We start from the raw sequence: 57,671 nt of genomic DNA, 5'->3' as shown, positions 1-57,671 counted from the left end.
GGCCGGTGATCCCCGGTTTAATCCGGTGACGCGCCATGTACGCGAGTATTTTCCCCGAGTAGTAGTTGTTGTGCGCGACGGCATGCGGGCGAGGGCCGACCAGGGCCATATGCCCCTGCAAAACGTTGAACAGTTGCGGCAACTCATCCAGCGAAGTGCGGCGGATGAAGCGACCGACTGCGGTAATGCGCGAGTCATTACGGCTGGCCTGCTTCACATCACGGTCATCGTGAACACGCATCGAGCGGAACTTCCACACCTTGATCACCTTGCCGTTCCAGCCATGACGATCCTGCTTGAAAAACACCGGGCCGGGCGAGTTGATCTTCACCGCCAACGCAATGATCAGCAGGATCGGACTCAGCGCGATGATCGCCAGAAACGCCACGGTTTTCTCGACCAGGCTCTTGCTCAAAGCAGCGGTAGGGCGGCTGGTCAACGGGCTCTCGTTCAAGTAGATCGCCGGCAGACCGTCCACGACTTTCACCGAGTGATTGAGCAGGGTCAGACTGTTCAAGTCCGGCACCCACACCACATCAACGTTGGCTCCTAGCAAGTCACCATAAATCGCCTCGATTTTCGCGGCTTCACACAGCGGCAGGGTGATATACAAGCGGCGAATGTCATGCGCCTCGATCAGCTCCAGCAGTTGCTCCTGATCGCCAACCACGCGCGGTGCATCCGGACCCAGCGCAGACACATCACCATTGCTGACCAAACCTACCAAAGGCAGGTTTTCCAGTTGGCTGAGCTTCTTCGCCAGACCCAACGCCAGTTCGCCGGTGCCGACGATCAGCGTCTTGTGCTCGCTTTTACGCGAACGCTGGTAGTACTTGGAAAACGCATGCAGCGGAGCGTACAGAAAGGCCTGACCGAGGAAGCCATACACCGCCCAGCTCAGAATCACCTGTCGTGAAAACAGCTCATCGGCCTGGCAGACAAAGGCGATGCACGCCAGCGCCGCCATGGTCATCGACCAGCCCATAAACAGTCGACCGAGACCGGTCAGGTAATTGTCACGCTTGCGATACACACCGCTAAATGTATAAGCCGGCACCGACGCCAGTACCGCCAGCGTTGCACACATCCGGTAGTAAAACGCGACCGTCCCGGTGTGCTGCTCAGCGAGTATGAACAACAGCGTCACCACAAAGCCCTGTGCCAGCGCCCATTGGCCCCAAAAGGTCAGTCCCTTGAGGCCTGTGCTTCGATTGATACTTAGAGAAAGATCCATACGGTATCCCCAAAAGACGTCCATTCAGGTTTCAACAGTTGAAAACCGAGTTGTTATGCAGACTTATTGTTTTTGTTCTAACGAGTGTCCTGAGGTAACAACATCGATATGCCGAACTGTCGTCAGTCAATAGACTAAGTTATTGTCTGGAATGGTGTCTGACGAGTTCTAACAAGATGGCACAGTGCCAACTTTTTAATAATTAAATATAAGAGTGTTAGAAAAGGTCGCAGAGGAAGGGGTGAATAAATGATGTTGTATTTGTTACTGTTGGAGGGTGGAGGCAGGGAGTGTTCAAATCAAGGAGGAAGATGAAACCAAACAGAGTGCTCTTGTTGTTTTTGTAATCGCACTTTTTTCTGTTTGTTCTGTTCGTGGAGGTCTTGCGAGGTTACGCGACGATTTCCTGAATCAGGCAATAACCGCGGTTTCTGACGGCACGAAACAGTCGTTCGCCATGACTGGCGCTTTTGAACTTGTCTTGCAGGCGACTCAGGCACATCTCCAGGCCGCGATATTGTTCCGGCTCTCGGCCGATGCTGAGAATCAGCTCGTCACGACTGACAACACGCTCTTCATGGGTGAGCATTTTCCTGACCAGTGCTGTTTCCAGGCCAGTCAGGCTGATTTCGACACCTTCTTTGACCAGTGCACCCTGATCAGGGTCGAGATGCCAGGTTTCATTGCCGGGCATATCACCTTCAACGGCAGGTGGCATGTTGCGGGTTTCCCCGGTAATGGCCGGGACATTCTGGAAAGGATTAGCCGATTGCGCTGCGCGCCATTCGGACTCGAGCGTGGCCAATATTCGCTGAGTATCGTGTTCGATACTGCGCGGGGCATTTTTTCGACTGATGCCTGGATATGTGAACTCCATCACCATTGGAGCGGAAGAGGGCGAATCCACCCCTTCAAACGAATTGAAACGTTCGCTGGACAGCATGCTCTCCAGTTCGCGTTGCGACGTTGTACTGTGAGTCACGACAACAAAATATTTCCTTGGGAGGGTTGTACTAGTTTCCATGTCTCTCTCCTGAATACATACCAAAATTGGCTAAAAGATAAATCGGCAGGCGAGCAATGACTTCCTCGGAAGTAATCGATAGGCAGGGTCTGGGCCCAAGATTGGCCCTCGATAAATTCCACTCGATCTGCTGCTATGTTATGGAGTTTTATTGTTATGGGTCGTGTTGTCGCGCTCATTCAATTGCTTGATTTCAAACAGGCGTGAAGCAGAACGGGAGCTATATGGTTGCATTAGACGATCCTTCGTACGTATGCAAATGGGATGGCTGCCCGAGAGTCAGGCAGTCGATATCAGACCCCGCAGCAGGCGATAGCCATAGCCGCGAATGCTCTGAATCGCGTTTGTACCATACATGTCCTTGATTTTTCCACGCAAGCGACTGATTGATTTTTCCAGTGCTCGAGGGTCGTAGAAATTGGCGTTGAGGCCCATGATGCTGGCGATTTCATCATGGCTCAGAATGTGATTGCTGGTTTGCGCGAAGGCTTCGAGGATCTTCATTTCGGCAAACGAGATGTCGAGTTTCTTGCTGGTGCCCATCAGGCAGATACGGGTCGGATCAAGCGTCAGATCGATATCGCGTTGCCATTCTTCACTGTTGAAGAACTCGCCCAGCAACTCGGCGCCATCCTCGGAAAGGGTATTGAGCTTGATACAAACATCCGCGCCAGCCAGATAATATTTGATCTTGTTGAAGGCGCCGCGACCGGTGATGACCGCGCAAATGATCGGCTTCAAGTTGTCGCTGCGCAGGTTCTCGACCAGCGCCAGATTGTCTTCGAGGGCCTGTGGGCTGTCGATAATCAGGAAGATCGCTCGATACGAACCAGACTGTTCATTCAACTGATATGCACTAGTGTACGCATTGGCTTCGAGCGCCATATCGGTACGTATATGCTGGGCGACTAGCGCTTTGAAATGTTCAGCCACGCCACGGGTACGACCCAGAGTAAGAACACCAGGTTCGTCGTTTGTCGGGCGCGGGCTTCTAGTCGCTAAGTTCGCTGAGAGCATCATGCATTGACTCGAATTAAGTGCTGACATCGGGATGTTAAAGCACCGGTTCTCATCTGTGACTGACAATTGGTAACATTCACGCGATTTTTAGACGTGGCTCCCGAGTTTTCTAACAATAATTAAGCTTTTCAAGCTTTTAGTTGATTTTCTCGAAAGGGTGAACTACTGCTTAGATGGTGGCGATATGCAATGGTGCCACTATTTTGAGCTTATTGCGATGGCTTTGTCTATGTCCATCTGCCACTGTCTGGCCATCTCTGGATAATGTGATATTGATCACACTTTATTGTCAGAGCAACTTTTTTCTGCAAAAAGGCCTAAATATTTTCTGCGTAGTTCGTCAGCCGACGATTACTAACATGGCTTGAGTGTGTCTTTTAATAAGACGTAATCTTTGTGGCTGATGAACTTTTGCGTTTATGTATGTCAATGGTCTCACTGCAGATACTCAACCCCTGAGTGTTATTACCCGGTCGCTCGCCACGAGCGCTCTGACGGAGGATTAATGGATTTCTGGACCCTTTTCCAGGTGTTGATATTAGGTGCGGTAGAGGGCCTGACCGAGTTCTTGCCGATCTCGAGTACCGGCCACCAGATCATCGTCGCCGACTTGCTGGAATTCGGCGGCGAACGCGCCATGGCGTTCAACATCATTATTCAACTGGGTGCCATTCTTGCTGTCGTCTGGGAGTTTCGACCGAAGATCTTCGAAATCGTCAAAGGCCTGCCCACCGAACGCAATGCACAACGCTTCACCCTCAACTTGCTGATCGCCTTTCTGCCCGCCGTGGTCTTGGGCGTGTTGTTCGCCGACGCCATCCACGAATACCTGTTCAACCCGATCACCGTTGCCGTGGCACTGGTCGTCGGCGGCATCATCATGTTGTGGGCCGAACAGCGCAGCCATGTGATCAGCGTCGAACACGTCGACGACATGCGCTGGTCTCACGCACTGAAAGTCGGATTCGTACAATGCCTGGCGATGATTCCCGGCACCTCGCGCTCCGGCTCGACCATCATCGGCGGCCTGCTCTTCGGCCTGTCGCGCAAAGCCGCCACCGAGTTCTCGTTTTTCCTCGCCATGCCGACCATGGTCGGCGCCGCCGTGTACTCCGGCTACAAATACCGCGACCTGTTCCAGCCCAACGACCTGCCAGTCTTCGCCCTCGGCTTCGTCACCGCGTTCATCTTCGCCATGATCGCCGTGCGTGGCTTGCTCAAATTTATTGCCAACCACAGTTATGCCGCGTTCGCTTGGTACCGGATCGCGTTTGGCTTGTTGATTCTGGCGACGTGGCTGTTTGGCTGGGTCAACTGGACCGCCGCAGCGGCCGCCTGATCACTGAGCGCTGATCAACGCCGCAACGGCGAGATCGTTTAACGCCGAATCCGGCGACTCCTGGCGATAGCGCTGCAAGGCCGAGGTGAAATACGCGGCCTGCAGCATGCCGTCGCTGGCCAGATAGAGTCGCGCGTCTTCTTGCTCCTCGGCAGAGTAAACACGCTTGTGACTGTCGGTCGTTTCCTGGCTAGTCGAAATAGGTGCGAGGATTAAAGACACCAAGGTGAAGCCGGAAAACTGCGTCACCTCCCACGGCGTATCAGTACGGCCCATGCAAAAGCCATCGCAGTGCGCATAAACGTCGGAAGTGAAGCTGAACAAAGCGAGGAGGGTGAAACGCTTGAAAGCAGAAAAACTAAACGCGGGCATAAACAAAAGACATCCTGTCAGTACAACAAAACAGCGGGCAACGCTCATGCGTCGCCCGCACACTCAAACCATCAATCAACGACCTTCAAGCAACTCAGCTGCCTGATCCAGCAACGCCAACGGATCCTTGGCCTTGTGAATATCCACCGACAACAACTGACGGAATTTCCGCGCCCCCGGGAACCCCGTGCCCAGGCCCAACACATGCCGCGTGATGTGATGCATCGCACCACCGGCCAGCAAATGCTCGGCTATATAAGGACGCAACTGCGCCAACGCCTCAGCCCGACTGATCACCGGCGCCGAACTGCCGAACAACTGCTGATCCACCTCCGCCAGCAAATACGGATTGTGATAAGCCTCACGCCCCAACATCACACCGTCGAACGTCTGCAAATGCTCATGGCAAGCCTCCATCGTCTTGATCCCGCCATTCAGCACAATCTCCAACGCCGGAAAATCCGCCTTCAGCTGCGCCGCCACGTCATAGCGCAACGGCGGAATGTCGCGATTCTCCTTCGGCGACAACCCCTCCAGAATCGCAATCCGCGCATGCACGGTGAAACTGGTGCACCCGGCATCGCGGACTGTGCCGACGAAATCACACAACTCCGCGTAACTGTCCCGACCGTTGATGCCGATGCGATGCTTCACCGTTACCGGAATCGACACCGCATCACGCATCGCCTTCACACAATCCGCCACCAGTTGTGGATGACCCATCAGGCACGCGCCGATCATGTTGTTTTGCACGCGATCGCTCGGGCAGCCGACGTTTAGGTTCACCTCGTCGTAACCGTGTTCCTGAGCCATGCGGGCGCAGGCGGCCAGATCCAACGGAACGCTACCGCCCAACTGCAACGCGAGAGGGTGCTCGGCTTCGTTGTGACGGAGAAAGCGTTCGTGATCGCCGTTGAGGAGTGCGCCGGTGGTGACCATTTCGGTGTAGAGGAGCGCGTTCTTCGATAGGAGGCGTAGGAAGAAACGGCAATGGCGGTCAGTCCAATCCATCATCGGAGCGACGGAGAAGCGGCGGGAGAGTGGGGCGGGTGTGGCGGTGATAGGGGGCATTGGCGGTTCTGGTGTTAGTGGAGGCAGGGTGGGGAGTTTATCAGAATGAGCACGAGTACTCAGATGAGTCTTGCAACTGGATTTGCTGATGATTTTAGGAAAACCTGATGGACCGACCCATACTTTGAAGAAAATATTTATTCTTTAATTTTCAATGAGATATATTTCAATTAGATTTTTAAGTATAAAAGCTGCTAGCTTACACAGGGATGATGTCGTGGTGACATCGCGTGTGCAACTGAGTTGCAAGGAGCAAAGAATGGATGTGGTTGCGGTTATTAATTATAAAGGTGGTGTTGGAAAAACAACGGTTACATCGAATATAGCGGCAGAGTTGGCTTTCAAAGGAAAGAAGGTGCTCTTGCTTGATACGGATGCGCAGGCAAGTTTGACGTTTTCATTTGTTCAGCCGGATGTATGGGATGAAAAATACAAAGAGTCTCTTACTATTAAGTCTTGGTTTGACGCAATTTCTCAAGGAAAAGAGCCTCCTCCTCTAAATAAATTTATTATTTCACCTCCGCATGTAAATGCATACTTGAAACGTGCCAGATCTACTGGGCAGATAGATTTAATATGTTCGCACTTGGGCTTGATTAATGTTGATTTGGAGCTGGCAACCCTACTGGGAGGCGCTAATCTTCAACAGTCTAAGCTGAACTATATAAAGGTTCACGGGAAGTTGCGTGACGCGATCGAAAGATTGGAGCGGGAATCAGATTACGACGTTTTGTTAATTGATTGCCCTCCCAATTTTAATATTGTAACAAAAAATGCGATTGTGGCTAGTCAGAAAATATTGATTCCGGCGAAGCCAGACTATCTGTCAACGTTAGGTATAGACTATCTTCGCCAAAGTGTTGATCAGTTGGTGCGAGAGTTTAATGAATATGCAAACATGGATTCGAAGGTTGGAAATATTTCGCCGGAAATACTTGGTGTTGTTTTTACAATGATTCAAATTACAAGCGGTATGCCAATATCTGCTCAGCGTCAGTATATTGCTCAGACGAAACGTTCTGGTATTTTTACGTATGAAAAATTTTTCAGAGAAAACAAGACAATGTTTGCGAGTGCGCCTGAAAGCTTGATTCCTGCAGTGCTGCAATATCATTCTGCTGGAACCTATGCGAACATAGTTGAGGAGTTGGGGCAGTTTGTTGAAGAGTTTGAGGGTACTTTGGAGGAGGTGTAAGTAATGGTGAAGGAGAGATACGATTTAGCATTTGCATTACGTCGTTATGCAGAGGCTATAGCATCTTTAAGTGACGACGATTTGCTCAAGCTTGCAGACGAAACGTATTCCGTGGAAGTGAAGTTTTTGCGTCGTCGAGGTAAAGGGGCTCCTGAAGTCGAAGTTTCAAAAGAGAATATTAGGGATTTGGCTGAAAAGCTGATTTCTACCGAGAGTAGAGATCAGGCTCTGGCATTTCTAAATTCCAATTTTAGAACTAAAAAAAGCTTAGATAGTATCGCACGACTTTTGGATGTTCCCGTCTTAAAGACCGATAAGGTTGACGGATTGGCCGAGAAAATTGTAGAGGCTACAGTTGGGGCGAGAAAAAGATCAGAGGCAATTCAAGGTTATAGAAAACATAGCTCCGTAGCTCTTGCGGCTGAGCCATCAAAAGATAGTTCTGACTGATTGCAATTCTGATTGAGACGGTTGCAGCGTTTAACTGTGACCGTTTTAAAAAAGGCAAAAGGTGACGGATTTATTTAGATGGATGTGGCTTGGCAGTAAACAAATCCGTCCCCCCTTTTTCAATAAAAGGAGCCCAACTCCGTTAGTAGTGAAGTTGGGCGCCTTGTTATGTTAATACTTTCTTGTATGAAGTGGGCGCCGGCAGATGGTCATGGAAGGGGTGCTTTTTATGAGAGTTCCGAAACTGCAAGTATTACTGACTCAGAAATAAAGCGAAGAAGCGGAATTTCTTTAACTAAAAATCGTTCATCTCGGAAAGGTGTGTATTTCGCTCTATCCCCATCTTTGCTATGAACTAATGCATTTCTTGTTGAGTATATTCGGCCGGCTAGATTTTTTATTATTGTTTCGTTGTCGGTAGAGCTAAGGTTGACTTTGGATCCATTTGAAAAATTAACTTGTTCGTTCTTGTAGTATTCTACGAGTGAAGCATCATATTCATTGAGCTTATCAACGATTTCTTGCTTTTCCATGAATCTTGTCAGCGTGATGCATAGCGCTTGAAACTCGCTAAAAGTTATGGTTTCACTACGAATTTGCAAGTTTTTCTTGATGGTGGTAACCAGTCCTGCAATATCTTTTTTTCTTTTGTATGAGAAGCTAGGTTGTGTTATTGCTGTTTTTATGTTTTCGATTAGTTCGTCGTTGAATACGGATTCAAAGAAGTGCTCTAAAACATGATAGAAAGAAAGGAATTGTACAGTTGGGTTGTCTGTAGAGATTCCCAATACATAGTGATTGACTAGATCTTCATTGTATACGCGGCGGGGTGGATCCATTTCACTTATGGCTGAGCGCCGCATGCGAGTAATTCGGCCACGTCTAGATATTTCTAATAAAAATCTTTGTGGTACTACAGCTAGATCTAGGTTGTAGGCTAGATGGAACAATAGTGAGTTTGACAGAGACTGAAAACGTTTGATGTTTGTTTTGTGGGTTGACTGTATTTTTAAGGTTAATTGGCGTCCTAAGACTGTTCTTAGGGCATCTAGCGCACTTGTGTCGTCTGAGAGTCGGATCAACCTATCTCGACCAAGGGGGCCTGATATAAGATCGCGTAGTGATCCGCTCTTGTTCGCAGAGCAAATAAGCCAGATTAGATATTCTTCGCTAGATCCGGAAATTTCATATGTAACCTGAGTGTCGGTGTCTTCTAGTATTAAAGGCTCGCTGCGCATTGAAAAGGGCTGCGGGCTTTCGACGTGGACTATAATTTCATATTCGTTTTCTGAATGAAGTGCTGTTTCATCGCTCACAGATTTTTTTGCAATTGAAGTCATGGCTGTAACGATTGAGCTTAAAGGAAGTATATATTCACGATCTCTAATTTTGTATGTGGCATTACCGCTCTCAATTGCTACCTCGCAGCGAAGAGTAATGGCGATAAGCTCGGCAATTTCAAGTTCGTTGTAATCGAAAATATTCATTTAGTGCTCACAAATATAAATTCATATCGGCTCGAACGAGGTGGTATTTGATGAATCGGTTCGGCCGGAGAAATAGATTGTACGGATCTGGTGATATCTCAGGATGGGTAGCATTTTGCCTTCTTAAGGCACATCAGGCGACATCTATTGTTTAAAAAGTAAGAGATTTAGAACGTTGGCGGTGCGGAAATGGTACGGCTATTTCAAGATGTGGCTGGATGCCTTATAAATCAAGGCCTATAAGAGAAATACGTCCAATCCATCATCGGAGTAACGGGCAGCGCTTGAAAACGGAACGCAGTGCTCTTTGCACAGTTTTGAATCGATCACCTTGCTCGTAGAGCCTTTCCAAACAGAAAAAACGCGTCTGTTTAAATTAAGCCTGTTGCTGCAGTCCTGAGCCTACACTCCCTTGCGCCACCCCCTACACCTAAGACAGAATCCGCCGGCTTGTGCGTCTAGCCCGCACGTTCTATCGTCCCCACATCACTGAAAACCAGTGATCGGGTTTGGTAGCCCGCTTCGTGTCTAGATGCATCGCATCACCAATTTCAGTCGCTTTCCCAGGGCTCGAATTTCATGGTGGTCATGCGTGGGGCCCATTCGTGGGCGCCGGGTTCTAGTGCGACCGGTCTACCAACCCGCGTATGGCCGCCACCCATCGTTTGGTAGCGTGGGTGATGGCTTCTTTTAGTAATCGCGCTAGAGGTTCCATCTATGTTCAAAGTAACGCCCAACCCACCAGAAACCGATCCCGCATCCCCCTACGATTCCCTCAACCCGAAAAAACTCCACGAAGCTGCAGTGGTCTAATTTCCCCGGACACCCCGATAGGTGGAAAATACATCTATCGAGGAGTTATTCATGACTAAAAAACGCAGGGCATTCGACGACAGCTTCAAGCTGCAAGTCGTGAAGATGATCAAGGATCAGGGACTCACCGTTGTACAGGTTTGCCAGGATCTGAACATTGGTGAGACAGCCGTTCGACGCTGGGTTCAGCAATACGAGGCAGAGCAACTGGGGCAGGCCGGAATCGGCAAGCCATTAACGGCAGAGCAACAGCGCATCCGGCAATTGGAACAAGAAAATCGGCAGCTCAAGATGGATAACGACATCTTAAAAAAGGCTACCGCCTTCTTTGCCCGCGAGCTGAAGTAAGGTATCGACTGGTTCGGCAGCTGCAACAGAAGGCTTACTCAGTGGCACATGTCTGTCGGTTGCTGAGCATCAGTCGTTCAGGCTTCTATGAGTCTCAGAAGCGTGCTGATGCGCCTGTTCGGCAGAGTTGTCCTGTTCTTGTGCAACTCAAGGCGTCTTTCGCCGAGAGTGGAGGCTGCTACGGCAGCCGCCCTTTGCGCGACGCTTTGCGCGGTAAAGGCATGCTTGTCGGGCTGTATAAAATCCGTCGATTGATGCGGGCTAACGGACTGCGTTCAGCCTGGAAGCGCAAGTTTGTACACACAACCGATAGTAATCATGACCTGCCGATTGCAGAGAATGTACTGAACAGAAAATTTGATCCAGTAGCGCCAAACAAGGCCTGGGTAGCCGACATCACTTATATCCGCACCCGCAGTGGCTGGTTGTATCTGGCCGTGGTGTTGGACTTGTTTTCACGCAAGATAGTGGGCTGGTCGATGGCTCCGAACATGCCGGCAGAGCTGGTGTGCACCGCGATGCAACTGGCAATCGCGCAGCGTCAACCGCCGCCAGGCTTGATTGCCCACTCAGATCGGGGTAGCCAATATGCGAGTGCAACTTACAGAGAATTACTGGCAAGAAACGACATGCAGCAGAGCATGAGCCGTAAAGGTAATTGCTGGGACAATGCAGTGATGGAGCGCTTCTTTTTGAGTTTGAAAATGGAGCGAGTATGGCGACGTGACTACGCGAACCACGCTGAAGCGATCCGCGACATCACCGAATACATCGTTGGGTTTTACAACAACGAACGGCTGCACTCGAAACTGGGATATCTGCCACCGACCGTTTACGAGCGGGCGATGGCGTCAAAACCACCTATCGAGGTGTCCGGAATTAGTTGACCACTGCAAGCAGCCGAGCGCGCCCTCGATCACTACCTCCTTCCCGCCGGCCACATCATGTCCAGCGTCAACGAGCCCGAGCGCATGTACCTTGCCAATCCTAAGTACGACTCGGAATCCCTGCTGGCCAACGCCAGTGAAACGCTGAGTTCCGCCTCGGAAATGCTCAACAACTTCGCCGCAGCACTGGACCCCTCACACCGCAAAACCGCGCTGGGCATTGCGCAGGTGGTGATGTTGGGCGAGTTGGCGGTGAATCAGGCGTTGGATAACGTAGAGGTGAAGGCGTAATGCCTGTCCCGCCATGGGCGGGTGAAATGCTCGTTCACTGATAACCAAAAGCCGTCACTTTAAGGTGACGGCTTTCACTCGCACATTTAGCCAAACTGACCCGCCGACTCAACCGCAGGTTTCGGCTTCCTCAACCGCGTCAACTGGTAAGCAATCCCCAACCAAACAAACCACCCCGGCATGACCATCAACGCAATCCGCGTATCAGGCCGTAACGCCAGTAACCCCAGCACAACCCCCAAAAACGCCAACGAAAACCAAGCCATCGGCACACCGCCGGGCATCTTGTAAGCCGACTTCGCATGCAAATCCGGACGTTTTTTCCGGTAGGCGATGTAAGACGCGAGGATGGTCGACCAGGTGAAGATCACCAGAATCGCCGACACGGTGGAGACGATGGTGAATGCGGTCATGACTTCCGGCACGATGAACAGCACCAGTACGCCGACCAGCATCAACAGCGTGGTGAACGCCAGGCTTAGCAGCGGCACGCTGTTGCTCGACAGTCGGCGGAAGAGGCCGGGTGCGTTGTCCTGATTGGCCAGCCCGAACAGCATGCGGCTCGATGAGAACACGCCGCTGTTGGCCGAGGAGGCCGCGGAGGTCAGGACCACGAAGTTGACGATGCCGGCCGCTGCGGGAAATCCGGCGACGAGGAACAGTTCGACAAACGGGCTTTTGACGGGGGAGACCTGTTGCCACGAGGTCACGGCAATAATGCAGGTCAGCGCCAACACGTAGAACAGGATGATCCGCAGCGGAATCGAGTTGATCGCTTTGGGCAGGGTTTTCTCTGGCGAGCGGGTTTCGGCGGCGGCGGTGCCGATCAGCTCGGTGCCGGCGAAGGAGAAGATCGCCATTTGAAATCCAGCGAAGAAGCCGAACAAGCCGTTGGGGAACGCCGCCTGTTTGTCCACCAGGTGACTCAGGGACGCGGTGACGCCGCTGGGCGATACGAATGAGCTGGCGATCAGCACGCTGCTGACGCCGATCAGGGTCACGACGGCGATGATCTTGATGATCGCGAACCAGAATTCCACTTCACCGAACAGCCTGACGGTCAGCACGTTGAGGGCGAACAGGGTTGCCAGCATGCCGACGGCGGGTATCCACGCCGGTACGTCGGGGAACCAGTACTGGAAGAATCCGCCGACCACGACGGCGTCGCCGATCACCGCCACGCTCCAGCTCAGCCAGTACGACCAGCCGAGGAAGAACGCCGCGCGCGGGCCGAGGTAGGCGCCGGCGAAGTCGGCGAAGGTTTTGAAGTTGAGGTTGGACAGGAGCATTTCGCCCATGGCGCGCATGACGAAAAACACGAACAGGCCGATGATCATGTAGATGAGGATGATCGATGTCCCGGAGAGAGCGATGATCTTCCCGGAGCCCATGAACAGGCCGGTACCGATGGCGCCGCCCATGGCCATTAACTGGATGTGACGATTGCTGAGCGTGCGCTGCAGCGCGGGCTGTTCAGGCAGCCCGGAAGGGGTCGATTTCATTGCAAAACCTCTTGATTTTATGTTTTTGAGTTTTGGCAGAAAGTAGGTGTCGAGCGTTCTTGTTAGAGGTGCAGCGGCTAATCACAAGGTGAATCGCCCCTGTCGCTTGGGGGCGGTCATGACCGATCAACTGACGGTGCGCAGACGCGAGGCTTTGGCCGGTTGCGGATCCAGCAGTTGGAAGAGGTTTTTGATGTTGGCTGGTGTCGGCACCAAGTGGATGCGCTGGCCGATTTGCTGTGCCTGAGCCAGGTCGTTGAGGTAGCGCAGTGAGGAAAAGTCTTCCAGGGCAAAACCCACCGAATCGAACACCGTCACCTGCGCATCGTTTTCGCGTCCGGTGACTTCGCCCAGCACAATGCGGAAAAACTCGATCACCGGGGAATTGCCTTCCAGTTGCTGAATGTCGCCTTCAATGCGCGTTTGCGGTTCGAATTCGACGATGACCCGGGCGTTGCGCAGGATGTCGGCGTGCAGTTCGGTTTTACCCGGGCAGTCACCGCCGACCGCGTTGATGTGCATGCCGGGCTCGATCATTTCGGGGGTCAGAATGGTTGCGTAGGCTTTGTCGGCGGTGACCGTGGTGACGATGTCCGCACCCTTGACCGCGTCCTTCACCGAGCTGGCCAGAATCACGTCGATGTTCGGGAACGCCGCGAGGTTGTGCTTCAACTTGAGTGAAGCGTCGCGATCGATATCGAAGATGCGGATTTCGTTGATGCCCAACATTTCGTGAAAGGCCAGCGCCTGAAATTCACTTTGCGCACCGTTGCCGATCAGAGCCATCGAGGTCGCACCCGGACGAGCCAGCGATTTCGCCACCAGCGCCGAGGTTGCGGCCGTGCGTACGGCGGTGGTCAAGGTCAGTTCGCTGAGCAGGGTCGGATAGCCACTCTGCACATCCGCCAGCAGACCAAAGGCCATGACCGTCAGCAAATTCTGCTGGCCGTTGTTCGGGTGGCCATTCACGTATTTGAACGAGTACTGCTGGCCGTCGTCGGTCGGCATCAACTCGATCACGCCGTCTGCCGAGTGATTGGCCGTGCGCGGCGATTTATCAAACTGCGCCCAGCGTGCGTAGTCCGCTTCGATGTAGCCGGCCATTTCGCGAATGGCGCGGCGGATACCGACTTGGGTGAACAGGCGTGCAGCATCATCGACATCTATAAAAAGCGTCATGGTCTTGTTCTCCGATCCAGACATTGAAAGGCTGTAGAGCGCGGGATGGCTCAGCTGCGTTGGCTCTCGAAACCGTGCAGCACGTTGACGGCATTGATGCCGATTTCATCGACCATGTAGCCGCCCTCCATGACGAACAGGGTCGGGCAGCCGACGCTGGCGATCAGTTCACCGATGCCAATGAAGTCCTCGCTTTCCAGCAGGAAGTGGCTGATGGGGTCGTCCTTGAACGTGTCGACACCGAGGGAAATCACCAGCACTTCAGGCGCGAACTGCTGGAGTTTTTTGCAGGCGTGGAGCAGGGCGTTGCGGTAGCTCTCCCAGGTGGTGTTTTTCGGCAGGGGATAGTTGAGGTTGTAACCCTCGCCGACACCCGCGCCGACTTCGTGGCTGTAGCCCGAGAAGTACGGATAGGACACCGCCGGTTCGCCGTGCAACGAGACGAACATGACGTCGCTGCGCTGGTAAAAAATGTTCTGCGTGCCGTTGCCGTGATGGAAGTCGACGTCGAGCACCGCGACACGTTTGGCGCCCCGGGTGATGGCTTGTTGTGCGGCAATGGCGGCGTTGTTGAGGTAGCAATAACCGCCCATGTATTCGCGCGCGGCGTGATGGCCGGGCGGGCGGCACAGGGCGAAGGCACTGTCGTGGCCTTCATCGATCAGGGCCAGTCCGGTGAGGGCGATATCGGCGCTGGTTTTCACCGCTTGCCAGGTTGTCGCGGTGATCGGCGAACCGGCGTCCATCGCATAAAAGCCGAGCTTGCCGTCGATGAACGTCGGCACCTCTTCGCCGGCCAGATCGCGCACCGGCCAGACCAGTGGCAAGGCGTCGTGAGTGCGACCGGTTGCGCACCATTCGCTCCAGGCAGTTTCGAGAAAACTGACGTAGCGCTCGCTGTGTGCGTTGACGTAGCACGAGCGATCAAATGCGCGCGGTTCGACGATCTGCCCGAGGCCGACCTGTTTTACGCGGTTGTGCACGGTGTCGGCCCGACTCGGTTGTTCGAACGACGGCTTGAGCACGCCGTCTTTCAATTCGGTGCCGTGGTGCAAACGGTGGGAATCACTGAAAACTGTAAACATTCTGCGCATCCGTTATTGTTAGCCAGTGCAAATATTCTGTTCCGGCTGGGCTGCGCTTTCTTTGCTTTGTGTTCGTGGTTTGGTGGATTAATCGGGCGTTTTTACTCAGGAATGGCGTCATGCAGAAAAAAATATCCAAACGCATCAGCCTCGACGAGACCGACTTGGCGATTCTTGAGTTGTTGCAGGAAGACGCCAGTATTTCCAATGCTGAACTCAGTGAGCGGCTGTCGTTGAGCCTTACGCCGTGCTGGCGGCGGCGCAAGCGCATGGAGGAGGCGGGAGTCATCAAGGGCTATCAGGCCAATCTGGATCGGCGAATGCTCGGGCTGGATATCATGGCGTTTGTGCACATTCGTTTTTCCACCCACGCCGACCACGCGCCGGACGCTTTCGAGGCGGTGATTGCGCAATTACCGCAGGTGGTGGCCTGCCACAAGATCACGGGCGATGCCGATTATGTGTTGCAGGTGTTGGCGGAGGATCTTGATCACTACAGCGACTTTATCGAGCAGGTGCTCAGGCGTCAGGTGGGGATTGCGTCGATCCAGTCCAGCTTGGCGTTGCGTGAGGTCAAGTCCGGTAGCCGTATTGCTATTCCCAAGCCGGGAAAGGACTGAGTCGGCAGGCATTTAAATCAGCCTTTTCAGCTGCGTTTTACGCCGATAGCGATGTGCCACAAATCGTGATGGCAATGCGTCATCACGCTGCGCAAAAAGTTCAACGATTGTACAAAAATATAAAGTTGTACAAGTTTTCGCAAAATTACTAGCATCCCTCCAGACACCTTTGCTGAAACGATAAATCCAGCGTGCAGACGCCCTGTCTGCGACGTGATGGTTTTGTCTGCCGATGCTCGCGTCGGGTTTCTTTTCGACGCTTCAACCGCATCCGCATTTTGCATTCCCGGGACAGCTGGAGCGTCCCGTATTACGCCTTGGATGACGAACCCCGAATGTCTGGACGGTGACTGTGGTCACCGGAGATCAATTTTTTGTGCCTGGCGTTTCGCGTCAGGGCGTTTGAGGCTGAATATGGCAGTTGCATCGAATTTCCTCGGTGATATCAAAGTTTCCCGCAAGCTGGGCACCGGCTTTGGCATTCTTTTGCTGGCTGTTTTGGCGGTGGCCTTCATTGGCTATAACAGCAACAGCGTGCTGGTTGATCGCTTGAGTACGACGCGTCTGATCGGCACGTTGAATGACGCGACGCAAGATATGCGGCTGTCCGAGAAACAGTACGAAGCCGCCGCTGACGCAGCGTTCGCCGATTCCTATAACGCTCAGTTGAATGTCTTGCAGGGGCTTGTCAGCAAGGCCCTGGAAACGTTGACCCGCGCTGAAAACCAGCAAGCCTTGAAGGCCTTGCAAAGCACGATTGTCGCCTACGACCAGAAGGTCAAACGGCTGATCGCTGCCGATAAGTCGACCACCGATGCTCTGAAACCGCTGACTGCACTGTCGGACAAGTACGCGCAAACTTTTGCCGGCATGCTTGAGGCCACCACGACGAGTGCGCTGGCGTCTGCCGATGGCGAACGCATTCGGGATCTGCGCACGGTGGCCGACTTGCGCAATGGCATGACCACGTTTCGCCTGATGTTGCGTCGTTACATTGCGGTGCCCAACGACGCGAACAAAAACCTGCTGATGGAAACCATCGATACCTTTTTGAGTGATATCACCAAGGCGCGTAGCAACTTGCCGGCGACCCTGTCGAGCCAACTGGAAGAAGCGCACGCCGGGATGCGTCGTTATCGCGAAGTGTTGGTGGAAGTGGCCGGGCTGTTTGAGCAGAAGCAGAACATGCGCGAGCAGGTCGACCAGGAAAGCAAGGCGATGGACAAGATCATGAATGGCCTGATGGACACCCAGCAGCGCCTGGCGCGTGAAGATCAGCACTCAGCCTTTATTCAGATCGCCGTGTTGACCGTGTTGGCGCTGGTGATCGGGCTGATTGCTTCGGTGGTCATCTCGCGCCAGATCACTGCGCCGCTGGCGCTGACGGTTGAACTGGCTCGACGGATCGCCAAGGGCGACCTGACGGTACAGGCCAAATCAAACCGCAAAGACGAGTTGGGCGATCTGCAAAATGCAATGCAGGACATGGCGCAGAACCTGAACACGCTGGTGCAAGGTATCGGCAATGGCGTCACGCAGATTTCCACTTCTGCGGAAAAACTCTCGGCCATGAGCGAGCAGACCAGCGCGGGCGTGCGTCAGCAAAAAAGCGAAGTGGATCAAGTCGCCACGGCGATGCACGAAATGGCTTCGACGGTGCAGGAAGTTGCGCGTAACACGACCGATGCGTCCGCCGCCGCGACCTTGGCCGATCAACAGGCGCGCCACGGCAGTACGGTGGTGAAGCAGGCGACTTTGCAGATCAGTGAACTCGCTGCGGCCATTGAAGCGTTGGGCGGCGCGATGAACGTGCTTTCCCAGGACAGTGAGCAGATCGGCAAAGTGATCGATGTCATCAAAGCCGTCGCCGAGCAGACCAATTTGCTCGCATTGAACGCCGCTATCGAAGCCGCGCGAGCGGGAGAGCAGGGGCGTGGGTTCGCCGTGGTCGCAGACGAAGTGCGCTCGCTGGCGCAGCGCACGCAGGACTCGACCAAGGAAATCGAAGCGCTGATCATCACCCTGCAACAAGGCGCGCAAGCGGCCTCGACACTGATGGCCTCCAGCCGCGAGCGCACCCTCGATACGGTGGTGTTGGCGCAGAAGGCCGAGCTGGCCATTACCGAGATCAATCAGTCCATCGGTACGATCCAGGAGATGAGCCTGCAGATCTCGGCCGCTGCCGAGCAGCAAAGTGCCGTGGCCGACGAAATCAATCGCAGCATCGTCAGCGTACGGGATGTGGCTGACCAGTCGGCTGTTGCCAGTGAAGAGAGTGCGGCTGCGACGGTTGAGTTGGCGTCACTGGGGCAGGACTTGCAGCGAATGACTGCGCATTTCCGCACTTGATTTTTGGAACGATGAACCTGCGGCGATTTCGAATATTCAAGCGTCGCAGGGCTACCGATGGGGCGTGGTGAGCAGGTGACTCGGTTCAACAGCAGTTTTTTACCTATAGCCAAGCAAGGTTATAACCCGATATCAGGGGGTGTCATGACCGACTTTCCAGAATCATTCGCGTCTCGCGGAGGCTGCCAGGGCTGTCAGGACAAAGGCGTGCCGGACATGGATTTCGCCTTCGCTTTTCAGCCCATTGTGGATGTGCGTGATCAAACGATTTTTGCCCATGAGGCCTTGGTTCGCGGCGTGAAGGGTGAGGGCGCCTTGTCAGTTCTGGAGCAGGTGGACGATCAAAACCGTTATCGATTTGATCAACTGTGTCGAGTGCGGGCGATTTCCACGGCGGCTGAGTTAGGGATGACGCAGTACTTGTCGATCAACTTTTTGCCGAATGCCGTTTACCGCCCGCAAATGTGCATTCGCAGCACGCTGGAATCGGCGCGTGCTCACGGCTTCCCACTGGAGCGCCTGATCTTCGAGGCGGTGGAGGGCGAGCACGTTGAAAGCAATAAGCACTTGATGAATATCTTGCGTGAGTATCGTGAGTTTGGGTTCAAGACGGCGATCGACGACTTTGGCGCAGGCTATTCCGGCCTTAACTTGTTGGCGGATTTTCAGCCGGATTTGATCAAGCTGGATATGGCCCTGATCCGCGATATTCACCGTGACCGGGTTCGCCAGACCATCGTGCGTAATGTGGTGAACATGTGCAGAGAGTTGGACGTGGAGGTGATCGCCGAGGGCATAGAAGTTGCCGATGAAAGAGATTTTCTCGCCGATTGCGGCATTTACCTGATGCAGGGGTACTGGTTCGCCAGGCCTGCCTTCAAATCATTGGCGCAGATCCCGACGAGTGCGTGGCTGAAGCGATGATCGCTTTCAGCTCGTGCTGATCCGCTCGATAACCTGGCTCAGCGCCGGACGTTTGTTGAGCCTTTGGCGTTGGTAATCCCCTGTCGATGAGCAAAGTTTCATCTTGCCGGGTTCGGCGCAGGCCTAGGATGTTGGCACAAGATCGTCGCTTTTCATCCCGAGGGGAATCGTGCCATGCGCCTTAATGTCGTCAAAGTGCTGTTGATTACTGCAGCGGTATCGGTGTTGAGTGCCTGTTCGGGCGCGGGTGGCCTGACCACCACCAGTTGTTTCTCCAGCGACTGTCAGTCGCCGGAGGGGCGTAATGCCAATACGTTGAAGTTTGGCGGCAACAGTATTGGCAGCAGTCTCAATCAGTACAGCTCCGGCATGTTGCATGACGATTAAGGATTACTGCGCGGCAGGTACGGCAATCCACTCGCTAAGGGTGTGCTGATACTTGCCGGTGACTTTGCTCAAGTGCAGCCACTGATCGACATACAGTTTCCAGCTGATGTCATCGCGCGGCAGCAGATAAGCCTTCTCGCCATATTGCATGTACTGATGCGGATTCACCGCGCACAAGCCCGGTTTGAGTTTCTGCTGATACAGCGCTTCCGAGGCGTCGGTGATCATCACGTCGGCCTTGTTGTCGAGCAGTTGCTGGAAGATCGTCACGTTGTCGTGCAGGGCCAGTTGCGCTTTGGGCAGGAAGGCGTGGACGAAGGCCTCATTGGTGCCGCCGGCGGGTTCGACCAGACGCACAGCGGGCTGGTTGATCTGTTCGACGGTCTGGTACTTGCTGACATCGGCGCAACGCACCAGCGGGATCTTGCCGTCGGTGTCGAGGGTATTGCTGAAGTAGGCTTTTTTCTGCCGTTCGAGTGTCACAGAGATGCCGCCCATGGCGATGTCGCACTTGCCGGCCTGCATGTCCGGCATCAGGGTTTTCCAGGTGGTTTGCACCCATTGCACTTTGACCCCGAGGCTGTCGGCCAGCGAACGGGCCATGGCGATGTCGATGCCTTCGAAATCGCCGTCGGGGCGTTTGAAGGTGTAGGGCTTGTAGTCGCCGGTGGTGCACACGCGCAACTGGCCCTGTTGCTGAATGCTGTCGAGGTGCGAAAGGGTTTGCTCGGCATGGGCGCCGGCGGCCAGGGTCAGCAGGCCGCAGAGGATCATCGTGCTTTTTAGTGTTGTCATTGCGATCGGGGCTTCTGATAAGGACGGTGGCCCAGTGTAGTGAAAGGCTTTCCCGGGTGTCATCCTGCTTCCGGGCTTAACGTGCCGAGCCACGCCACCAGTGCCACGATCAACAATGCGATTGCCAGTTCAACTACCACGCTGCGCCTTAGCGCATTGGCCGCGATGGCATGCTGCCCATCGCGCAACGATTGTTGCAGTGACGGGCCAAGATGAAAGCGATTCAGCGCCGCCAACACCAGCATCCCGGCAAACAGCAGAACTTTGATCGCCAACAGCATCCCGTACGTGCCGAGCAACACGTCCTCCAGCTTCGGGCCGACGATAAACAGGTAATTCACCACGCCAGTGAGCGACAGCGTCAGCACGATCACCGCACCGATCCACTCAAAGCGCCGAACCGCAAACGCCAGCGAACGAATGCGAGCCTCATCGACCGGCCCCCGCGCCATCAACACCAGCGCCAGCATCGCACCCAGCCACGCGCCCGCCGCGAGCAGGTGCAGAATGTCGCTGAGAAAATGCCAGAACCGCAGTGCTCCGTCGTCCATCGCCCCGTGTCCGCTCCAGGCCAAAGAGGCGAGGGCGACGGCGCCGGCAATCGATGCGAGCCATAAACCCGGTCTGATCAACAGCACAATCAGGGCAATCATCCGCAGCGCCCACGCCAGCCCGACGTCGGTTTCCAGCAGCATCATTTGCAGATGCGGCCACAGCGCCGCGAGCGCCGTTTCGCCGCTCATGGCGCGGGTCATCAGCAACAGTCCCGCCATCGACAACAGCGCCCCGATCAACGCCATCCCGCGCAGCATCGGCCGCAACCGCAGCAGCGCATCAGTGCTGTACAGCGCAAACAATGCCAGCCCGAACACCAGCAGCAAATCCACATACAACGTAAACCGCAGGACGATGTTGATCAGCTCAGCCATCGCTTACTTCACTTTGAACGTGACGTTGCCGGTGATCGGGTGCGTGTCGGAAGACACCGCGCGCCATTGGACTTGGTAGGTGCCGGCGGGCAGCGGCGCGAGCGGGGTGATCAGCATGCTTTTCGGGTCGCTGCCGGCGCTGACTTTGGCTTTCATCGGCATCGGTGAGTGGGCCATGCCGGGCATCTCGGTCATGACCAGTTTGGCGCCGGAGAACTGAGTCAGCAGGTTCTCGGAAAAGTGCAGTTCGATCTTGCCGGGCGCGGCGCCGTCGGCACCTTCGGCGGGCGTCGACGACAGCAGTTTCGGGTGGGCTTGAGCGAGGCTGCTGAGGAGCAAGCCGCTGGCGAGTACAAGGGTGATTTTCAAGGTGCGCATGCAAGACCTCTGGGTTGTTTTCTATTGGAATTCAGAACCACATCCGCACGCCAAGCACGAGCCGCGCTTCGCTGCGATCCTCGCCTTCTTCGCGTGCGTAATCGGCGCTGTTGCCGTAGGTGCGGTTCCACGTCACGCCGATGTAAGGCGCAAATTCGCGGCGGATTTCATAGCGCAAACGCAGGCCGACTTCGCTGTTGGATAGCCCTGAACCGATGCCACGTTGCGCATCGTTTTTGCCGTAGATATTGAGTTCAGCGGTGGGCTGCAGGATCAGGCGATTGGTCAGCAGGATGTCGTAGTCACCCTCGAACCGTAGCGCGCTCTGGCCGCCTTCGCCGATGAACGCAGTGGCCTCGGCTTCGAAGTTGTATAGCGCCATGCCCTGCACACCGAACGCGGCCCAGGTCTGCGGCGCGCCGGGTTTGAAGTCCTGACGCACGCCGCTGACCACATCCCACCACGGCGAAATCGCATGGCCCCAGAGCGCCTGAATCTCGGCGTCTTCGGTCTTGCCGTTGCTGCGTTCACCTTCGGAGCGCAGCCATAGGCGATCGATGTCGCCGCCGATCCAGCCGGACAGATCCCAGGCCAACGCGCTGCCGTCATCGGCGTCCTGCCATTCGAGTTTGTCGGCGAGGAAGTACGTGTTGATCGCGCTGTCGTGGACTTGATGGCCGCCGGGGCTGGTGAACACGGCGGCGCGGTCGGCGTCGGTCAGTGGCGGGATCGGCGTGCGACTTTCGGTCGGGGCGGCGGGCTGCATCATGCCGTCGTCCATACTCTGCATCCCGGCATGATCCATGCCGGACATCTGGCTGTGGTCCATGCCCGGCATGTCGTTGGCGGCCATCGCCGAGCTGCCGATCAGCAATAAAGAAAACGCTGTGAATCGAGTCATCATCGGCCCCTTCATTCTTCTACCCGCACTTCGCGGAACATGCCCGTTTCCATGTGGTACAGCAGGTGGCAGTGATAGGCCCAGCGACCGAGTGCGTCGGCGGTCACGCGGTAGGAGCGGCGGGTGCCGGGTGGCATGTCGATGGTGTGTTTGCGCACTTGGAAGTCGCCGTTTTCGTCTTCCAGATCACTCCACATGCCATGCAGGTGAATCGGGTGGGTCATCATCGTGTCGTTGACCAGCACCAGACGGATGCGCTCACCGTACTTCAGCCGCAAGGGTTCGGCGTCGGAGAATTTGATGCCGTTGAACGACCAGGCGAATTTTTCCATATGGCCGGTCAGGTGCAACTCGACCGTGCGGCTTGGATCGCGGCCATCCGGGTCTGCGAAGGTGCTGCGCAGGTCGGCGTAGGTGAGCACGCGACGGCCGTTGTTGCGCAGGCCGAGGCCGGGGTCGTTGAGTTTCGGCGCGGTGGTCATGGCTTGCATGTCGACCAGCGGGTTGTCTGTTTCGCTGTCGGGATGGGATTGCATCGGACCCATCGCCGAGTGATCCATGGCGCTCATGTCCATCGAGCCGTGATCCATGCCACCCATACCCATGTCGTCCATGCTCACCAGCGGGCGCGGATCCAGAACTGGTACGGGCGCGGATAGCCCGGCGCGAGTGGCGAGGGTGCCACGGGCAAAACCGGTTCGGTCCATGGCCTGAGCAAACAGGGTGTACGCCTCGGCGTCCGGCTCAACGATGACGTCGTAAGTCTCGGCCACGGCGATGCGCAATTCATCGACGCTGACCGGTTTGACGTGCAGGCCGTCCGCCGCGACCACGGTCATTTTCAGCCCGGGAATACGTATGTCGAAGTAGGTCATCGCCGAACCGTTGATCAGGCGCAGGCGCAGTTTTTCGCCGGGGCGGAACAACCCGGTCCAGTTGTTATCCGGCGCGTGGCCATTCATCAGGAAGGTGTAGGTGGCGCCACTGACGTCGGCAATGTCAGTGGGGTTCATGTTCATCTGCGCCCACATCTTGCGATCGGTGACGGTGGCGGCCCAGCCTTTTTTGCTGACGTCATCGATGAAATCGCCGACGGTGCGTTTGTCGAAGTTGTAGTAGTCGGACTGTTTTTTCAGGGTCTTCATCAGGCTGGCCGGGTCTTCGTCGCTCCAGTCACTGAGCATCACCACAAACTCGCGGTCGTAGTGGAATGGCTCAGGGTCTTTGGCGTCGATCACCAGCGGGCCGTAGACGCCGGCCTGTTCCTGTAGCCCGGAATGACTGTGATACCAGTAGGTGCCGTTCTGCCGCACCTTGAATTGATAGACGTACACGCCACCCGGTTCGATGCCGTGAAAACTCAGGCCCGGTACGCCGTCCATGTTCGCCGGCAGCAGAATGCCGTGCCAGTGAATCGAGGTGCTGGCGCTGAGCCGGTTGCGCACCCGCAGCGTCACCGTGTCACCCTCGCGCCAACGCAGCAGGGGGCCGGGCAAGCTGCCGTTGATGGTCATCGCCGTGCGTGGGTTGCCGGTGAAGTTGACCGGGGTTTCGCCGATGAACAGCTCGAAGTCGCTGCCGCTCAGTTCATCCAATTGACCGGGCGCATTCAGCGCCCAGACCGGCGTGCGCCACAGGCCGAGGCCGCCGAGCAGGCTGCCGGCGGCGAGGCCTTTGACGAAGGTGCGTCGTGATGGGTTGGAAGGCATGCGCTGGAAATCCCCGTGTGACTCATGACGGGGAGGCTAACCAGCGCCGGCTTTCAGTTAGCTGAGTAGGGGATTACAGTTTTGACAGGTTCAGCCAATTGCTCAATGCGGCGTTGGAGTTGGAGGACCTGTGGCGATAGGTGAATCGGCTTGAGAATGGCTGAGCGCAAGTGATCCCAGCCAACGACGTGTTCAGCACGCTGCTGCCAGCTGAGTAGCGGCGCAAGCCCTGGACGCAACGGTTTCTGAGTGACCTTGCTGTTACGTGTGGCGATGCAAAAGTGTGTGTAGCGAGGCAATTCATACAGGTTCAAACGCTGCAGGTCTCTGCTGCACAACAGCAAGATGTCGCCAAAGGCAAACAATGGAAACGCCGTGACTTCGACCTTTTGTTTTTCATTGAGTCTGGTTTGCCAAAGGCTGTTATCCAGATCGTCCAGGCTGATGTTTTCGTCGAGTATGAAAAGCGCCGGCTGCTGACGAATCGCCAGGTTTCCAGCGGCAGCGTTGGTGATACTCGGCATTGCACCTGGCGATAAAAGAAGAAACCCGCTGAACAGAACCAGTGCTGTTGCGATTCCATAAGCGATACGCGCAAAGACGTGGCCTCTGCTGATATAAAAAATGAAAACGGGGAGGAGACTGAAAATGAGTGTGCCAAGGGAAAACAGCCCGACAACCACTACCGCCTTCGCGTTATCTTCGCCGACGTAGGTCTCGAGGATCAGCAATGCGGGGAGTGACGCACATAGAACGGCAAAGCCGATCATGCTACCGATCAAGAGTCGGAACCAGTTTTTCTTCCAGCCTCCCATTCGACGGGTGTGTTTGTTGAAAATCTTTCGAAAGCGTTTGAACAGGAAAAGTGCGAAGTAGGCCAGCAGGGTCAAGGAAAAAACAAACAGCATCGAACCTGCGGCGCTGAATGCGTTCGGGAAATTGAAAAGCAGAGAAATGAAGGTACCAAAGCCAAAACACATAGGAAGCAGCAAAAAGGCAGCGATCTGTTTGTGCCTTTTTGGCACTTTTTCGAACATCGAAACGGTGATTCCGTAGAACCATGCGCTGGCGGAGAGTACGCCAAGGTAGCCCACCATGATCAGCACGATCAGTAAAAGCCAGATAGCAAGGGCTGACTTGGCATCGCTGCCTGCCAGGAAAAGGTCAGTACGACCAATTGCCCGGGTGTAGACGTAAAGCCCAAGGATTGCCAACCCCGCGCCGAGAAAGCCCAGAGTGACGGTGATCTGGCTCCAGTAATCAAGAACACGTTTGAAGTTGCGCTTAAAAAACTGGGTGAACGTTGGTGCGGTCGAAGCATCCATGCGTAAAGGCTTTCCATCGATTTTGGTTTGTGGGTCCTGTAACGACAAACGGCCAGAATTCTTTAGGAAGTCTGGCCGTTGAAATGGCGGGCCCGTGTTGCTCCGGGCAGGAGCTCTTGTGGTGGCGTGGAGAATTTAAAGTCCCAATCCTTCCTGCACCGCCAGCAACAGATTGTTTTCGGTCAGCGCAATGGCATCCAGCTGCTGGCCTGTTTCAATCGACTGCATCCACCAATGGCTTTCACCGTGCTCATCCACGGTACGCAGCAGATAAGTGTCTGTGGCTGACGGGCTGATCTGCACCCGCCCGGCGCCATCCTCGGTAAACCGCGCAATGGGATCGAATGTCAGGCTTTGATGGTTGGCTTCGATCACCAGTTGGTCGATGGCGTAATCGTGGGATTCACCATCGGGTGACGTTTCGCAAACGTGGGTCGGATTGCGCCGAATCTTCAACCCGACCTCGGTGACCGGTTGCAGCCACGCCTCAATGCGGTGGTACAAGTCATACACCTGCGCCGGCCAGCAATCGATCTCCAGCGCGGCATCAGCATGAGTGTGCCGGGTTTGCTTGAGTTTGGCGGCGAGTTCGTCTGCTTTACTCATTTCGGATCCCTTGGTTTGATGTCTGCCTGTTAATCGTAGACCTTTCAACGGCGTACGACGTTGCCTTGCGTCATGCGCCTGCAACACAAGCGTGTCGAAATCAGCACTGGCCAAGTCTGGTCAGGATCGAAAACCACGGACGCAGGCGTCCCAAGGAGCGGGTAGATGAAAAAGCTGTTTACAATTTTGGCAGTGATTGCGCTGACGGCCGGTAGCATCGGGTTGAGTTCGGCGCGGCAATCGCAGTCGAGCAAGGCGCAGGCGGAATCGGTGGCTGGGGTGTTCGATTACTACCTGCTGGCGTTGTCCTGGTCGCCGACCTTTTGTCTGACCCACAAAGATGACTCGCAGTGCACGGGCAAGGGCTACGGCTTTGTGTTGCACGGCTTGTGGCCACAATACGCCAAGGGTGGCTGGCCGGAATCCTGCCCGCCGCTGACCACGCTGAACGCGGCGCAAACCAGCCAGGGCCTGACGCTGTTCCCGACCAAAAAACTGCTCGACCACGAATGGTCCAAACACGGCACCTGCAGCGGTCTCGGCGCGATGGGCTATCTGGATGAAGCGGACAAAGCCGTTGGCGCCGTTAAAATTCCGCAGGAACTGCAACCGTTCAGCTCCTCGTATTACTTCGAGGCGCAGGAAATCGCCGACCTGTTCCGCAAGGCCAACCCGGGCATTCCGGCCGATGGCATCGCCGTCATTTGCAGTGGCCCGGAGCTCTCGGAAGTGCGCGTCTGCATGGGCAAGGATCTGCAGTTCGGCGCGTGTGGCAAGGGTGTGAAAACCCAGTGCCGGGCGGGGGATATTCGGGTGCCGCCGTCGCGTTGAGACGAGCGGTTTCCACGTATAAAAAAGGCGCCCGATCGGGCGCCTTTTTTGGTCTGATGGTTTGAAGTACCCGACGAACTCCCGCATGCTTGCGCCCCCGAAAGGATGACCACGTTACATTGCAAGGAGCTGTTCATGAGCGGAAAACCCGCCGCCCGCGACGCTGGACAGCACCGGTGGTCACGGCAATGTCGTCATCGGCGGTTCAGGCACGGTGATCATCGGTGACACGGTGACAGTCGCGCCCTTCAGTGGCTTGTTGCCGATGCCGGTGCATTTCACTGACCGGTTGAAACTGGTCAATGACGTAACCGGTGAGCCGATGCCTGATCATCCTTACGTTATTCAGCGCGCTGACGGACGTCTGGAACATGGGGTGTCTGACGCGAACGGATTTACTCACCCAGTCAGCTCGCACCTGCCTGAAACCATCAAGTTGTTTTTGGAGGAGTGAGGCATGGCTGCTGAAACGGTAACGTGCGCGAAGGGCAACAATTACAAGCTTCACAAGGAACATGCGCTGACGGACAAGAAGGATGTCAGTGACAAGCCTGTGCCGGTGGAGAGTACCAAGGCGATTGTGGTTTTTATCGGAGGTGCGGGAGATAAGGAGAGTTATTATTTTTCGGGTCCTTATGAAAACATCCAGGATGCACGACTTGCATTTGATAGGCGCACTGAGACATTAAAGGCAGAAGGGAAATATAAGTCGCAATGGTTGGGTTACAACGAAGTCAGAGGAAAGCAGGACATTCAACGGCACGTGCTAAGCCTTATTCCGTATAAAAGCTGTCCCGTCTATATCGTCGGCCATAGCCTCGGCGGCTGGAATGGTGCGCACCTGTCCAAAATAATGTCGGATTGGGGTTACAAGGTTCAGATGCTGATCACTCTGGATCCTGTGGGTGAAGGGGCTTTGGTGTGGCTGGGCTCAGACATTTATCGCGAACGTCCCGCGCCAGTTTCGGTTGATTGGATCAATATCAAGGCAACACCTTCCAAGAGAGACCCATCAGACGGGGTCGCGGACTTCGGGGAAAAATGGATTATCTCCTGCGGACCGTCAATTAACGTAAATGTCGACACGAATCACGCTAACGCACTGGGATTGCTAAACGCCCCAATCGCTGATGGTAAATCTGCAAGTGACTTGCTGTTTGATTCAATCATGAAGGAGTTTTCGTGATGTACAGGTTTTTCCTTTGTGTGGTTCTGGCTGTCTGTTCGGGATGTGCAAAGGACCATTTACAGCCTCCGGCAAATTTAAGTTATGTGTCCGTAGATAGGTCGAGTTCCCTTTTATATGTCATCAAATATCAATCCGATGTGGATGTTTTGAACCTGTTTGGCCGAGGCGAAAGGCAAGGGATGGCTTCGGGGACATTGAGGTGCGCGTTAGCGGATGACCACGATTTTTCTGTTGGTAAAGCTATTCAGTTTTCTGCGGTGGGGCTGGTAGATTCTGATATACGCGAAAACGGCAACTCCAAATTCTCCTTTTCGAACAGTACATTCATCACTGAAACATCCAGCGACCGAAGTACGGAGAGAGATCTGTCAGCGGCAGAACTGAACCAACTCCTCGCCAACAAACAACAAATCCCCTGCAAAGTCGTCGTCACCGCCTACGGCTACAAACCCTACTACTCAAACACCATGAACATTCCCGTCGCGGATCTGCTGCGGGAAATCAACAAACCCCAATGATAAAAACGGGGGGGATTTCAGGCGAATCCCCCCGCATCCACCCCCAACTCCCCACGCAAAAACTCCACCAAACCACGTTGCAACCCGCTCAAAACCCCATCACGACTGACCAACGCCAATTCCGTCGGCGCCAGTTCCGGCAAATCCGTACACACCTGATGCTCAGGCAACACCGCCGACACTGGCAGCACCGACACCCCCAACCCCGAGGCCACTGCCGCTTGAATCCCGGTCAGGCTGTGACTGCCGAACGCGACCCGCCAGGGGCGCTGGGCAACATCGAGCAAACGAATGGCGCGCTGCCGATACAGACAGCCTTGCGGAAACAACGCCAACGGCAACACGCCAGTGGACGAATCAAACTCCGCACCTTTGACCCACACCAGCCGCTCGGGCCAGGTCGCCCACGCCGGGCCGCTGTCGGGTTCGCGTTTGATCAGGGCGATGTCGATGTCGCCGGCATCCAGACGCTGGCGCAGATCGAGGCTCATGCCGCTGAGGGTTTCCAGCCGCGCTTGCGGATGGCTGCGGGTGAAGCCGGCGAGAATCAGCGCCATGCGCCGCGCGTCGAAGTCTTCCGGCATGCCGATCCGCAGGATTTCCAGATCGAGGTCGCTGGCCAATGCTTCGGTGGCTTCAGCGGACAGCGCCAGTAATCGGCGCGCGTAATGGATCAGTAATTCGCCGTGTTCGGTGACGGCGACATTCAGCCCGGTACGGTCGCGCAGCAACAGGGCGTGGCCGACCAGCTCTTCGAGTTTGCGCACCTGCTGGCTGACTGTCGACTGAGTGCGGTGCACGCGCTCGGCGGCGCGGGTGAAGCTGCCTTCGTCAACCACGCAGACAAAGGTTTTCAGCAATTCCAGGTCCAGCATGGCGGCGCTCTCGATAGTGGATTTTCAACTGACGATTGGCTATTTATTTAATTTCACACTATCACCGGGCGCTCATAAGCTGAAGTCCTCACCACGGAGGATTCGACCAATGACACTCATCCATACCCCGCGCCCGCAATGGCTGACCTTCGATTGCTACGGCACTTTGATCCAGTGGGACGAAGGCCTCAAAGCTGTGGTCGGCGAAATTCTCAGCGAGAAGGGCGAACATCAGGTCGACGCCGGGCACCTGATCGAAGTTTATGATCGCCATGAACATCGCCTCGAACAAACCCCGCCGCACCGATCGTTCCGCGAACTCAGCACCCTCGGCCTGCAATTGGCCCTGGAAGAATTGGGGCTGCCCAGCCTGCCTGAAGACAGCCAGCGTCTGGCCGCCGCCATCCCGAAAATGCCGCCGTTTGCCGAGGTGATCGAAACTCTTGCGCAGCTCAAGGCGATGGGCTTCAAACTGTGCATCGTCTCCAACACCGACGACGACATCATTGCCGGTAACGTCGCGCAGCTCGGCGGCCACATCGACCGGGTGATCACCGCGCAACAGGCTGGCGCCTACAAGCCGGCGCCGCGCCTGTTCGACTACGCTCATGAGCAGTTGGGCGTCAGCCGCGCAGAGGTGTTGCACATCTGCGCCAGCCCGATGCTCGACCATACGGCCGCGCGGGACATGGGCTTTCGCTGTGTATGGATCGATCGTGGCACTGGTCGCCAGATGCTGGCGGACTATCACCCCGACGCGATCCTCAACCGCCTCGATCAAGTGTTGCCGCTGTTCAAATCCCTCGGTTGGTAACGGAGAATCGTCATGGCTCACACCCTGACTGCCAGTGCGCGGGCCGCACGCCCGACAGCGCTGAACCTCGACACAGAAGCCATCATCACCGCGCGCACTGAGCTGGCGGCGTGCTTTCAACTGGCCGCGTTGCATGGCCTGGAGGAGGGCATCTGCAATCACTTTTCGGCGATGGTGCCGGGGCACGACGATCTGTTTCTGGTCAATCCCTACGGTTTTGCGTTTGCCGAAGTGACCGCGCAGAATCTGCTGGTCTGCGACTTCGACGGCAATGTGGTTGAAGGCGAAGGCTTGCCGGAAGCCACGGCGTTTTACATTCATGCGCGTCTGCACAAGCAACTGCCGCGAGTGAAAGTCGCCTTTCACACCCACATGCCTCACGCCACGGCGTTGTGCCTGCTACAAGGGCCGCCACTGTTATGGCTGGGGCAGACCGCGCTGAAGTTCTACGGGCGCACGGCGGTCGACGAGGACTACAACGGCCTGGCGCTGGACACGTCCGAAGGCGACCGTATCGCCGGAGTCATGGGCGACGCCGACATTCTGTTCCTGAAAAATCACGGCGTGATCGTTGCCGCGCCGACCATCGCCGAAGCCTGGGACGACCTCTATTACCTGGAACGCGCCGCGCAGGTGCAACTGCTGGCGATGGCCACGCAACGGCAATTGAAGCCGGTGCCCCACGCCATTGCGCAACGGGCCTATGAGCAAATGCGCGAAGGTGATCCGCAAAGTGCGCGAGCCCACCTGCACAGTGCGATGCGGCGCCTGGCCCTTCACAACTGACTAACCCTAAAGGAGCGATCGAAAATAAATCGGCGAACAGCGATCATCCAAACTCGTTGTGCGCCGATATACCTGAGCGGGACCGGGGCGTTTGCCCCGTAGATTCCGGTGGGCTACGCTCACAAACATAAGGGTTTTGCCGCTGGCGCCCTTGTCGTACCTGCCCAGGACTTGCTTTTGCCTATCCCTATTCACGATCCGCATCAGGCCCCCGGAGGCACCCTTAAACGCCTGCCGCTGCGCAAAGCGGCAGTGCTGTTTATCGTTGCGGTGGGGTTGTGCCTGTCCGGTTTGCTGTACCTGCAACTGGAGCAGTCGCGTCGTCAGGATCTGGCCGTGGCGAAAATGGCCTCGAGCAACCTGACCCGGGCGATGGCGCAGCAGGCCGAAGACACCTTTTTGGCCGCCGATCTGGTGATGACCAGCCTGGTTGACTGGATTCAGGATGACGGTTACGGCGCCGCGCAGAAGCCGCGTTTGCAGAAAACTTTCGCCCGGCGCGTGCAGCAACTCGATCAGTTGCACGGCATTTTTCTCTTCGACACGCAGGGCCAGTGGGTGATTACTTCATTCGCTGATTTGCCCCGTGGCAATGGCGTGGCCGATCGCGAGTACTTCAAGTTCCACCAGCAGAACGCCTCGACGCTGGCGCACATCGGCCCGGCGATTCGCAGCCGTGAGAACGGCGAGTGGATCATCCCGATTTCCAAACGCGTCAATGATCACGCGGGCAATTTTCAGGGGGTGTTGCTGGCCGGGATCAAGATGTCGTATTTCGACCGCTTTTTCGAAAGCTTCAGCCTCGATGATCAAGGCATCATGTTTCTCGGCTTGAGTGACGGCACCTTGCTCGCCCGTCGGCCGTTCGATGAAAACCTGATCGGCACGTCGCTGGCGCAAGGGCGGATTTATCGCACGTTACTGCCTGAGGCGGCGGCCGGCACGGCGATGATCAACTCGGTGGTCGATGGCGTGGTGCGTTTGTATGGTTATCGACGCTTGTCGGCGTATCCGCTGGTGGTGTCGGCGGCGACCTCGCGCGACACGATTCTCGAGGGTTGGTACGCACGGGCCTTCCAGTCGAGTGTGATTGTCGCCTTGGTGATTCTTGGCGTCGGCCTGTTTGGCTGGGTGTTCATTCATCAGGTGCGCGATGGTGAACGGATCGAAAAAAACCTGCGCAAAGCCCAGCGTACGCTGGAGCAGATCGCCACTCACGACAGCCTGACCGGGTTGGCCAATCGACGTTTGTTCGAGCGCTCTCTGGAAGTCGAATTCGCCCGTGGTGCGCGGCAGGTCAGCCCGGTCAGCCTGATCATGCTCGATATCGATTTCTTCAAGCGCTACAACGACGCCTATGGTCATGTCGCCGGGGATCATTGTCTGACTCAGGTCGCCCAAGTGCTGCAGACGTGCTGCCAGCGCAAGTCGGATCTGGCGGTGCGCTACGGTGGCGAGGAGTTTGCGGTGCTGTTGCCGGACACCGACATCAACGGCGCACTGGCGATTGCCGGGCAGATCCGGCGCAGCGTGATCGACAAACACATCATCCACAGCGGCTCGCCAACCGGGTATTTGACGGTGAGTCTGGGCTGTTATTCGTTTATTCCGAGCGGCAATGACAGCCTGGAAGTGTTTATCCAGCGTGCCGATGCGGCGTTGTATCAGGCGAAAAATGCCGGGCGCAATCGTGCGGCGGTGTTGTCACTGGACAGCGGCCTGGCCGAATTGATGCGCTCCGATCGCTGACCCAGAGCCTGGCACAAACCCTATGGGTGAGAGGGGATTGTGTGATTGTCGCAGGAACTTGTGGGAGCTGGCTTGCCAGCGATAACGGTCGGTCAGTCAAGGAAGATGTTGACTGTGCTGACGCTATCGCTGGCAAGCCAGCTCCCACAGTGATTTTCATCAAGCCAAGGTTATGTGAATACCCATACAACCGAGGGTTTTCACCACGGGTGGCTCTTGTTCGTTCAGCCGCCAGTGCCACCGCCCGCACCGCCAGTGCCGCCGCCGGCCGATCCGGTACCGCCGCCAGCCCCGGAACCCGAACCACTGGCCCCGCCATTGGTGCCAGTCCCGGAACCCATGCCCGAAGAACCGCTACCACCGGAAGGCGCGCCCGGCGTGTTGTCTGGCGGCGTAGTTGTGCTGGTCGGGCCGCCGGACTTGGTGCCGGTGGCGTCAGCGCCGTCGTTGGCGGCGAAGCTGGCGGCCGAGGCGCTGGCGAGCAACCCGGCGAGCAATAACGAAGTGAGTTTGCGCGTGATCATGATCCGTCTCCAGAAATGGCATGTACCTGATATTGGTCTGACGCGCAGAACCCTTGGTGCCGAATGGCTGACGAGCGGTCAGCGGGAAAACCGAGTGGCCTCCTGATCTTCTGGAATATTGGCTATTTGTCGAACCGGGTGTGAGGGCTAACGTAGCCACACATTCACTTGCTACCCGGAGCTACCATGCAACCTCGTACCGATTTCTACACCGCCTCCCCAGACGCCTTGAAAGCGATGATGGCTCTGGAAACTGCCGTGTCCAAACTGCCGCTGGAAAAGACCCTGATCGAATTGGTCAAGTTGCGCGCCTCGCAAATCAACGGCTGCGCATTCTGCATCGACATGCACACCACCGATGCGATCAAGGGTGGCGAAACCCCGCGCCGCTTGTTCGCGGTGACGGCATGGCGTGAAGCGCCGTTTTTCAGCGACCGCGAACGCGCCGCGCTGTTGTGGACTGAATCGCTGACCCAACTGAGCCTGACCCACGCCCCGGACGAAGATTACGAGGTGGTTGCGGCGCAGTTCACACCGAAAGAAATGGTCGACCTCAGCGTGGCGATCAACACCATCAACAGCTGGAATCGTCTGGCCGTAGGCTTCCGCAAAATCCCACAGGCTTAAGCTGCCCACAATCCCTACACGGGCCGGGGAAACTTCATAAAACTGGATCAATGCCCATCCGCACTCGGCGCCGCCGGTGGTTGCACCTTGCGCATCAAGGGCACCATCGCCGTGGCGATGACGAAGCACGCCCCGATCATCAAAAAGGTGTCACCGTAGGTTTGCGTTTGCGCCTCGCGGTAGGTCAGCAGCCACAACTGGCGCAGGCTGGCGGTGACACCGACGTCGCCGCTCTGGCCCAGGTTCGCCAGGTTTCCACTGACCTGCGACAGCCACTGATTCATCGCTTCATTGCTGCTGTTCAAGTGTTCGGCTAATCGCGTGAAGTGCAGGTTGGTGCGGTCATTGAGAATGGTCGCGCACGCCGCAATACCAATCGCACCACCCAGATTGCGCATCAGGTTGAACAACCCTGACGCATGCTTCAAACGTGCGGGCGCCAACCCGCCCAAGGTCAGCGTCACCGCTGGCGGCACCGCCAATTGCTGGGCAATCCCGCGCAACGCTTGCGGCAGCATCAATTGCCCCGCGCCCCAGTCGTGAGTGATCGGGCTGAACTCCCACATCGATATCGCGAACAGACCCAGACCGATCATCATGATCCAGCGCAGATCGACGCGATTGGCCAGAAAGGCATACAGCGGAATCGCCATGATCTGGAACACGCCGGTGGAGAAAACCGCCAGACCAATGTCCAGCGCGCTGTAGCCGCGCACCCGGCCGAGGAACAGCGGCGTCAGGTAAATCGTCGCGAACAGGCCGATGCCGGTGACAAACGAAAAGAAGCAGCCGAGGGCGAAATTGCGATCCTTCAAGGCGCGCAGATCGACGATCGGATTGGCCACGTGCAAGGTGCGGCCAATGAAGGCCAACCCGGCGAGGCCACTGATCCACGCGGTGGTCAGAATGGTCTGGTCGCTGAACCAGTTCCAGCGCGGACCTTCTTCGAGGGTGTATTCCAGGCAGCCAAGAAACAGCGCAAGAAACACCATGCTCAAATAGTCCGCGCCTTTGAGCAGCGACAGTTCCGGCTGGTCGATTTTCACCAGCATCGGCACTGCCACGGCAACGAAAATACCCGGCACCAGGTTGATATAGAACAACCAGTGCCACGAGGAAATATCAGTGATCCAGCCACCGATCACCGGCCCCAATGTCGGCGCTAAGGACGCGACCGCACCGATGGTCGCGGCGGCGATCACGCGTTGTTTGCCGGTGAAGAAAAAGAACGCGGTGGTGAACACCAGCGGGATCATCGAGCCGCCGAGAAAACCTTGCAGCGCCCGAAAGGCAATCATGCTCTGGATGTTCCAGGCCACGCCGCAGAGCAGGCTGGCGAGGGTGAAACCGACCGCCGACGCGCAGAACAACCAGCGCGTGGAGAACACTCGCGACAGCCAGCCGGACAGCGGAATCACGATGATTTCGGCGATCAGATAACTGGTCTGCACCCACGCGGTTTCATCGGTGCCGGCGGACAGTCCGCCGCCGATATCGCGCAGTGACGCCGAGACAATCTGGATATCCAGCAGCGCGATGAACATGCCAATGCACATGGTCGCGAAGGCGAACACTTTGGTGGCGGTCGCCATGTCCGCTGCGTTGAATGGCTGTGCAGGAGCGGCGAGGGCGGTGCTCATGGCGCGACGGCCACGGCACTGGTTTCCGGTTGTGCGCGGGTGTCGACTTCCGCCGTCACCGACAGGCCCGGGCGCAAGTGCCCGAGCACGCCATCAGCGGGGTCGAGGAGGATGCGCACCGGTACGCGCTGGACGATTTTGGTGAAGTTGCCGGTGGCGTTTTCCGGTGGCAGCACACTGAATTGCGAACCAGTGGCGGGGGCGAGGCTGTCGAGGCGGCCGTGGAATTCCTGTCCGGAAAGGACGTCGGCGCGGATGCTCACGCGTTGCCCGGGTTTCATCCGCGCCAATTGGTCTTCCTTGAAATTGGCATCGACCCAAAGGCCGCTGGCCGGCACTACCGACAACTGTTGCGAGCCGGCCTGAGCATAGGCGCCAACCCGGGCGCGGCGATTGCCGATCACGCCATCGACCGGCGCGCGCAGTTCGGTGTAGCCGAGGTTGAGTTGCGCCAGATCGCGTTCGGCGCGGGCTTGCTGAAGGGCGGCGCGGGCCTGTTGTTTCTGGGTGTCGATCACCGCCAGTTGGCGTTGCGCGGCCAGCAGTTCGGCTTGTGCACGGGCGCTCAGGGCTTGTGCGGTTTTGAAGGTAGCGTCGGCGCGTTGTGCGCTTTCTACGGACACGGCGTTGCTGGTCACCAGGCGTTTGTAGCGTGCGTTGTCGTCCCGCGAACGCGCGGTTTCTGCGCCGGCGGCGTCGATGCCGGCGCGGGCCTGGCCGATCACCGCTTGTTGCAGTTGTTCGGTGGCGTCGAGGTTGGCCAGCAGCGCTTCTTCAGCGGCGACGGCGCCTTCGGCCTTGGCCAGATTGGCGCGATAGTCGCGGGCGTCGAGGCGGATCAACACATCGCCGGCCTTGACGTGCTGGTTGTCGCTGACCAGCACTTCGTCGATGTAACCGGCGACTTTCGGCCCGATCACCGTGACATCGCCACCAATATAGGCATCGTCGGTTTCTTCGAGAAAACGCCCGGCGCCCCACCAGTGCACGGCGTACAGACCGGCAAAGATCAATGCGAGCAATCCCGCGCCGGGAAGCAGCAGGCGTTTAAGCAGGGGCGGCCTGGTCTTTACCACAACAGGTTCGAGGGTGGGCATGCTGGTCATGGCGGGATACCTGCGCAAACGGGTCATTATTACGGCTGTAATATGACGCAGGTAATATTTAGTCGCAAATTATTTCTGCTGCCAATCGTCAGTTGCTCACTTGAGCCAGTGGCCCGGCGTGCTGCCGGTCATGGCTTTGAAGAAGGCGATGAAGGCGCTGTCGCTGGCAAAACCCGATTCGAACGCGCAGTAACTCAGGCTGCGCCCGGTGGCGAGTAATTCCATCGCGCGCATCAAGCGCCACTGCTGGCGCCATTGCTGATAACTCATGCCGGTTTCGCGCTGGAAGATTCGCCCGATGGTGCGACTGCTGGCGCCGATCTGCTGTTCCAGCAGTTGCAGCTCCGGAGGCAGACGTTCGGGCGTTTGCAGCAGCAGCGCGAGGCGTTTGTCTTGAGGTAACGGCAACAACATCGGTTGTTGCGCCGCTTCCTCGATTTCGCTCAGGCACAGGCCGAGCAAGTGGGCGAATTTGCCCTGCTGCCAATCGGTGGCGAAATCGGCCAGCGCCATGGGCTCCAGCACCGCACGCAACAAGGCACTGACTTCGATCACGCACACCTGCTCTGGCAGCTCGGCGCACAGTTCGGGGATCAAGTAGATGGAGCGGTAATCGACACTTCGCTGCATCACCGCCCGATGGCTGACACCCGGCGGAATCCACGCCGCCCGCGACGGCGGCAACAGGCACAGTTGCTGCGCCAGAGTAATCCGCGTGCAGCCTTGTCGCGTGTACAGCAGTTGCCCGCGTTGATGACGGTGCAGGCCGGAGTCGTGGTCGCCCAAGGTCGAGGCGATACCAATCACCGGCGCCTGAAAGCGATCTGCGTCGAATGTTGCGTGGGCTTCGAGCCAGGCCATGAGTTGTCCGATTTCAGCGATAAGTTGGCAGGATTTGGATAATACGCCAGTGGCCGGTTCTTAAACTCCTCGGCGGTTCAAGTGAGGAGTGATGAAGGATGAACAACAGATATTTCTTGTGGCTGGCAATTGCGCTGCTGATGTTTCCGCAAATCGCGCAAACCCTGTACAGCCCGGCGCTCGGCGATATCGGGCGTGCGTTTAACGTTGGCCCGCAAGCCGCCGCGCAGACCTTGTCGGTGTATTTCCTCGCGTTTGCCGTCGGGGTGGTCGTGTGGGGGCGTTTGTGTGATCGCATCGGTCGGCGCCCGGCGATGCTCGCGGGCTTGGCTATCTACGCCGCTGCCACACTTTTCGGTCTGCGGGTCAGCAGTTTCAACGGCTTGTTACTGGCGCAGATGTTGGCGGCTTTCGGTGCTTCGGTGGGCTCGGTGGTCACGCAAACCGTGTTGCGCGACCGCTTCAAAGGCGCCGAACTGGCGCAGGTGTTTTCCCTGGTAGGCATCGCGCTGGCGGCCAGTCCGGCGATTGGCCTGTTCAGCGGCGCCAGCCTGGTTGAGGTCTTCGGTTATCGCGGTGTCCTCACTGCATTGCTGTTGCTGGCAACGCTGTTGTGGCTATGGAGTTGGTACATCCTGGCGGAAACCCGGCCAGCGCCCTGCAGCCATGTCGGTCTGTTCGAAACCCTTGGGCGCATGCTGCGAGACTGGGGGATCTGGCGCTCGGCGCTGTGGATTGCATCGTTCAACGTGGCGCTGTTCAGCTATTACAGCCTCGCACCGTTCATGTTTCAGCGGCTGGATGTGGACGCCAGCGGGTTCGGCTACAGCGGCGTGATCCTCGCGCTGGGCTCAGGTTTTGGAGCATGGTTCAACCGGCGTTTATTGACGGCCGGGTTCAAGGCATTGCAGTTGATTCGCCTCGCGGCTGGCATCGCCTTGCTCGGTGGCGTGGGCGTATGGTCGCTGCAAGGCAGTGTCGCGTTCGTGCTGCCGATGCTGCTGGTGGTGTTGGCGTTTGGCCTGGCAATCCCGAACATTCTCGGTTCGGCCTTGGCCAATTACGCGGATCGATTGGGCACCGCCGGGGCGTTGTTGGGTTTGATGTATTACCTGCTGATCGGCGCGGGACTGATGCTCGCCGGCTGGTTTCAAGCCCTCGGGGAAACCCTGATAGCGTGCAGTGCCGTGGCCTTGCTGCTGACAATAAAGCCAGGCAAAGCAATTGTTTAAGAAATGTAAGCGCTGTAGGAAGCGTCTTGCATTTGTGTAGGAGGGCTCCGACTATCACGATCATTGATGACGTGGCATTACGCCATTTGATGATCGCAAGGATGTTGCGTGCCGTTTCCGTTTCGCGCTGTTTTTCGCCGTCGTTCCCCGCTTTGCCCGCTGTTGTCGGCCTTTGTGTTGAGTGTGTGTGCCTCCTCGATTGAAGCCGCCGAACCTGTCGCGCCGGGCCAGGAAGTGCTGCGCCAGCAACAACAGCAACAGCGCGATCTGCAACAACTGCAACTTGAGCAAAGAAAGCGGCAGTTGGAGCGCGGCGCGTTCGGTCCGGCGCCGGTCACCCCGGCCATTCCGCCAACCGTCACCGCCGATGAACGTTGCTGGCCATTGAGCGGTGCGCGCATCGGCGGCGTCACGTTGATCGACAGTGCCAAACTCAACGCGCGGATCAAACCGCTGCTGGCGCCGTGCATGGGCGTCGGCCAGATCAATCATCTGTTGGCGACCATCACCGCGAGCTACGTCGACAAGGGCTACATCGCCAGCCGTCCGTATCTGCTCAGCGCACCGGCAGCGGGGCAGTCACTGGATATCCGCGTTGAAGAAGGCTACATCGAGTCCATCGAACTGGCCGATCAGAGTCTGCCGGTGTCCCTCGGCGGCGCGTTTCCGGGGATGCTCGGCGAGCCGCTGAACCTGCGCGATCTGGAGCAGGGCCTTGATCAACTGAATCGCCTGCGCTCGATCGATCTCACCGCCGATATCGCTCCCGGCAGTCAGCCCGGTGCCTCGCGGATCATCCTGCGTTCTCGCACCTCCGCGCATTCGCGCTGGGCCTTGAACGCGGGCATCGACAACCTCGGCAGCGCAAGCACCGGACGTGATCGCGACACCGTCAGCCTCAGTCTCGACAGCCCGTTGCAACTCAACGACCTGTTGAGCCTCAGCGCCAGCGACACCCTCAATCAGGGCGATCGCTACAGCCGCAACGCCAGCCTGTATTACGCGATTCCCTACGGTTACTGGACCTACAGCGTGTTCGCCAGCCATGCCGAATATCGCGCGCCATTCAAACTGCCAAGCGTGACCTTTCACAACACCGGCATCACCGACCAAGTCAGCCTGCGCGCCGACCGTGTGCTGTGGCGCGACCAGAGCCGTCAGCTCAGCGCCAACCTGCAACTGGCGCACAAGGATGTCGACAGCTACCTGCAAGACGTTCGCCTCGGTATTCAAAGCCCGACGCTGACGGTGGCTGAGGCTGGCCTCAATCTGTTCTGGCTCGACCGCGCGGTGTGGAACCTCGACGTCAATTACGCTCAGGGCCTGCGCTGGTTTGGCGCCGACGACGACTCACAGCAGCAGATCAACAACCTGCCCAAGGCGCAGTTCCGCAAGTACCGCACGGGCCTCAGTCAGTGGCGCAATGGTCAGCTTGGCGCGCAGGCCTGGCAGTGGCAGAGCCAGCTCAATTTGCAGTACAGCCCGGACCCGTTGCCAGCGATCGAACAATTGCTCGGCACCGATGAATCGGCGGTGCGCGGCTATCGGGTCAGCAGTGCCTCCGGCGCCAGCGGCGCGATCTGGCGTAACACCTTGCGCTTGCCGCTGCGCAGTCAATGGCCGGTGCAGATCACCCCGCGGGTGGGCCTCGACCACGGCTGGATCAAGGCCGATCACGGCGCGCAGGGCCAACGCCTGAGTGGCGCCAGTGTCGGTCTGAATCTGGGCTGGAAGAACTTGCAAGTGGACGTCGATTATCAACGCGCGCTCAACACCCCGAGCGGTCTGCAACACGAATCGCAAACCTGGCTGATGCGCGTCGGGGTGCAGATATGACGCTACCGCAACGAACAACGCAGTGAACAAACAGCCGTCGGATCTGAGCGCGTCAGCCACGGCCAAGACTAAACGCGCAACGTGATGCCGTACTCACATGGAGACGTTTTTATGCCAGCACACACCTTTGCATTTCATCTTTCGCCGCGGGGCAAATTGCGCTGGGCGATTGCCAGCCTGTTCTTCGCCGTGCACCTGCCGAGCGCGCTCGCCGGCGGCGTCGTAGTCGCACCGGGCCCCGGCGGCACCGCGCAATTGCAGACCCAGGGCGGTGTGCCCATCGTCAACATCGTCGCGCCCAACGGTTCGGGCCTGTCGCACAACCAGTTCCTCGATTACAACGTCGACCGTCAGGGGCTGGTACTGAACAACGCCTTGCAGGCCGGGCAATCGCAACTGGCCGGGCAACTGGCGGCCAACCCGCAACTGCAAGGCCAGGCGGCGAGCGTGATTCTCAACGAAGTGATCAGCCGCAATCCGTCCGCCATCAACGGCGCGCAGGAAATCTTCGGTCGGCCTGCCGATTACGTGTTGGCCAACCCCAACGGCATCTCGGTCAATGGCGGCAGCTTCATCAACACGCCGAACGCCAATCTGGTGGTCGGTCGTCCGGAATTGAATGACGGCAAACTGCAAAGTCTGAATACCCGCGACGCCAGTGGTCAGTTGCAGATTCACAGCGGTGGACTACGCAACGGCGAGGGCTCGATCAACCTGATCGCGCCGCGAATCGACAGCCAGGGCGCGATCACTGCGCGCGACCAGTTGAACCTTACGGTCGGGCGCAATCAGGTTGATTACGCCAGCGGCCAGGTGAAAACCGTCGACCCTGCCGGCAACACCGGCGATCAACGCATCGACGCCAGTCTGTTCGGCGCGATGCAGGCCGGGCGCATCAACATTGTCAGCACCGCCGAAGGTGCCGGCGTACGGGTTGGCGCGGTGCAAGTGGCCGGGCGTGATGGCGTGCAGATTCGTTCCGCTGGTGACTTGAGTGTCAGCGGTGAAGCGGTTGCCAACAGCCTCGACGTGACCCGCGCCGGTCTCCGCAGTAGTCAGGGCGATGTGGCTTTGCACAGCGGCAAGGATCTGACGTTGGCGGCTACCGATGTCAGCGCTCGCGACGTCACGCTCGACGCCAAACGCAACCTGACCCTGTCGACGGTCGAAAGCCGCAAGCTTCAGGAAAAGCGCGAAAACTGGAACAACAGCACCATCGGCATCACCTGGGAAACCTACGACCGCACTCAGACCGACAGTGAATCGCGCCAGCACGGCAGCCAGATTATCGCTAGCCGCGACGCCAAGTTGTCGTCCGGTAAAGACACCGAACTGAAAGCCGCCAAGGTCGAAGCGGCGAAGACTCTCGATGTGCAAAGCGGCGGCGACTTGCGCCTGACCGCCGCCACTGAAAGCCACACGCAGACCGATCAAGGTAATCACCGCAAACACCTGTGGAAAGCCGACTGGAACAGCAGCAGCGAGGAGCAGCGCAGCGTCACCAGCCAACTGAAGGCCGGCAACATTGCTCTGCAAACCGCCGCGTTGTTGCGCTCCGAAGGCGCCGAGTTAAACAGCTCCGGCGACGTGCAACTGGCCGGCAAACAGGTGGAAATCACCACGGCCACTCTTACCAATCGCAGCAGCGACAACCGATATTCCGGCGATCTGGTCGGCGGTGGTTTCTTCGGCAAGACGGGCGATGCCGACAAGGGCAAGACCCAGCATCAGGGCAGCAAGGTCAACGCCAGCGGCAAACTGATCGTCAAGGCTGACGACGTGCGCATCAGCGGCAGCCAAGTGCGTGGCGGCACCGACGCCAGCGTGATCAGCGACAAGGGTTCGCTGGTGATCGATGGCGTGCAGGACACCTCGCACAGCAATAACCACGACAAGGACAGCAAGTTCTTCGGCATCAGCAAGGACGAGTCGCGGCAGAACAGCAAAGACAGCAGCACCGTGCGCAGCGAACTGGTGTCCGACAGCAACCTCAAGCTCAAGAGCGCCAAGGATATCGAAGTGGCGGGCTCGACGGTCAAGGCTGGCGGTGCGCTGACGGCCGACGCGGCAGGCGACGTCAATGTGCATTCGGCGCAGAACACTCACGACAGTACTGACACCACGCACACCCGTGGCTTCGATGCGTACGCCAAAGAGCAAACGCCGGAACAATACCGCGCCGGGATCCACTACGAAGACAAACAGCAAACCGTCACTAGCAACGACGTCACTCAACAAGGTTCCAGCCTCAGCGGCGGCAGTGTGCAGGTGAAGGCGGGCGGTGACGTCACGCTCAAAGGCGCGGAGGTGAAATCCACCGTTGGCGACACCACGTTGAGCGGCCAAAACGTGTCGTTGCTGGCCGCAGCCGACAGTCACCAAACCACCACCGACACCTCCAGCACTGGCGGTGGTTTCTACTACACCGGCGGCCTCGACCGTGCCGGCAGTGGCGTCGATTTCGCCCACAGCACGGCGCAGGATTCGACCAGTAAAACCGCCGCGCAAACCAGCAGCGTACAGAGCAGCGGCAGCCTGACGATCAATGCCGACAAACTCGCCACTGAAGGTGCGCAACTCAAGGCTGGCGACGGTCTGAACGTCGCCGCCAACGAGATCGACAACCGTGCGGCCAGCAACACTGACAGCAGCACGCATAGCGAGAGCAACTGGTCGGCGGACATCGGCGCCAACGTCGAGTACAAAGACATCGCCCGGCCGATCGCTGGCGCAGTCAAAGACGTGCTCGGCGGCAAGGTGCCGGACAAGGATTCGCTGGCCAATCTCGGTCAGCCGAATGTCGGCATAGACGTCGCAGTCGGTCATGGCAGCGCCAGCAAAACCGAGCAAAACAACAACGCTGTAGTCAGCCGTTTTGACGGCGGCACTGTCGATGTGAAAACCACCGGCACGTTGCACGACCAAGGCACGCAATACAACGCCAGCGCCGGCCAAGTGAACATCAGCGCTGACCAACTGCTTGCCGATGCCGCCAGCAATACGCACAACAGCAGCGCCAACGCGGTGGATGCCAAGGTCGATGTGCGCGTCTACACCAAGACCGGTGAAGACGTGAACGTCGCCGGCAGCGGCGCGGGTGGCAGCAGTGCGTCGAGCAAGGACAACTCCAGCGCCGTGGTCGGCGGTTACGCCGGTAGCCAGGGTGTGAACATCAAGGTCGGCGGCGATGCGCAGTTCGAAGGCAGTCGTTTCGACGGCGGGCAGGGCGGTGTGAGCATCAAGACGGGCGGTGATCTGGCGCTGAATCAGGCCAACGACCGGCAGACCAGCAATGACAGCAGCCTGCGCGGCAATGGCTCGCTGACGGTCGGCACCTTGCCCGGCACCGATGGCACCAACGTTGATCTCGGCGCCGGTTTCCAGCTTGATCACAGCGGCAAGCAAAGCACTGACACTCAGGCCCATGTGGCGAGCATCACCGGCAACGGTCCGGTGCAACTCAGCAGCGGCGGCGATCAAGTCCAGCAAGGCACGAAAATCGACAGCGCTGGCGCCATCGATTTGCACGCTGATGGCAAGCTCGATCTGCAAGCCGCAACCGACACTCATACCGCGACCGGCAGCAATCTCGGCGGCGGCTTGAAGGGTGGCGGCAGCAAAACCAGCAGCGAGAAGAGCCGCGATCAGGGCGGCAATCTGAGTGGCAACTTCAATATCGGTCGGGTCAACGAGGATTCGAAAACCCTTACCGGTGGCCAACTCAACAGCCAGAGCGGCATCGCGTTGAGCGGTGATTCGATTCATCTGCAAGGCACGCAAGTCAGCGCACCGAACGTCAGCATCGACGCGCAAAAGGGTGGTTACGTGCAGGAGTCGGCGCAGTCCACCGACCACCGCAATAACTGGAATGTCGCGCTGAATGCCGGTGGCAACCTGAGCAGCAAAACCCCGACCGCCGCTGATGAGAAGGCCAGCAGCGACCACGGCTTCAACGCCGGGGCCAAAGTCGCTGTGGATTACTTGCAGGGCAGCACCCAGCAGAACAGCCAGATCAAGGCTGACAGCGTGGTGTTGAACAGCGCTGGTGATGCACAGCTGGCGGGTGCGCGGATCGACGCTAAAGATGTCAGCGGCAAGGTCGCGGGTGATCTGATCGTCGAAAGCCTTCAGGACGCGAGCAACCACGCCAAGGTCGATGTTGATCTGGGCCTGACTGCGAAGAAAAACCCACCGAGTGACAAAGAGAAGCTCGCCGGCACCGACTACAAACCGACACTGAAAGCGCAGGGTGAGTACGCGCACAAGGACAGCGTTGCGCAGGCGTCCGCGATCAGTGCCAGCCAAGGCGTGAACCTCGCAGTCGGCGGCGCGACACAGCTGACCGGCGCGCGGATTTCGTCGACGCAAGGAAAGGTCGATCTCGGTGGTTCGAAGGTCAGCAGCACCGATCTGAGTAACCGTGACTACGGCGTGAAAGCGGGCCTTGATCTGCCGCATAAAGCCGAGGAAAACGCACCGAAGGTTTCCCTGGAAAACGGTACCTTGAAAGTCGGCCCGGTCACCCTGAGTGGGCATCTCGACACCCAGACCCTGCAAGCCGGGATCGACGAGAAAGGCTGATCCAACGGCCAGTGGTGGATGCACTTGACCCCGCATCCACCACCCAACCCTGTGGGAGCGAGCCTGCTCGCGAAAGCGTCCTGTCAGTCAATGCAACCAGTGACTGATGTACCGCATTCGCGAGCAGGCTCGCTCCCACATTGTTTTGCGCCAGGCGTTAAATCTCGCGCATCATGCGCGACCTTAAAAAACGCCAGGGAGGCAAACAATGAAAACAGCATTCGTCGCTGTACTCGGGGCTTTGTTGATCGCCCAACCATCCGTGTCCTTCGCGGATAACAGCAACGGCAAAAACCTCTATTCGCAGCGCTGCGCTGTGTGCCACGGCGCCGATATAAAAGGCAGCGGACCGCTGGCGCGTAAAAGCAATCCGCCCACACCCGACCTGACCACCTCCGCGTTCAAAAAACGCCTGAGTGAATATCCGGGGGTGATTGTGTCGTCGATCATCCTTCGCCCGAACGGCAACCTGATTCCAAAAACGCTGCAGGAAAACGGGGTAAAAATACCGCCGCATGCCTGGAGCGTTAAGGATCTGCGTGACTTGCATGACTACATGAGTGGGGTGATTTCGATAAAACGCTGAGCTCGCGAGGCGACCCGGACGGTCGGATCGAGGAATCCATTGCTTCGCCTTAATAGGAAGCATTACTATCCACGCCCCTTTCCTCAGCACGCCGCCAAACCCCAATGCGTCCCCGCAGACCCGGCTTTTTCGAGCATTACGAAGAGTTGATCGGCACCTGGACTCGCCGCCTGCGCAATCGCGCGCAGGCCGAGGATCTGGCGCACGACACCTTTGTGCGGGTGCTTGAGTCGGATTCGGCGGCGGTGCAGCAGCCACGGGCGTATTTGCACCAGACCGCGCGCAATATCGCGGTCGACGGTTATCGGCGTGAGGATCGGCGCGGCGCCATGGAGTCCCAGGCCATCGATCACAGTGAGTCGTCATCCGGCGACCCGGAGCATTACATGCATGCGATCCAGTTGGCTGACTCCATCGAACGGGCGCTCGCTGAATTGCCGGTCAATTGCCGCAAGATCTTCGTCTGGCAGAAGATCGAAGGCCTGACCCAGGCGGAAATCGCCGAACGCCTGGGCCTGTCCAAGAACATGGTCGAAAAGTATATGATCCGCACCCTGCGGCATCTGCGTGATCGCCTCGACGGGTTGCAGTCATGAACCGCCGCAGCTTTTCATCCCCAGCCCAACAGGACATTCCATGATGGATACGCGTGATTGCGCGTGCGGGCAAACAACGGTGCGCGATGACGCGGCTCGCTGGTTTGTGCGTTTGCAGGAGCCGGCCGTCAGTGCCGACGAGCAGCAGCGCTTCGATGCCTGGCTGAATCAACATCCGCAGCACCGTGACGAATTCCAATTGCTCCAGGGCTTGTGGTCGGCGGCGGATTTGCTCCCGGCGCCACGCCTCAAAGCCCTTGCTGAAACGCCGCCCACTCGCCGCGAGCGCCGTCCGATGCTGCGTTATGCCGTGGCCGCGAGTGTGCTGGCGGTGGCGCTCGGCCTGGGTTTGTTCAGTGGTTTGAATCATCCCGGCGGCTACAGCGCCGAATTCGCCACGGCGCTGGGCGAGCGCAAACACGTGGCGCTGCCGGACGGTTCGGTGATCGATCTGAACAGCCGCAGCCGCTTGCAAGTGCACTATGAACAGGATCGTCGACTGATCGAGTTGAGCGAAGGCGAAGCGCTGTTCAGCGTCGCGCACGATACCTCGCGACCGTTCGTGGTCGAGACCGGAAATGGCAAGGTCACGGTCACCGGCACGCGTTTCGATGTGCGCCGTGATGTCACACAAACCCGCGTAGCGGTGGAGCAGGGCACGGTGAAAGTGCAGGGGCGCGATGCAGCGGATGATCACTTCATCAGCTTGACCGCAGGCCTCGGCACTTATGTCGATGCGCAAGGCAAAGTCGCCGCCGCCTATGCAGTCAACCCGGCGGAGCTGACAGCGTGGCGCAGCGGCAAACTGGTGTTCAACAACGCCAGCCTCAGTGAGGTCGCGGCCGAAGTCTCGCGTTACCGTGAGCAGCCGCTGACCGTGGCCAATCCGGCCGTGGCCAGTCTGCGCCTGACCAGCGTGTTCAAATCGGACAACACCGACGCTTTGCTCAAAGCCTTGCCGAGCATCCTGCCGGTGGCCGTTCGCACCCTTGCGGATGGCAGTCAGGAAATAATCGCAAAATAAAATTCAGGTTTTTTTCGAGTTCATCGTCTTCCTGTTCAACTGCAACTGGTTTGCATTAACAGCCGCACACTCTTGCGATCCACAGGACTACGTACGACGTGAAAAACACCACTGCCAACAACAAAAAATCCCCTTGGCTGCCGCTGGCCCTAGCGCTGGCGGTCAACGCTGCCATGCCGCTGGCGTTTGCCGGTGAAGCGATTCATATCCGCGCGCAGCCATTGGGTCAGGCCCTCAGCGAACTGGGCCAGCAGACATCGCTGCAAGTGTTTTTCAGCCCGGACCTGGTCGCCGGCAAACAGGCGCCGGCAGTCGACGGTGATATCTCGCCGGAGCAGGCGTTGCGCCAATTGCTGCAGGGCAGCGGTCTGGATTATCAGATCAACGAAGGTTCGGTAACGCTGTCGCCGGCCGCGAGTTCCGCCGCCAGCAACGGCCCGTTGGAACTGGGCGTGACCGACATCAAGGTGGTTGGTGACTGGCTCGGTGATGCCAACGCCGCCGTGGTGCAGAACCATCCCGGCGCGCGCACGGTGATCCGCCGCGAAGCCATGGTCGAGCAGGGCGCGATGAACGTCAGCGACGTGCTCAAGCGTGTCCCGGGCGTGCAGGTGCAGGATTCCAACGGCACCGGCGGCAGCGATATTTCCCTCAACGTCGGCGTGCGCGGTCTGACCTCGCGTCTGTCGCCGCGCTCCACCGTGTTGATCGACGGTGTACCGGCGGCATTCGCCCCGTACGGTCAACCGCAACTGTCGATGGCGCCGATTTCCTCGGGCAACCTCGACAGCATCGACGTGGTGCGTGGCGCCGGTTCGGTGCGTTATGGGCCGCAGAACGTCGGCGGGGTGATCAACTTCGTCACCCGCGCGATCCCGGAAAAAGCCACCGGTGAAATCGGCACCACCCTGGAAACCACTCAGTACGGTGGCTGGAAACACATCGATACGGCGTTCCTCGGTGGCACTGCCGACAACGGCATGGGCGTGGCGTTGCTGTATTCCGGCGTCAACGGTAACGGTTATCGCGAGCGCAACAACGGCAACGACATCGACGACGTGCTGCTCAAGACCCATTGGGCGCCCACCGATCAGGACGATTTCAGCCTCAACTTCCACTACTACGACGCCACGGCCGACATGCCCGGTGGTCTGACGCAAAAGCAGTACGACGCCAAACCGTACGACTCGGTGCGTGACTACGACCAATTCACCGGGCGGCGCAAAGATGTGTCGTTCAAATGGATCCGTCAGATCGACGAACGCACCCAGGCGGAAATCCTCACTTATTACACCGACAGTTTCCGTGGCAGTACCATCGCCGCGCGCGACCAGAAAACCCTCAGCTCCTATCCGCGCTCGTATTACACGCTGGGCATCGAGCCACGGGTCTCGCGGGTCTTCGATGTCGGCCCGACCACGCAGGAAGTCAGCGTTGGTTATCGCTACCTGAAAGAGGCGATGCACGAATCGTCGAGCCGAGTGGCGCTGGTCAATAATCAGCCGGTGCTCACGCCGACGTCTGATGGTCATGTTTTCCAGGATCGTACCGGCGGCACCGAAGCCAACTCGGTCTACCTCGACAACAAAATCGATGTCGGCAACTGGACCATCACTCCGGGCATCCGCTTCGAACACATCAGCACTGACTGGCATGACCGCGCGGTGCTCGACACGGCCGGCAAGCCGGTACAGGCGAAAAACCGCAGCATCGAGAGCAACGAGCCGCTGCCGGCGCTGAGCGTGATGTATCACCTGTCGGACGCGTGGAAACTGTTCGCCAACTATGAAACCTCGTTCGGCAGCCTGCAGTATTTCCAGCTCGGTCAGGGCGGCTCGGGTGATCAGACCGCCAATGGCCTGGAGCCGGAAAAGGCCAAGACCTACGAGATCGGTACGCGCTACAACGATGATGTGTGGGGCGGTGAGGTAACGCTGTTCTACATCGACTTCGATGACGAGCTGCAATACATCAGCAACGATGTCGGCTGGACGAATCTCGGCGCGACCAAGCACCAAGGCATCGAAGCGTCGGTGCACTACGACATGGCGGCACTGGATCCGCGCCTCGATGGCTTGACCGCCAACGCCGGTTTCACTTACACCCGCGCCACGTATGAAGGCGAGATTCCGGGTTTCAAGGGCCGTGATCTGCCGTTCTATTCGCGTCAGGTGGCGACCGTCGGTTTGCGTTACGACATCAACCGCTGGACCTACAACCTCGACGGTTTCGCCCAGTCGAAACAGCGCTCGCCGGGCACCGGGGTTAACGCTGATGGCAGCTTCAACGGCAACTACATCACTGACGGCACCGCAGACGGGCAGTACGGCGACATTCCGGGTTACGTGACCTGGAACGTGCGTGGCGGCTATGACTTCGGACCGCAGGTGTCGAACCTGAAGCTGGGCGCCGGGGTGAAGAACGTCTTCGACAAGCAGTACTTCACCCGCTCCAGCGACAACAACTCGGGGATGTATGTCGGCGCGCCGCGTACGTTCTTTGTGCAGGCCAGCGTTGGTTTCTAAGATGCTGTTGTGGCTGAACCGGTTTCACACGACTCAGTCACAATAGGCCTGAAGCTATTGATGAATCAGAAAGTCGATGGGCGGTCCGGGATTCCCCGCCAGGTCTGCGCCTTTGAGGCAGACGTTCTGCCGGCCATTGGCAACGGAAACATGGAACACGCCCGTGGAGGGCGATACGCGCTGGAATCCCAGCCCGTCATTGCAGTTGATGCTCCCGGGCTGCCCGGACTTGTATTGAAATTGAAAGGGATCCAGATCCGGTGAGACCGGAAAAACCCTGACATCGTAGTCATCGTCACCCACCCATTCGATTTTATAGGCCGGCGCCAACGGCGCTGGTGCTTCCAGCAACCACCGCCAATAGATGTTGGGGGTTTTTCCATCCGATTGTTTTGGCACGTCCGTAGGCCGCTGTTGACCAATCAGGCAGAGAAAATATAGCCCCGCACCTTCTTTGAGTTCATGGCTCAACTGATTCTCGGAGCCAGGGCGAGCGGTTTGTACCTGGCTATACCCAGCAAGCGACTGGCATTCGTCCAGCGTGCGCGTATAGCGATAGCGGTAGTAGGGAGCGCTCAATGCGAAGGTTTGCAGCCAATGCCATGGCACGACTTGTCCGTGCTCGTCACGCTCGACTTTGATGTAATCGCTGTTTTGCGATGATGTCGGAAAAGACCATGCCGCTCCCAGCGGGCAGTCACCCGGACGCGGGTCGAAACGCCCCTTGGTGAAGCAAGCACCCAGGCCTTCGGTTGTGGAGGCGTAGTTGGTGTCAGTTCGCTTGTTGACCTGCCCGGCAACGACTTCACAGGGGGCGCCCTTGTCACATCGATTACGCTCACTTCCGCGCGTGGTAGTGCCCAACACAGCCACGACTTCATTGGTATAACGCGCAAGCAATGGTGAGCCGGATAATCCACTGACAACATCGAGGCAACGGTTGCTCGATTGTCCTACCCATCGCCACGGGCCTTCGATGACCGCTGCCGAATGTTCCTGTTTGCATGCCATTCGCTGAATGAAGCCGTTCACGGGCGCGCCGGTGATCAAAATGTTTTCTTCGGGGGGCAAGGGGGCATGCGCCAGTTTCAGAGGCTCGATACCGTCGCTGATCAACTGTTCCAGAGGCCGTTCAAGTTCAACGATGGAGATGTCTTGGCCACGCAGCGTGCTCCAGCCAATCCGGCTTACCGCATAGGAGCGACTGTGCGGTTGCGTGTCGAAAAAATAATTGAACGTAACCCGACCCTTTGCAGGCTGATTGACGATGACCTCGTTATTGCCTATCTCCGGATGTGTGCAGTGTCCGGAGGTCAGTACATAAGCCGGATTCGACACAGTACCGGGTTCTCGTGTGTCAATGAGTGTACCGGAGCAGGTCATGCCGCCTTCAACTTCGACACGGCCAATGGCTTGCCAATGCGCATAACATCCGTTGGCATTGGCCAGCCGCTCAGCGGGAGCAAAGTTGGCTCCGCCTTCGCCCCAGTCGTATCGATTGACGGAGGCGCATCCCTGGAGAAGAGCGATAAGTGCAACAGCCGATCCAATTCGAATGTTCATGACAGATTTCCATTTCCGCGTGGCTGGAAATCACCATGATTCAAAGGGTTAAGGCCTGTCTACTGTCAAACCTGACAGGTGTCGCGCCAATCTTCATACTTTCAATGTCTTACCGCCGATGGCCACCGCGACCAACAATACCGCCATCAAGCCAAAGGCAAAGCTCAAGCTACTGGCATGGGCGACAAAACCGATTACCGCCGGCCCTGCCAGAATCCCTGCATAGCCCAAAGTGGTAATCGCCGGCACCGCGATGCTTTCCGGCATCACCGTTTGCTTGCCCACCGCCGTGTACAGCACTGGCACGATGTTCGAACAGCCGGCACCGACCAGCGCATAACCCACCAGTGCCGCTTGCCAGCTCGGCGCAAATGTCGCCAGAAACAGGCCAGCCGCAGCCAACAGACCGCCAAACAGAATGATCCGCGTGGCACCGACAATCCGCACAATGCGGTCACCCAGCAAACGTCCGGCGGTCATGGTCAATGCAAACGCCGCATAACCCAACCCCGCGTACGCCGTGTCGATCCCGCGTTCCTGCGCCAGAAACACCGCACTCCAGTCCAGCGCCGCGCCTTCAGTCAGGAACACGATGAAGCACATCCCGCCAATAAACAGCACGATGCCGTGAGGGATGGCGAATGCCGGTCCGGAGCTTTCACTGCCGTAAGGCAACATGTGCGGCACGCATTTGAACAATGCCGCGATCAGCACCACGACCACCACCAACATGGCTGCGAGAGGCGTCAAGCCGAGGCCGAGCAGGGCGCTGACACCCGCCGCGCCGACAATCCCGCCGAGACTGAACAAACCGTGAAAACCCGACATCATGTTCTTGCCGCTGGCGCGTTCGACGATCACCGCTTGCAGGTTCACCGTCGAATCCACCGTACCGAGGCCGGCGCCGAACATGAACAGGGTAGCGATCAGCGCCGGTATCGACGACACCGTCGCCAGTAACGGCAGCGCCGCGCAGATCAGCAGCGTGCCGCCGGTGGCCACCCGCCGACAGCCAAAGCGTGTGGCCAGAATCCCCGCCAACGGCATCGCCAGTATCGAACCGACGCCGAGGCACAACAGCAATAACCCCAGCGTGCCTTCATCCAGTCCGGCACGGGCCTTGGCGTACGGCACCAACGGCGCCCACGCGGCGATACCGAGTCCGGCGATGAAAAAGGCGATGCGCGTGGACATCTGTTGCAGGCGTCCGGGGACGAAGGTGTCTTGGGGGTTGAGGCTGGTCATATCGATCCTTGGCAAAAAACATCGCGTCCCCGAAGGACAGTGATTCAGCGACGAGGTTCGATCGCCGATGCTCGGGGACGTGCAGACGACATCCTACCCTGTGGGAGCGAGCCTGCTCGCGATAGCGGCTTGTCAGTCAATATTTTTTTGCCTGATACACCGCTATCGCGAGCAGGCTCACTCCTACAGGGGATTCGGTTTACAGTGGGATTCTTCGGTAGCAGGGACTAAGGTTGATGACGCAATTCTACGATGCACGGGGCAATATCTATGGGGTGATTGCGCCGCAGGCATTGCGCGACGCGGGCATTGTTTTGCCCGTCAGCGCCACTGAATGCGCCTCTGCGCGTCACTCTTGGAGCGCAGCGGCAATCAAACTCTGCTGCGACTGGCCCGAAGACCAACGCCCGGCAAACAGCAAGTCCCACCGCAGTGACGGCCTGCTGATCGGCCCGTTCCAGACGTCGCCGCCATTCGACGTGCTGATCGTCAACACCGACGGCACGCTCGCCGAGCGCAGTGGCAATGGCCTGACGATTTTCTCGCAGGCGCTGACCGAGCAAGGCTTGATGCCAGAGGAGGGTGCTTTGTTGCGCGTGCATCACGACAAGGGTTACGCCGTGGAGACCTCGGCGAAACCGGCTGAAGTCGAAGGTGTTAAAGGCTTCTGGCTCGATCTCGGCCAACCGCGATTTGGACCGGATGCGGTCGGTGCGCAGACTGTTCAAGGCATCGAGTTCAACGGTCGGGTTGTGAGTCACGTCCAACCCTTGGCACAACTTGATCGCGATTGGGCGCACAGCCAATTCGTGCGCATCGGAAACCCGCATTGTGTAACGCTGCTCAGCGCTGCAGCTGCTTTGCCGAGCAACGAGCAAATGCGTGAATCACCCCTGAACAAAGGCCTGACCGAAATCGCCTACGCCATGCCCACCGGTGCCGGAGATCCATGCCCGGCAGGTGTCAATCTGCAATGGGCGGTGCTGGAATCACCACAGAAAATCCTCGCGCGAGTATTTGAACGCGGCGAAGGGCCGACGGCGTCCTCCGGCACCAGTGCCAGTGCCGTGGCATCGGCGGCTTGGCGGGTGGGTTGGGTCGAGGCGGGAGAAGTGCAGGTGGTCATGCCCGGCGGCACGGCGCCGATTTTGCTCGAAGAAGCAGAGGGTGAATTGCGGCGGGTCAGGTTGTTTGGTACGGCGCGGTTGATGGGCTGAATTCAAAGACCCTATCGCTGGCAAGCCAGGCTCCCACAGGGTTTTGTGGTGAACACCTCATTTGTGTACGCCACTGAACCCTTGTAGGAGTGAGCCTGCTCGCGATAGCGGTAGATCAGACAACATCTTTATTGAATGCCAGTGCGCTATCGCGAGCTGGCTCACTCCTACATTGGATCTACGGTGCGCCACAGATCCTTGTGGGAGCTGGCTTGCCAGCGATGGGGCCATCAGCCCCGCCGCAGATCTCAGCTCAGCTCAGTTCACCACTGAACTCCACCACCGGCATCTGCCGCTTCATCAACACCTTGCCGCCGCGAATCGAGTACAACGGCAAGCCCTGACTGCGGATCACCTCGTAATCACTGTCCGCCGAGAGAATCAGCAGATTCGCCGGACGCCCCTGTTCCAGGCCATAACGCTCACCCAGGTGCATGGCTTTGGCGCTGTTATCCGTGACCAGGTCCAGCGCACTTTGCAGGTTGCGGTAACCGAGCATGTGGCAGATGTGCAGCCCGGCCTCAAGCACGCGCAGGATGTTGCCGTTGCCCAGCGGATACCACGGGTCGACGATGGAATCCTGGCCGAAACAGACGTTCATGCCGGCTTCGAGCAATTCATTCACACGGGTCACGCCCCGGCGTTTCGGGAAGTTGTCGAAACGCCCTTGCAGGTGAATGCTCTCGGTGGGGCAGGAGACAAAACTGATCCCGGAGTGGCCGAGCAGACGGAACAGTTTGGCGCAATAAGCGTTGTCGTAAGAACCCATCGCCGTGGTGTGGCTGGCGGTGACGAGGGCGCCCATGTCGCGGCTGCGTGCTTCTTCGGCGAGGACTTCAAGAAAGCGTGAATGCGGGTCGTCGGTTTCGTCGCAATGCACGTCGACCAGGCAACCGGTGCGCTCGGCCAGGTCCATCAGGAACTTCACCGAACTCACACCTTGATCGCGGGTGTACTCGAAATGCGGAATGCCGCCAACCACGTCCGCGCCCATGCGAATCGACTCTTCCATCAACTCGCGACCGTTGCGGAACGACTCGATGCCTTCCTGCGGAAACGCGACGATTTGCAGGTCGATGAGGTGATGGCTCTCCTCGCGCACTTCGAGCATGGCTTTGAGCGCGGTAAGTTGCGGGTCGGTGACGTCGACGTGGGTGCGCACGTGCTGGATGCCGTGCGCGGCCAGGGCTTGAATGGTTTTCTTGGCGCGGGTCTTGGTGTCTTCTTCGGTGATGGTGACTTTGCGCTCGCCCCAGCACTCGATGCCTTCGAACAGCGTGCCACTCATGTTCCAGCGTGGCTCACCAGCGGTCAGCGTGGCGTCGAGGTGAATGTGCGGTTCGACAAAGGGCGGCACCACCAGATTGCCGCCGGCGTCGAGGTCATCCGGGCCGAGAGTGGGCGCTTCGGTCTGCCGGGCGATGCTGCGGATCAGGCCGTCTTCGAGGTGTAATTCGTGCAAACCTTCCTGGTTGCGCAAACGGGCGTTGATGATGTGCATCAGGCGAATCCTTTTTATAGGTCTTGTAGTGGCGCGCTCGCGCTGCGAGCGCCGAGCACGCCGGTGACGATGACATACGTTAGCGCGGCAGCGGCGATCCCTACCAGTGGCGCGACCCAAGGCGAGCTGAACGCGGCGACAGTGCCGACCGCATAGGCCCCGAGGCCCGGCCAGTTGAACGCCGGCAACCGTGCGTCGGCCAGACGCGGATAGTGCCCGCGCCAACGGAAGAAAAAGTCCGCCATGATCACCCCGCCAATCGGTGGAATCACCGTGCCGAGCAGAATCAGATACGGCACCAGCATGTCGTACATGCCCAGCAGCGCGAGGAGGGTGCCAATCACTGCGCCGGCGAGGGTCACGGTTTTGCGCCGGCCGGTGCGCAGCAGGTTGCAACCGGCGACGGCGAAGTTGTAGATGGTGTTGTCCTGGGTGCTCCAGATGTTCAGCAACAGCATGGCCATCGCCGCCATGGCGAAACCTTGCAACAGCAGCACTTCAACCACGTCGGGTTGTTGGTAAACGATGGCGCCGTAAGCGCCGATCAATACCATCAGGCCGTTGCCGATGAAGAAACCGATCAGGCTGGCCAGCACCGCCACCCGGGCCGAACGCGAGAAGCGTGTCCAGTTGGTCGCCTGCGTTGCGCCGCTGACGAAGGTGCCGAATACCAGCGTAATGGCCGTCGACCAGTCCAGCGAACCGCTTGGCACAACGCTGAGCAAACCCTCGAATCCTCCGACTTTCACCGTCGCCACCCACATCGACAGCATCAGCAGCAACATCATTGCCGGCACCGCGATGTACGAGAGGATCTCCAGTCCGCGATAACCGACGTAGGCTGTGGCGCAGAACAGCAGACCGAACAGCACCATCAGGCCGAGCACCGTACTTTCGTCGAGATTGAAATATTTACCGATCACGACGGCAGCCGTCGCCGTGCCCCAGGCGTACCAGCCGATCTGGGTGAAACCGAGGATCAGGTCGCTGAGCTTGCTGCCGACTTCGCCGAAGCAGAAACGGCCCATCAACACCGAATTGAGGCCGCTCTTGAAAGCGATGTAACCCAGGCCTGCCGCGTACAAACCCAGCAGCAGATTACCGACGATGATCACCGCCATCATCTCGCCGAAACTGAACGCCACGCCGAGCTTGCCGCCGGCAAACATGGTTGCGGTGAAAAACGTGAAGCCCAGTAACACCATCGCCGTGGAGGCCAGGCCTTTGCGCGCATGCATGGGGACTTCGCTGAGGGGGTAATCGTTGCCGGGATCGTTCTGCGTCATGGGGCGGTCCTTGCTGGAATAGAGGAGACGCTGGGGAGGGTTGCAGTGGTCGTGCCAAATGCCGGATGGCGCGGGTTATGTATAGACGAGTCGCGTCGGCAAGCGCGAAAACAGTGCACCTGAATACACCGGAGCCCCAATGTAGGAGCTGCCGAAGGCTGCGATCTTTTGATCTTGTTTTTGATCGTTCCCACGCAGAGCGTGGGAACGATCAAGGTCAGAGGAAGCGCAGCAGGGCGGCGACGATGGCTTCGGGGGCGTCTTCCTGGACGAGGTGGCCGGCGTTGGCAATCGGGTGGGAATTGTGATCCCGGGATCATTTGATGTAACGCTCGGCCACGCTCGATGGGGATCCACTGGTCCTCTTCGCCCCAGAGAATCTGCACCGGACAGCGGATCGTCGGGTACAGGCTTTCTGCTTCACGGGTATAGCACTCGTCCATCTGCGCAATCTGCCGATAGAACGCCGCTTGCCCGGGATCGCCGAGCCACGGCTGCACGTAGGGTGCGAGTTCGTCGTCGGGGATATCGCGGTGAATTGCCCCGCGAATATAGGTCGGCACGATGGCGCGCTGGATGTAGTCGGGCAGGCCACTGAACGCCGCTTCATGCTGACGGACATGCTGCACGAATGGCGAACCCCACGGCGTCAGCGCCACCGGATCGATCAGCGTCAGGCTGCGGTAATCCTTGCCGTTGAGCAGGTGTGCACGCAGTACGGTGGCGCCGCCAAAATCGT

At 57.8% G+C, this 57,671-nt stretch carries 48 protein-coding genes and 5 pseudogenes (2 of these 53 running past the window's edge); 27 read left to right on the top strand and 26 right to left on the bottom strand.

The genetic code is table 11. The annotated features are described in order from the left end of the window. The 3 genes from ACZZ0A_RS15895 to ACZZ0A_RS15885 form a co-directional block, all read right to left on the bottom strand. On the bottom strand, positions 1–1,234 hold the 5' portion of the coding sequence (locus ACZZ0A_RS15895) for an undecaprenyl-phosphate glucose phosphotransferase (RefSeq protein ID WP_414893277.1). 161 nt of this gene lie to the left of the window's left edge; 1,234 of the gene's 1,395 nt are visible here — the first part of the coding sequence; it begins with the start codon at positions 1,232–1,234; the stop codon falls past the left edge of the window. A gap of 391 nt (positions 1,235–1,625) precedes the next feature. Further along, a complete protein-coding gene (locus tag ACZZ0A_RS15890) occupies positions 1,626–2,258 on the bottom strand; it encodes a winged helix-turn-helix domain-containing protein (protein ID WP_414915702.1) in 633 nt (210 codons plus the stop codon). 279 nt (positions 2,259–2,537) lie between these two features. After that, positions 2,538–3,278: a winged helix-turn-helix domain-containing protein gene (locus ACZZ0A_RS15885; protein ID WP_007915508.1), complete on the bottom strand. Its 741-nt coding sequence runs from the start codon at positions 3,276–3,278 to the stop codon at positions 2,538–2,540. A gap of 505 nt (positions 3,279–3,783) precedes the next feature. On the opposite strand from ACZZ0A_RS15885, the gene ACZZ0A_RS15880 reads away from it, so the two are divergent. Continuing rightward, entirely contained in the window at positions 3,784–4,617 is an 834-nt protein-coding gene (locus tag ACZZ0A_RS15880) for an undecaprenyl-diphosphate phosphatase (protein ID WP_095114324.1), read from the top strand. On the opposite strand, the gene ACZZ0A_RS15875 is transcribed toward ACZZ0A_RS15880, so the two are convergent. Together ACZZ0A_RS15875 and dusA are read right to left on the bottom strand one after the other, a co-directional pair. Then, positions 4,618–5,037, bottom strand: a complete 420-nt coding sequence (locus tag ACZZ0A_RS15875) for a DUF2388 domain-containing protein (protein WP_463543443.1) — start codon at positions 5,035–5,037, stop codon at positions 4,618–4,620. Between the two features lie 27 nt (positions 5,038–5,064). After that, the gene (dusA, locus tag ACZZ0A_RS15870) at positions 5,065–6,060 is read right to left on the bottom strand and encodes a tRNA dihydrouridine(20/20a) synthase DusA (protein ID WP_463543442.1); all 996 of its coding nucleotides are present in this window, start codon (positions 6,058–6,060) and stop codon (positions 5,065–5,067) included. A 259-nt stretch (positions 6,061–6,319) separates the two neighbouring features. Here dusA and ACZZ0A_RS15865 point away from each other — a divergent pair, with 259 nt between their 5' ends. Further along, a complete protein-coding gene (locus ACZZ0A_RS15865) occupies positions 6,320–7,255 on the top strand; it encodes a ParA family protein (protein ID WP_160041175.1) in 936 nt (311 codons plus the stop codon). A gap of 3 nt (positions 7,256–7,258) precedes the next feature. Continuing rightward, a complete protein-coding gene (locus tag ACZZ0A_RS15860) occupies positions 7,259–7,705 on the top strand; it encodes a hypothetical protein (RefSeq protein ID WP_160041173.1) in 447 nt (148 codons plus the stop codon). Between the two features lie 227 nt (positions 7,706–7,932). Here ACZZ0A_RS15860 and ACZZ0A_RS15855 read toward each other — a convergent pair whose 3' ends face one another. Then, positions 7,933–9,192 (bottom strand): hypothetical protein, encoded by a 1,260-nt coding sequence (locus ACZZ0A_RS15855; protein WP_463543441.1) that lies wholly within the window; start codon positions 9,190–9,192, stop codon positions 7,933–7,935. Between the two features lie 717 nt (positions 9,193–9,909). On the opposite strand from ACZZ0A_RS15855, the pseudogene ACZZ0A_RS15850 reads away from it, so the two are divergent. The 3 genes and pseudogenes from ACZZ0A_RS15850 to ACZZ0A_RS15840 form a co-directional block, all read left to right on the top strand. Next, a pseudogene (locus ACZZ0A_RS15850) lies at positions 9,910–9,996 on the top strand (DUF6124 family protein); the annotation flags it as partial. A gap of 60 nt (positions 9,997–10,056) precedes the next feature. Continuing rightward, a protein-coding gene (locus ACZZ0A_RS15845) for an IS3 family transposase (RefSeq protein WP_208867554.1) occupies positions 10,057–11,240 on the top strand; the annotation gives its coding sequence in 2 pieces (ribosomal slippage) (positions 10,057–10,321 and positions 10,321–11,240; 1,185 coding nt in all). Positions 11,241–11,246: 6 nt separating this feature from the next. Beyond that, a pseudogene (locus tag ACZZ0A_RS15840) lies at positions 11,247–11,531 on the top strand (DUF6124 family protein); the annotation flags it as partial. 86 nt (positions 11,532–11,617) lie between these two features. Here ACZZ0A_RS15840 and ACZZ0A_RS15835 read toward each other — a convergent pair. From ACZZ0A_RS15835 to ACZZ0A_RS15825, 3 genes are all read right to left on the bottom strand, one after another. Beyond that, complete coding sequence (locus tag ACZZ0A_RS15835) at positions 11,618–13,033, bottom strand: amino acid permease (protein WP_463543440.1); 1,416 nt, start codon at positions 13,031–13,033, stop codon at positions 11,618–11,620. Between the two features lie 126 nt (positions 13,034–13,159). Continuing rightward, positions 13,160–14,212, bottom strand: coding sequence for an ornithine cyclodeaminase (locus tag ACZZ0A_RS15830; RefSeq protein WP_463543439.1), 1,053 nt, complete (start codon positions 14,210–14,212; stop codon positions 13,160–13,162). Positions 14,213–14,262: 50 nt separating this feature from the next. After that, positions 14,263–15,297, bottom strand: coding sequence for a histone deacetylase family protein (locus tag ACZZ0A_RS15825; protein WP_414915712.1), 1,035 nt, complete (start codon positions 15,295–15,297; stop codon positions 14,263–14,265). A 119-nt stretch (positions 15,298–15,416) separates the two neighbouring features. Between ACZZ0A_RS15825 and ACZZ0A_RS15820 the strand changes: the two genes are divergently transcribed. The 5 genes and pseudogenes from ACZZ0A_RS15820 to ACZZ0A_RS15800 all read left to right on the top strand — a co-directional run bounded on the left by ACZZ0A_RS15820 (position 15,417) and on the right by ACZZ0A_RS15800 (position 19,577). Then, complete coding sequence (locus ACZZ0A_RS15820; RefSeq protein ID WP_007915532.1) at positions 15,417–15,917, top strand: Lrp/AsnC family transcriptional regulator; 501 nt, start codon at positions 15,417–15,419, stop codon at positions 15,915–15,917. A gap of 216 nt (positions 15,918–16,133) precedes the next feature. Further along, a pseudogene (locus ACZZ0A_RS15815) lies at positions 16,134–17,408 on the top strand (methyl-accepting chemotaxis protein); the annotation flags it as partial. Then, positions 17,394–18,266, top strand: coding sequence for a methyl-accepting chemotaxis protein (locus tag ACZZ0A_RS15810; RefSeq protein ID WP_409212663.1), 873 nt, complete (start codon positions 17,394–17,396; stop codon positions 18,264–18,266). The pseudogene ACZZ0A_RS15815 and the gene ACZZ0A_RS15810, both read left to right, overlap by 15 nt. 144 nt (positions 18,267–18,410) lie before the next feature. Continuing rightward, on the top strand, positions 18,411–19,190 hold the full coding sequence (rimA, locus tag ACZZ0A_RS15805; protein ID WP_007915534.1) for a S6 modification regulatory phosphodiesterase RimA: 780 nt from the start codon (positions 18,411–18,413) through the stop codon (positions 19,188–19,190). A 174-nt stretch (positions 19,191–19,364) separates the two neighbouring features. Continuing rightward, positions 19,365–19,577, top strand: a complete 213-nt coding sequence (locus tag ACZZ0A_RS15800; protein WP_007915535.1) for a hypothetical protein — start codon at positions 19,365–19,367, stop codon at positions 19,575–19,577. Between the two features lie 3 nt (positions 19,578–19,580). On the opposite strand, the gene ACZZ0A_RS15795 is transcribed toward ACZZ0A_RS15800, so the two are convergent. From ACZZ0A_RS15795 to ACZZ0A_RS15765, 7 genes are all read right to left on the bottom strand, one after another. After that, positions 19,581–20,372 (bottom strand): transporter substrate-binding domain-containing protein, encoded by a 792-nt coding sequence (locus tag ACZZ0A_RS15795; RefSeq protein ID WP_463543438.1) that lies wholly within the window; start codon positions 20,370–20,372, stop codon positions 19,581–19,583. Positions 20,373–20,431: 59 nt separating this feature from the next. Beyond that, the gene (copD, locus tag ACZZ0A_RS15790) at positions 20,432–21,301 is read right to left on the bottom strand and encodes a copper homeostasis membrane protein CopD (RefSeq protein ID WP_463543437.1); all 870 of its coding nucleotides are present in this window, start codon (positions 21,299–21,301) and stop codon (positions 20,432–20,434) included. 3 nt (positions 21,302–21,304) lie between these two features. Next, the gene (gene copC, locus ACZZ0A_RS15785; RefSeq protein WP_007915538.1) at positions 21,305–21,679 is read right to left on the bottom strand and encodes a copper homeostasis periplasmic binding protein CopC; all 375 of its coding nucleotides are present in this window, start codon (positions 21,677–21,679) and stop codon (positions 21,305–21,307) included. Between the two features lie 31 nt (positions 21,680–21,710). Continuing rightward, positions 21,711–22,580, bottom strand: coding sequence for a copper resistance protein B (locus tag ACZZ0A_RS15780; RefSeq protein ID WP_463543436.1), 870 nt, complete (start codon positions 22,578–22,580; stop codon positions 21,711–21,713). An 11-nt stretch (positions 22,581–22,591) separates the two neighbouring features. Beyond that, positions 22,592–24,289 carry a copper resistance system multicopper oxidase gene (locus ACZZ0A_RS15775; protein WP_463543435.1) on the bottom strand — a complete coding sequence of 566 codons (1,698 nt, stop codon included), beginning with the start codon at positions 24,287–24,289 and terminating at the stop codon, positions 22,592–22,594. A gap of 53 nt (positions 24,290–24,342) precedes the next feature. Further along, positions 24,343–25,614 carry a hypothetical protein gene (locus ACZZ0A_RS15770; protein ID WP_463543434.1) on the bottom strand — a complete coding sequence of 424 codons (1,272 nt, stop codon included), beginning with the start codon at positions 25,612–25,614 and terminating at the stop codon, positions 24,343–24,345. Between the two features lie 135 nt (positions 25,615–25,749). Continuing rightward, a complete protein-coding gene (locus ACZZ0A_RS15765; RefSeq protein WP_095114243.1) occupies positions 25,750–26,220 on the bottom strand; it encodes a hypothetical protein in 471 nt (156 codons plus the stop codon). Positions 26,221–26,385: 165 nt separating this feature from the next. Between ACZZ0A_RS15765 and ACZZ0A_RS15760 the strand changes: the two genes are divergently transcribed. The 4 genes and pseudogenes from ACZZ0A_RS15760 (at position 26,386) to ACZZ0A_RS15745 (ending at position 28,758) form a co-directional block, all read left to right on the top strand. Next, positions 26,386–27,051, top strand: a complete 666-nt coding sequence (locus tag ACZZ0A_RS15760) for a ribonuclease T2 (RefSeq protein ID WP_099756750.1) — start codon at positions 26,386–26,388, stop codon at positions 27,049–27,051. 157 nt (positions 27,052–27,208) lie between these two features. Then, positions 27,209–27,505: pseudogene (locus ACZZ0A_RS15755) on the top strand (PAAR domain-containing protein); the annotation flags it as partial. Between the two features lie 3 nt (positions 27,506–27,508). After that, positions 27,509–28,237, top strand: coding sequence for an alpha/beta hydrolase (locus ACZZ0A_RS15750; RefSeq protein WP_463543433.1), 729 nt, complete (start codon positions 27,509–27,511; stop codon positions 28,235–28,237). Then, positions 28,237–28,758 carry a hypothetical protein gene (locus ACZZ0A_RS15745; RefSeq protein ID WP_463543432.1) on the top strand — a complete coding sequence of 174 codons (522 nt, stop codon included), beginning with the start codon at positions 28,237–28,239 and terminating at the stop codon, positions 28,756–28,758. Before ACZZ0A_RS15750 ends, ACZZ0A_RS15745 begins: the two co-directional genes overlap by 1 nt. 17 nt (positions 28,759–28,775) lie before the next feature. On the opposite strand, the gene ACZZ0A_RS15740 is transcribed toward ACZZ0A_RS15745, so the two are convergent. Continuing rightward, positions 28,776–29,633, bottom strand: a complete 858-nt coding sequence (locus tag ACZZ0A_RS15740; protein WP_034156382.1) for a LysR substrate-binding domain-containing protein — start codon at positions 29,631–29,633, stop codon at positions 28,776–28,778. Between the two features lie 109 nt (positions 29,634–29,742). On the opposite strand from ACZZ0A_RS15740, the gene ACZZ0A_RS15735 reads away from it, so the two are divergent. From ACZZ0A_RS15735 to ACZZ0A_RS15725, 3 genes are all read left to right on the top strand, one after another. Next, positions 29,743–30,447 carry a haloacid dehalogenase type II gene (locus tag ACZZ0A_RS15735; RefSeq protein ID WP_463543431.1) on the top strand — a complete coding sequence of 235 codons (705 nt, stop codon included), beginning with the start codon at positions 29,743–29,745 and terminating at the stop codon, positions 30,445–30,447. 12 nt (positions 30,448–30,459) lie between these two features. Beyond that, positions 30,460–31,233 (top strand): aldolase, encoded by a 774-nt coding sequence (locus ACZZ0A_RS15730; protein WP_463543430.1) that lies wholly within the window; start codon positions 30,460–30,462, stop codon positions 31,231–31,233. 177 nt (positions 31,234–31,410) lie between these two features. Next, on the top strand, positions 31,411–32,982 hold the full coding sequence (locus ACZZ0A_RS15725; protein WP_007915565.1) for a sensor domain-containing diguanylate cyclase: 1,572 nt from the start codon (positions 31,411–31,413) through the stop codon (positions 32,980–32,982). A 224-nt stretch (positions 32,983–33,206) separates the two neighbouring features. Here ACZZ0A_RS15725 and ACZZ0A_RS15720 read toward each other — a convergent pair whose 3' ends face one another. After that, positions 33,207–33,506, bottom strand: coding sequence for a hypothetical protein (locus ACZZ0A_RS15720; protein WP_007915566.1), 300 nt, complete (start codon positions 33,504–33,506; stop codon positions 33,207–33,209). Between the two features lie 186 nt (positions 33,507–33,692). On the opposite strand from ACZZ0A_RS15720, the gene ACZZ0A_RS15715 reads away from it, so the two are divergent. Next, complete coding sequence (locus ACZZ0A_RS15715) at positions 33,693–34,133, top strand: carboxymuconolactone decarboxylase family protein (protein ID WP_007915567.1); 441 nt, start codon at positions 33,693–33,695, stop codon at positions 34,131–34,133. A 47-nt stretch (positions 34,134–34,180) separates the two neighbouring features. Here ACZZ0A_RS15715 and ACZZ0A_RS15710 read toward each other — a convergent pair whose 3' ends face one another. The 3 genes from ACZZ0A_RS15710 to ACZZ0A_RS15700 form a co-directional block, all read right to left on the bottom strand. After that, entirely contained in the window at positions 34,181–35,773 is a 1,593-nt protein-coding gene (locus tag ACZZ0A_RS15710) for a DHA2 family efflux MFS transporter permease subunit (protein WP_463543429.1), read from the bottom strand. Beyond that, positions 35,770–36,879 (bottom strand): HlyD family secretion protein, encoded by a 1,110-nt coding sequence (locus tag ACZZ0A_RS15705; RefSeq protein WP_414893301.1) that lies wholly within the window; start codon positions 36,877–36,879, stop codon positions 35,770–35,772. The genes ACZZ0A_RS15710 and ACZZ0A_RS15705 overlap by 4 nt, the downstream gene beginning before the upstream one ends. Before the next feature lie 96 nt (positions 36,880–36,975). Further along, complete coding sequence (locus ACZZ0A_RS15700; RefSeq protein ID WP_463543428.1) at positions 36,976–37,740, bottom strand: AraC family transcriptional regulator; 765 nt, start codon at positions 37,738–37,740, stop codon at positions 36,976–36,978. 98 nt (positions 37,741–37,838) lie between these two features. Between ACZZ0A_RS15700 and ACZZ0A_RS15695 the strand changes: the two genes are divergently transcribed. From ACZZ0A_RS15695 to ACZZ0A_RS15665, 7 genes are all read left to right on the top strand, one after another. Beyond that, positions 37,839–38,972 (top strand): MFS transporter, encoded by a 1,134-nt coding sequence (locus ACZZ0A_RS15695; protein ID WP_463543427.1) that lies wholly within the window; start codon positions 37,839–37,841, stop codon positions 38,970–38,972. A 108-nt stretch (positions 38,973–39,080) separates the two neighbouring features. Beyond that, a complete protein-coding gene (locus tag ACZZ0A_RS15690) occupies positions 39,081–40,808 on the top strand; it encodes a ShlB/FhaC/HecB family hemolysin secretion/activation protein (RefSeq protein ID WP_463543426.1) in 1,728 nt (575 codons plus the stop codon). A 111-nt stretch (positions 40,809–40,919) separates the two neighbouring features. Continuing rightward, the gene (locus ACZZ0A_RS15685) at positions 40,920–45,389 is read left to right on the top strand and encodes a hemagglutinin repeat-containing protein (RefSeq protein WP_463543425.1); all 4,470 of its coding nucleotides are present in this window, start codon (positions 40,920–40,922) and stop codon (positions 45,387–45,389) included. A gap of 208 nt (positions 45,390–45,597) precedes the next feature. Next, positions 45,598–45,975, top strand: a complete 378-nt coding sequence (locus ACZZ0A_RS15680; protein ID WP_007915575.1) for a c-type cytochrome — start codon at positions 45,598–45,600, stop codon at positions 45,973–45,975. A 104-nt stretch (positions 45,976–46,079) separates the two neighbouring features. Next, positions 46,080–46,571, top strand: a complete 492-nt coding sequence (locus ACZZ0A_RS15675; RefSeq protein WP_007915577.1) for a sigma-70 family RNA polymerase sigma factor — start codon at positions 46,080–46,082, stop codon at positions 46,569–46,571. 40 nt (positions 46,572–46,611) lie between these two features. Further along, the gene (locus ACZZ0A_RS15670; protein ID WP_463543424.1) at positions 46,612–47,595 is read left to right on the top strand and encodes a FecR family protein; all 984 of its coding nucleotides are present in this window, start codon (positions 46,612–46,614) and stop codon (positions 47,593–47,595) included. 98 nt (positions 47,596–47,693) lie between these two features. Continuing rightward, complete coding sequence (locus ACZZ0A_RS15665) at positions 47,694–50,120, top strand: TonB-dependent siderophore receptor (protein WP_007915579.1); 2,427 nt, start codon at positions 47,694–47,696, stop codon at positions 50,118–50,120. Positions 50,121–50,174: 54 nt separating this feature from the next. Here the strand turns inward: ACZZ0A_RS15665 and ACZZ0A_RS15660 are convergent, their stop codons facing one another. After that, positions 50,175–51,683: a trypsin-like serine peptidase gene (locus tag ACZZ0A_RS15660; protein ID WP_463543423.1), complete on the bottom strand. Its 1,509-nt coding sequence runs from the start codon at positions 51,681–51,683 to the stop codon at positions 50,175–50,177. Between the two features lie 93 nt (positions 51,684–51,776). Continuing rightward, positions 51,777–52,928: an MFS transporter gene (locus ACZZ0A_RS15655; protein ID WP_007915581.1), complete on the bottom strand. Its 1,152-nt coding sequence runs from the start codon at positions 52,926–52,928 to the stop codon at positions 51,777–51,779. Positions 52,929–53,164: 236 nt separating this feature from the next. On the opposite strand from ACZZ0A_RS15655, the gene ACZZ0A_RS15650 reads away from it, so the two are divergent. Then, complete coding sequence (locus ACZZ0A_RS15650; RefSeq protein ID WP_007915582.1) at positions 53,165–54,145, top strand: diaminopimelate epimerase; 981 nt, start codon at positions 53,165–53,167, stop codon at positions 54,143–54,145. Positions 54,146–54,398: 253 nt separating this feature from the next. Here ACZZ0A_RS15650 and codA read toward each other — a convergent pair whose 3' ends face one another. The 3 genes and pseudogenes from codA to ACZZ0A_RS15635 form a co-directional block, all read right to left on the bottom strand. Continuing rightward, positions 54,399–55,646, bottom strand: a complete 1,248-nt coding sequence (codA, locus tag ACZZ0A_RS15645; RefSeq protein ID WP_007915583.1) for a cytosine deaminase — start codon at positions 55,644–55,646, stop codon at positions 54,399–54,401. Between the two features lie 14 nt (positions 55,647–55,660). After that, positions 55,661–56,932: a cytosine permease gene (gene codB / locus ACZZ0A_RS15640; RefSeq protein ID WP_007915586.1), complete on the bottom strand. Its 1,272-nt coding sequence runs from the start codon at positions 56,930–56,932 to the stop codon at positions 55,661–55,663. Between the two features lie 217 nt (positions 56,933–57,149). Beyond that, positions 57,150–57,671, bottom strand: a pseudogene (locus tag ACZZ0A_RS15635) (alpha/beta fold hydrolase) (it continues 292 nt past the right edge of the window).

The organism is Pseudomonas sp. AC242, from assembly GCF_979258655.1.
The sequence above is the reverse complement of the archived record's forward strand: the minus strand, read 5'-3'. Positions and strand labels throughout refer to the sequence as shown.

Excerpts from the sequence above, each read along its gene's own strand:
- ACZZ0A_RS15825 (WP_414915712.1), bottom strand. The coding sequence starts at position 15,297 with ATGTTTACAGTTTTCAGTGATTCCCACCGTTTGCACCACGGCACCGAA.
- ACZZ0A_RS15835 (WP_463543440.1), bottom strand. The coding sequence starts at position 13,033 with ATGAAATCGACCCCTTCCGGGCTGCCTGAACAGCCCGCGCTGCAGCGC.
- ACZZ0A_RS15760 (WP_099756750.1), top strand. The coding sequence starts at position 26,386 with ATGAAAAAGCTGTTTACAATTTTGGCAGTGATTGCGCTGACGGCCGGT.
- ACZZ0A_RS15810 (WP_409212663.1), top strand. The coding sequence starts at position 17,394 with ATGCAGGACATGGCGCAGAACCTGAACACGCTGGTGCAAGGTATCGGC.
- ACZZ0A_RS15735 (WP_463543431.1), top strand. The coding sequence starts at position 29,743 with ATGACACTCATCCATACCCCGCGCCCGCAATGGCTGACCTTCGATTGC.
- codB (WP_007915586.1), bottom strand. The coding sequence starts at position 56,932 with ATGACGCAGAACGATCCCGGCAACGATTACCCCCTCAGCGAAGTCCCC.
- ACZZ0A_RS15655 (WP_007915581.1), bottom strand. The coding sequence starts at position 52,928 with ATGACCAGCCTCAACCCCCAAGACACCTTCGTCCCCGGACGCCTGCAA.
- copD (WP_463543437.1), bottom strand. The coding sequence starts at position 21,301 with ATGGCTGAGCTGATCAACATCGTCCTGCGGTTTACGTTGTATGTGGAT.
- ACZZ0A_RS15865 (WP_160041175.1), top strand. The coding sequence starts at position 6,320 with ATGGATGTGGTTGCGGTTATTAATTATAAAGGTGGTGTTGGAAAAACA.
- ACZZ0A_RS15765 (WP_095114243.1), bottom strand. The coding sequence starts at position 26,220 with ATGAGTAAAGCAGACGAACTCGCCGCCAAACTCAAGCAAACCCGGCAC.
- ACZZ0A_RS15885 (WP_007915508.1), bottom strand. The coding sequence starts at position 3,278 with ATGATGCTCTCAGCGAACTTAGCGACTAGAAGCCCGCGCCCGACAAAC.
- ACZZ0A_RS15875 (WP_463543443.1), bottom strand. The coding sequence starts at position 5,037 with ATGAGCGTTGCCCGCTGTTTTGTTGTACTGACAGGATGTCTTTTGTTT.
- ACZZ0A_RS15685 (WP_463543425.1), top strand. The coding sequence starts at position 40,920 with ATGCCAGCACACACCTTTGCATTTCATCTTTCGCCGCGGGGCAAATTG.
- codA (WP_007915583.1), bottom strand. The coding sequence starts at position 55,646 with ATGCACATCATCAACGCCCGTTTGCGCAACCAGGAAGGTTTGCACGAA.
- ACZZ0A_RS15880 (WP_095114324.1), top strand. The coding sequence starts at position 3,784 with ATGGATTTCTGGACCCTTTTCCAGGTGTTGATATTAGGTGCGGTAGAG.
- ACZZ0A_RS15830 (WP_463543439.1), bottom strand. The coding sequence starts at position 14,212 with ATGACGCTTTTTATAGATGTCGATGATGCTGCACGCCTGTTCACCCAA.
- rimA (WP_007915534.1), top strand. The coding sequence starts at position 18,411 with ATGACCGACTTTCCAGAATCATTCGCGTCTCGCGGAGGCTGCCAGGGC.
- ACZZ0A_RS15855 (WP_463543441.1), bottom strand. The coding sequence starts at position 9,192 with ATGAATATTTTCGATTACAACGAACTTGAAATTGCCGAGCTTATCGCC.
- ACZZ0A_RS15890 (WP_414915702.1), bottom strand. The coding sequence starts at position 2,258 with ATGGAAACTAGTACAACCCTCCCAAGGAAATATTTTGTTGTCGTGACT.
- ACZZ0A_RS15745 (WP_463543432.1), top strand. The coding sequence starts at position 28,237 with ATGTACAGGTTTTTCCTTTGTGTGGTTCTGGCTGTCTGTTCGGGATGT.
- ACZZ0A_RS15860 (WP_160041173.1), top strand. The coding sequence starts at position 7,259 with ATGGTGAAGGAGAGATACGATTTAGCATTTGCATTACGTCGTTATGCA.
- ACZZ0A_RS15700 (WP_463543428.1), bottom strand. The coding sequence starts at position 37,740 with ATGGCCTGGCTCGAAGCCCACGCAACATTCGACGCAGATCGCTTTCAG.
- ACZZ0A_RS15675 (WP_007915577.1), top strand. The coding sequence starts at position 46,080 with ATGCGTCCCCGCAGACCCGGCTTTTTCGAGCATTACGAAGAGTTGATC.
- ACZZ0A_RS15720 (WP_007915566.1), bottom strand. The coding sequence starts at position 33,506 with ATGATCACGCGCAAACTCACTTCGTTATTGCTCGCCGGGTTGCTCGCC.
- ACZZ0A_RS15740 (WP_034156382.1), bottom strand. The coding sequence starts at position 29,633 with ATGCTGGACCTGGAATTGCTGAAAACCTTTGTCTGCGTGGTTGACGAA.
- ACZZ0A_RS15795 (WP_463543438.1), bottom strand. The coding sequence starts at position 20,372 with ATGACAACACTAAAAAGCACGATGATCCTCTGCGGCCTGCTGACCCTG.
- ACZZ0A_RS15770 (WP_463543434.1), bottom strand. The coding sequence starts at position 25,614 with ATGGATGCTTCGACCGCACCAACGTTCACCCAGTTTTTTAAGCGCAAC.
- ACZZ0A_RS15710 (WP_463543429.1), bottom strand. The coding sequence starts at position 35,773 with ATGAGCACCGCCCTCGCCGCTCCTGCACAGCCATTCAACGCAGCGGAC.
- ACZZ0A_RS15705 (WP_414893301.1), bottom strand. The coding sequence starts at position 36,879 with ATGACCAGCATGCCCACCCTCGAACCTGTTGTGGTAAAGACCAGGCCG.
- ACZZ0A_RS15750 (WP_463543433.1), top strand. The coding sequence starts at position 27,509 with ATGGCTGCTGAAACGGTAACGTGCGCGAAGGGCAACAATTACAAGCTT.
- ACZZ0A_RS15670 (WP_463543424.1), top strand. The coding sequence starts at position 46,612 with ATGATGGATACGCGTGATTGCGCGTGCGGGCAAACAACGGTGCGCGAT.
- ACZZ0A_RS15820 (WP_007915532.1), top strand. The coding sequence starts at position 15,417 with ATGCAGAAAAAAATATCCAAACGCATCAGCCTCGACGAGACCGACTTG.
- ACZZ0A_RS15730 (WP_463543430.1), top strand. The coding sequence starts at position 30,460 with ATGGCTCACACCCTGACTGCCAGTGCGCGGGCCGCACGCCCGACAGCG.
- ACZZ0A_RS15780 (WP_463543436.1), bottom strand. The coding sequence starts at position 22,580 with ATGACTCGATTCACAGCGTTTTCTTTATTGCTGATCGGCAGCTCGGCG.
- ACZZ0A_RS15695 (WP_463543427.1), top strand. The coding sequence starts at position 37,839 with ATGAACAACAGATATTTCTTGTGGCTGGCAATTGCGCTGCTGATGTTT.
- ACZZ0A_RS15650 (WP_007915582.1), top strand. The coding sequence starts at position 53,165 with ATGACGCAATTCTACGATGCACGGGGCAATATCTATGGGGTGATTGCG.
- copC (WP_007915538.1), bottom strand. The coding sequence starts at position 21,679 with ATGCGCACCTTGAAAATCACCCTTGTACTCGCCAGCGGCTTGCTCCTC.
- ACZZ0A_RS15680 (WP_007915575.1), top strand. The coding sequence starts at position 45,598 with ATGAAAACAGCATTCGTCGCTGTACTCGGGGCTTTGTTGATCGCCCAA.
- ACZZ0A_RS15660 (WP_463543423.1), bottom strand. The coding sequence starts at position 51,683 with ATGAACATTCGAATTGGATCGGCTGTTGCACTTATCGCTCTTCTCCAG.
- ACZZ0A_RS15775 (WP_463543435.1), bottom strand. The coding sequence starts at position 24,289 with ATGCCTTCCAACCCATCACGACGCACCTTCGTCAAAGGCCTCGCCGCC.
- ACZZ0A_RS15715 (WP_007915567.1), top strand. The coding sequence starts at position 33,693 with ATGCAACCTCGTACCGATTTCTACACCGCCTCCCCAGACGCCTTGAAA.
- ACZZ0A_RS15800 (WP_007915535.1), top strand. The coding sequence starts at position 19,365 with ATGCGCCTTAATGTCGTCAAAGTGCTGTTGATTACTGCAGCGGTATCG.
- dusA (WP_463543442.1), bottom strand. The coding sequence starts at position 6,060 with ATGCCCCCTATCACCGCCACACCCGCCCCACTCTCCCGCCGCTTCTCC.